Source organism: Pseudomonas duriflava, assembly GCF_007830155.1.
In the GTDB taxonomy this organism is placed as follows: domain Bacteria; phylum Pseudomonadota; class Gammaproteobacteria; order Pseudomonadales; family Pseudomonadaceae; genus Chryseomonas; species Chryseomonas duriflava.
In genome coordinates, this window is the sequence record NZ_VLKY01000005.1 from 115,036 (window position 1) to 171,216 (window position 56,181).

Below are 56,181 nucleotides of genomic sequence, written 5' to 3' on the forward strand. Positions count from 1 at the left end.
CAGAAACGCATCCACAGGCCCGCAACTTCGAAGCGGACCTGGCCAATTTTGTCCGTAAAATCAAGGCGGGTGCCAACGGCGCAATCACTCAATACTTCTTTAATGCCGACAGTTACTTTTATTTTATTGAAAGAGCGCGCAAGCTAGGTGTTGAAGTCCCTGTGATTCCTGGCATTATGCCAATCACTAATTACAGCAGCCTGGCCCGCTTCTCCGAAGCTTGTGGCGCAGAAATCCCACGCTGGATTCGCAAACAGCTTGAAGCGTATGCTGATGATGTCAAAAGCATCCAGGCCTTTGGCGAAGAAGTAGTAACAACAATGTGTGAACGCCTGTTGGCTGGCGGAGCGCCTGCCCTGCATTTCTACACGTTGAATCAGGCTGAACCCAGCCTGGCCATATGGAACAACCTTGGCTTTAAGAGCTGAAAATAATCGCTTGGGGCCATCCTCCAGCCCACTGCCCAGCGCAGGGCAGCCGTGTGTGGAGGAGACAACCGTATCGTTGGTGTCAGCTCCGGGCGAAATCGCGCCCCAACGTCGGCGGGACGCCGACTTAGTAGACAGGAACCCCGCATGTCCTTCACTTCCCTCGGTCTCTCCGAGGCCCTATCCCGCGCAGTAACCGACGCGGGTTATGTTAACCCGACCCCCGTTCAACAACGGGCAATTCCTGCCGTACTGCAGGGCCGCGACCTCATGGTGGCTGCCCAGACCGGTACCGGCAAGACTGGCGGCTTCGCCCTGCCCGTTTTGGAGCGTTTATTTCCGAACGGACAGCCTGATGGTCGCAAACCGGGCCCACGTCAACCTCGCGTACTGGTGCTCACGCCCACCCGCGAACTGGCAGCTCAGGTTCACGACAGTTTCAAGCTCTACGCCCGTGACCTGCCCATGCGCAGCGCCTGTGTATTCGGTGGCGTTGGCCTGAAACCACAAGTCACAGCCATTGCCAGAGGCCTCGATGTTCTGGTGGCCTGCCCAGGCCGTTTGCTGGACCTGGCTGGACAGGGCAGCGTTGACTTGTCAGCTATAGAGATTCTGGTACTGGACGAAGCGGACCGCATGCTCGACATGGGCTTCATCCATGACGTCAAGCGTGTTCTCGCCCTGTTGCCCAAGGAACGGCAGAACCTGCTCTTCTCAGCGACGTTCTCCAAAGACATTACCGACCTGGCTGACAAGCTGCTGCGTAATCCGGAGCGCATTCAAGTCACTCCCCCAAACACGACGGTGGAGCGGATCGAACAGCGCGTATTCCGCATTCCAGCAGCGCAGAAGCGCGCATTGCTGGCTCACCTGATCACGCTGGGCGCCTGGGAGCAGGTGCTGGTATTTACCCGTACCAAGCATGGCGCCAACCGTCTGGCCGAGTACCTGAACAAGCATGGCCTACCGGCTGCCCCCATTCATGGCAACAAGAGCCAGAATGCGCGTACTAAAGCCCTGGCTGATTTCAAGGACAACAATATTCGCGTACTGGTAGCGACTGACATCGCCGCCCGTGGTCTGGATATCGATCAGCTACCGCACGTGGTCAACTTCGAGTTGCCCAACGTCGAAGAGGATTATGTACACCGTATTGGTCGTACAGGCCGCGCCGGCCGTAGCGGCGAAGCCATTTCCCTGGTAGCTCCAGACGAGGAAAAGCTGCTCAAGTCCATCGAGCGCCTGACCAAACAAGCGATTCCAGAAGGCGATATGCAGGGCTTCGACCCGACTACCATACCGCCGGAAAAGACTGAAGCACGTGAGCCTCGCGAATCACGCGAGCCAAGAGAAGCTCGCGGTCAGCGTCAGCCTCGACCGCCTCGCAAGAAACACCCACGTGAAACGCGCGAGGCAGCTGTAGAAAACGAGGCGGTAGCAGCAGTTGCCGCGGAAGCTACTGAACAGTCGACTTCTGAACAGCCTACCTCCCGCCCACCTCGTCGGGGACGCCAGCCTCAGCAGGTTCGTGGCAAAGGCAAGCCGCGCCAGGAGCGGGACAACAGTGAGCGATCCCAGCCGCAAGCTACACCTACTCCCCGCCCAGACAGAAATCGTGATCCTGAAGTATTTCTGGATGATGAGGTGGATAACTTCGGCAATCGGGTCGATTACGTCAGCCCTTATCAAAACAAGAACAAAGGCCGAACCGGTGGCCCACGTCGCCCGGGGCAGGGACAACCGGCCCGAGCCCATACGCCGGGCGCACCTGCCCAGAACCGCCCGCCTCGTAATAAGCAAGGCCAGGGAGCACAGCCCCAGGGTGCGCAAGCACCAGGTCCGAACAAGCGTCGTAAGCCGGGCGCCGGTGGCCCTCAGCGGCCTCGCCAGGATAACCGTCCTTATGTACCACGCGAGCCACGTGAATCCCGTTCGCCTCTGATGGAGGAGCGTGCACCCAGCAAGCCCCAGCCTAAAATCATGCACAAGCCGTCCCGTGCAGATCGTCTGCTGACACCAGAACAACTGGACTCGCTGAACGTACGACCCAAGACGGAAAAGCCTGCTCTGCTGACACGTAACCGTTCGGCCGACGCTGACGCTGACGCCTGATAAGCCTCCCCTCAACGGCTGGCCGTTGAGGGGAGACCTTATTGCAAGCGGAGACAAAAAAGCCGACTCCCTGGAGTCGGCTTTTTCATGACCTGATAGCTTTACTGTTTAGGTTGGTTAACTGGCGTTAACTCAGTCGTTTCGAGCCATCCGCCTCCAAGGGCCTTGTACAACGTTACAGTACTAACCAGTTGATTAAGCCGGTCCGTCAGCAACTGCTCCTGAGCTGTGTACAACGAACGCTGTGCGTCGAGCACCGTCAGATAGTCATCGATGCCTTGGCGATAACGCTTGTCAGCCAGGTCATAGTATTCCTGGCTAGCCTTTACCAGATCACGCTGGGCCTGTAACTGATCGTCATACGTACCCTGTGCGGCTAGAGCATCAGATACCTCACGGAAAGCCGTCTGGATAGTACCTTCATAAGCTGCCACATTGATATCCTTCTGGATCTTAGCGGCATCCAGGCTGGCTTTGAGACTGCCTGCGGTAAAGATCGGAATATTGATGCTCGGCGCAAAGGTCCAGTAGCCTGAGTGAGGCTCGAACAATCCTGACAATTCACTGCTTCCCGTACCACCCTGTGCTGTCAGGCTGATGCTTGGAAAGAATGCAGCGCGGGCCGCACCAATATTCGCATTGGCAGCCTTGAGATTGAGTTCGGCCTGGAGAATATCCGGACGGCGTTGCAGCAAGTTGGATGGTAAGCCTGCCGGCAGCGGTGCGAGCAGATCCGAATCGTTCAGATCCTTATCCTTTGCCAGGTCGCTAGGCAAGGGAGCTCCCAACAGCAGAGTTAGAGCATTGCGGTCCTGCGCTTCCTGACGGGTATATTGCGCCAGATTGGCACGTGCCCCTTCCAGCGCGGTCCGCGCCTGACGCAAATCCAGGCCACTGCCTGCGCCGTGCTCCAGCAGGCTTCGAGTCAGGTCATAAGAGCGCTGATAGGCCTGCAGGGTATCGCGTGTCAGCTGCAGCATGTGCTGATCGGTCAGCCATGTGAAATAGGCATTGGCCACCTCCGAGATCAAGGTGATTTGCGTGCTGCGCTGCGCCTCGGCCGTCGCGAAGTAAGACTGCAACGCCTGCTCACTCAAGCTCCTCAAACGCCCAAACAGGTCAAGCTCGTAAGAGGTGACTCCAAGCGTAACTGTGTACTGACTCCCAATAGAGCCACTCGAAGAGCTCTGCCCCGTCAGGATTTGCTGAATCGCCGACATAGTACTCATATCGGCCGGTGTGCGCGATCGCGTACCGTTACCGTTTACGCCGATCTGTGGAAACAGATCAGCCCGCTGGATACGGTACTGCGCTTGATACAACTGCACATTAAGCGCTGCCTGCCGCAGATCACGGTTGTTTTCAAGCGCAATCTGGATCAGTTGCTGCAGGCGTCGGTCGTTATAGAACTCTCGCCAGCCGATGTCGGCCGTGAGTTTCGACGAGGTGGTGCTGGGGTTGCCCTCATAGGCTTTGCCTTGCGGCCAGGTATTCTCGATTGGAGCGGCAGGCCGCTCGTAATCGGGTATTAGCGAACAGCCTGAGAGCAACGCGGCACCGATACCAAGGGAAATAAGCGACTTCTTCATGATGCTCAATGTCCTTTTCCGGTACCCGATTCCTGCTCGCGGGTCTTGGCATCCTTGAACAGGCTGCTGACCACGACGTAGAACATCGGAATCCAGAAGATTGCTAGTACAGTGGCGCTCAACATGCCGCCCAGTACACCGGTACCAACGGCATGTTGACTGCCCGAGCTGGCACCATTGGAAATCACTAGGGGTAAAACCCCAAGCATAAAGGCCAGCGAGGTCATGATGATCGGGCGCAGACGCATCCGTGCCGCCTCTACCGCTGCCTCGACAATGTTCTTGCCGCCTTCATGCAGCTCCTTGGCGAATTCCACGATCAGAATGGCGTTCTTTGCTGACAGGCCAACCGTAGTCAACAAGCCTACCTGGAAGAACACATCGTTAGACAAGCCGCGGAAGTAGGTAGCCAGTAGCGCACCGATAACGCCCAGCGGCACGACGAGAATGACGGCGATCGGAATCGACCAGCTTTCGTATAGCGCTGCAAGACAAAGGAAAACCACAATCAGCGACAGGGCATAAAGCGCAGGCGCTTGCGAGCCCGACAAGCGCTCCTCATAAGAGATACCTGTCCAGGCAACACTAAAGCCTTGCGGCAACTGCCGGGCCATGTTCTCGATTTCGGTCATGGCATCGCCAGTACTATAGCCCGGCGCTGGGGAACCCTGGATTTCCACAGCCGAAACACCGTTGTAACGTTCCAGCTTGGGAGAGCCATAAACCCATTCACCTGTAGCAAAGGCCGAAACCGGAACCATTTCACCCTGACTGTTTCGCACATACCACTTGCCGAAATCCTCAGGATTCATGCGGGCATCGGCTTCACCCTGCACGTAGACACGCTTAACCCGGCCACGATCAATAAAGTCATTCACATAGCTGGAAGCCCAAGCGACTGACAAGGTCTGGTTGATATCACTTTGAGAAAGACCTAGAGCACGTGCCTTTTCATCATCGATAATCAGCTTGTACTGCGCCTCGTCATTCAGTCCGTTAGGGCGGGTTTGAACCAGCTTTGGATTCTGAGCAGCCATACCCAACAGCTGGTTACGTGCCTCCATTAAACGCTCATGGCCAAGGCCCGAGTTGTCTTGCAGATAAAAATCGAAGCCTGTCGCGTTACCTAACTCCAATACAGCTGGAGGAACGATCGCAAAGATCATGGCGTCTTTAATCTGGGACAAATAGCCCATTGCCCGCCCAGCTACAGCACTGGCGCGATCTTTGGCATCTGGTCGCTCACCCCAGGGCTTAAGTTGAACGAATGCTAGACCCGAACTCTGCCCGCGACCGGCAAAGCTGAAGCCATTGACAGTAAACATTGAGCTAACAGCCGAGCTTTCATTGCTCATGATCATTTCACGCATGCTATCTAGTGCTGCTTGCGTACGCTCCGCTGAGGATCCCGAGGGCGTGGTGACCTGCACGAAGATAACGCCTTGGTCCTCATCAGGCAGGAAGGAAGCAGGAATGCGTGTAAACATGAACACCATTCCCACCACAATCACAAGATAGAGCAGTAGGAACGGAACCTTATGGCGGATCACTACTGCAACGCTACGCTCGTAGCGATTCACGCCACTGTCGAACTTACGATTGAACCACCCGAAGAAGCCACGCTTTTGATGGTGATCTTTGCTAACCGGCTTGAGAATCGTTGCACACAAGGCTGGCGTCAGAATCAAGGCTACCAGCACCGACAAGGCCATCGCCGATACAATGGTAATCGAGAATTGGCGGTAAATAACTCCAGTAGAGCCGCCAAAGAAGGCCATTGGTACGAATACCGCTGACAGTACCAAAGCAATACCGACCAGAGCTCCTTGAATCTGATCCATGGACTTGCGAGTCGCTTCCTTGGGACTAAGCCCCTCCTCGGCCATTACCCGCTCGACGTTTTCCACTACAACGATGGCGTCATCCACCAGCAGACCGATCGCCAACACCATCCCGAACATAGTCAGAATATTGATGGTAAAACCGGCTGCCAGCAGGATGCCAAATGTTCCCAGGAGCACGACCGGAACGGCAATGGTAGGAATGATCGTGGCTCGGAAGTTCTGTAGGAACAGATACATCACAAGGAATACGAGCAGAATCGCCTCACCCAGTGTTTTTACCACTTCATGGATGGAGGCACTAACGACCGGACTGGTATCGTACGGATAAACCACTTCCATGCCGGCAGGCATAAAGGGCTTTAGCTGGTCAATGGTCTCGCGTACAGCTTTAGTAGTATCTAGCAGGTTAGCACCGGTTGCCAGTCGCAACGCCATACCAGAGGCAGGCCTCCCGTTGAACTGAGCATCGATTGAATAACTTTCACCACCTAGTTCGATTCGCGCAACATCACGAAGACGTACCTGCGAGCCATCTTGATTGACTTTTAAGAAGATATCGCCGAACTGTTCCGGTGTCTCCAGACGGGTACGGCCAATAATCGTTGCGGTAAGCTGCTGCCCTTTGACAGCGGGCAAGCCGCCCAAGGAGCCCGAGGCCAGCTGAACGTTCTGGGCCTCGATGGCATTAGTCACATCGACAGGCGTCAACTGATACTTAACCAGCTTGGACGGATCAAGCCAGATTCGCATGGCATATTGAGAGCCGAAAACCTGGAAGTCACCTACCCCACTAGTCCGTGCGATTGGGTCACGCATGTTAGAGACGATGTAGTTGGAGAGATCTTCACGGGTCAACGTGCCATCCGTAGCTACCAGGCCCACTACCAGCATGAAGTTACGCTGATACTTGGCCACTCGTAGCCCTTGCTGCTGCACTTCCTGCGGCAGGAGTGGAGTGGCTAGCTGCAGTTTGTTCTGTACTTGAACCTGGGCGATATCCGGATCTGTACCCTGGTTAAAGGTCACAATAATGCTCATGCTGCCGTCCGAGTTGGAATCGGACGATATATAGCGCAGGTTATCAATCCCATTCATCTGCTGTTCAATAACCTGAACAACAGTATCCTGCACCGTTTGTGCAGATGCTCCTGGATAAGACACCTGAATCGAAACAGCTGGCGCAGCAATATTTGGATATTGGTTAATAGGCAGGTTGAGAATAGCCAAGCCACCTGCGAGCATAATCACCAGGGCAAGTACCCAAGCAAAAATGGGCCGATCAATGAAAAATCGTGACATTTAAAACGGCTCCCTTATTGACGATCGCCAGCAGAATTACCTTGCTGTGCAGCCGTCCCGGGATTATCAGGGCTCACATTGGTAGCCGGCTTGGTTGTCACCTCGACCCCTGGACGAATTCTTTGCAGTCCTTCGGTAATCATGCGATCACCCTCCTTGAGGCCGTCACTGATAAGCCAGTTGCTGCCAACGGTGCGTTCGGTTTTGAGGACACGCAGCTCAACCTTATTGTCCTGATTGACCACCATGGCCACAGCGTTCCCTTTAATGTCATGCGAGACGCCTTGCTGAGGAGCCAGAATACCGGTTTGACGTACACCTTCCTGCAGCTGGGCGCGCACGAACATACCCGGCAAAAGTAACCGCTCGGGATTGGGGAATTCGGCACGAATCGTAACGGAGCCGGTGCCTTGATCGACCGATACTTCAGCAAACTGCAATTTTCCCGGGTATTGGTATTCGCTGCCATCCTCAAGCATCAGTTTGACCTGCGCAGTATCCTCGGCCACTCGCTTGATCAGCCCACTGTCGAGTTCACGTCGCAAGCGCAGCATTTCGGCGCTGGATTGAGTTACGTCCACATAGATAGGATCGAGCTGGTTGATTGTTGCCAGTGCTGTCGTCTGGCCCGCGCTTACAAGCGCGCCTTCGGTAACAATCGAACGGCTGATCCGGCCAGAAATCGGTGCAGTAACCTTGGTATAGGCTAGATTAATTTCGGCATTACGCAGATCCGCCCTGGCCATTTCGACCTGGGCCTCGTTCTGCTTGAGCGTGGCCTGGGCATCGTCGGCTTCCTGCTGGCTGATCGCCTCGTCCTTGACCAAGGCCGCATAGCGCTGCGCCTTCAAGCGGTTGGACGCTAGGGTAGACTGAGCCTGGGCCAAGGTGGCCTTGGCTGCGTTAACGCTGGCTTCGTAGGTACGCGGGTCAATCTGATAGAGCTGCTGCCCAGCCTTGACTTCCGAACCTTCCTTAAATAAGCGCTTCAACAAAATGCCGCTCACCTGCGGCCGTACCTCCGCGACCCGGAAGGCCGTAGTACGTCCTGGTAACTCGGTCGTAAGTGTTACAGGCTGCTCCTTGATCGTAACAACCCCCACCTCGATAGTCTGTGGTTGCTGTTGGGCTTGACCCTGCTGTTCTTCCTGCTTACCGCAGCCGATAAGCGTCAGGGTCGCCACTAATAGAGCAGAGACGACATGAGCATGCGCCGACTTGATGTGCATATCGGAGTCCTTGAACAAAACCAAACGAATAAGAGCTAGGCAACGCGACGCTTCGCGACCGCATTATTTCTGGCAGATAAATTGAATTCGCCAATATACTTACATACATGTTTGTTTGTAAACAGCTTTAGCTACCTTGTTTATATTCCGAACCTTCCTCACCACAACGTTACTTCTTAACAACACAGCACTCACTGTTACTGCCTACATAGGCAGCTTAAGGCAGACAATGGCTGGCCGGTCTCGTTTCCTCCTGAACTGCATCGAAATCAAGCCAGGGAAGGATTTACTCATATAAGACGTTAACAATATGGAATAAGTATGAATTTACGCGCATAAGTCATGGCCTCGTTTAGGCTGCATTTATTAAGCTCAAAAAAAACGCAGCCGAAGCTGCGCTTTTTTTCAGATCATCATTGCTTACTGGCGTACACCTTCCACCGACAGCATGAGTTCGACCTCCTGAGAGGCAGGGCCTAAATCGCGCTGAATGTTAAAGTCCTTGAGCTTAAGCTTGGTCGTACCTTCAAAACCGGCACGATAACCGCCCCATGGATCCTTACCCTGCCCCATTAGCGTAGCCTTGATGACTACAGGTTTGGTTACGCCATTCAAGGTCAGGTTACCTTCGATATCGGCTGTCTTGTCACCCGTCGAAGTGATTTTGGTGGACTCGAACGTAGCAGTCGGATGCGCCGATACATTCAGGAAATCCGCACTGCGCAGATGTTTGTCACGCTCAGCGTGATTGGTATCAACGCTATCGGTTTTAATTGTGACGCTAACCTTGTCAGCGGCAGGGTTCTTCTCGTCATACGTGAAGCGGCCGTCAAAGTCGTTGAACGTACCATACAGCCAGCTATAACCCAGGTGCTGGATACGGAATTGAATGAAGGCATGCTGGCCTTCCTTGTCAATCTTATAGTCCGCAGCCATGGCGTGGCCAGCAGATAACAGGGCACCGCCCAGTGCTAGTGCCGCGAATGTTTTCTTCAGCATTGCCTTTCTCTCCTGTTTAACGTGAGGGTTACGTTCGCGCACGACCCAACATTTTCAATAACGTAGTGTCGCGATCGATAAAGTGATGCTTGAGCGCAGCCAGCATGTGCAGCGCACTGAGTATGATTAGAGTCCAGGCAAGCCATAGATGTACAACGCCCGCCTGATCAGCTTGATCCCGCCATCCGTACAGCGTTGCCGGAACCTCAAACCAGCCGAAGACACTGATGGGCTGTCCTTCGGCTGTGGAAATAAGATATCCCGCTATCATTACGCCCAGCATGAGCGCATACAGAACAAAATGACCAACCTTGGCAACCCGTCGCGTTAGAACACTGCCTTCGACAGGCGGTGGAGCACTGACAAAACGCCAGACGATACGCAATATCAAGGTAATCAACAGCAAAATGCCGATTCCCTTGTGCAATTCGGGCGCACGGTGATACCACGGACTGTAATAATCCAACTCTCGCATCCATAAGCCCAGCCAGAACAAGGCGACGATAGCTATAGCCATGATCCAGTGTGTCACGACGCTAACCAAACCATAACGGTTCTTTTCGTTACGCCATCCCATGGGTACCACCCTTACTTTTTGCTTGCGGCAAGCCTAACTGTAAACGTATCGAATGAAAGCGGAAAAACTCGTTAGAATTAATCCAAATATTCGATGAAAAAAGAGGCTACCAAGAAGATGGCTGGTAAATGCTTGCAGGAGGTGGCATGAAGAGAGAGAAACCGCCTACTCAAACGTAGGCGGCTGAAACAATCAGTAAATCAGTTGCGCCAGAACAACAGGCGGGAAAAGAAGCCCTTTTTTTCACCATTAGCGTTGACTAGCGTTGGAATGGCCTCTGGTTTCTTACTTTCTGCCTGCTTATCCGGCACGCTCACTACTTTGCCAGCAGCCAAGTCAGTAATTTGTCTAGCCGCCCGCTGCCCACTGGCCAATGCTCCCTCAAGCGTACCGGGGTACAAGGCATCAGTATGCTCACCAGCAAAGACGATGCGCCCTTGAGGTTGCTCCCACACGCGCCAGAAGCGGCTGACTTGCCCAGGCCCATAGGCTAGGTAGGAACCACCTACACCAGGATCGGTACTGTAGCGACGTACCTCATAGCCGGAAAACGCACCACGCGCCTTGGGATAAAAAGTATTGAAGCGGATCAATACCTGATCGACCAACTGGCGATCGCTAAAGGCTTGCATGACGCGTGCATTGTCACCCGACAGGTTGATCAATACATTCGCCCCACCTTTTACGGCCGGTTCGATCCAAAGCATGCCCAGGCCCTGATCACTAAAGATCTCTCCAGAAAGCCGCGCCTTGCTGTCCCACACGGGCGTCTTGAACTTCAAGAGAATCTGGTCGCGCCATCCATAGTTGGTACCTTTGATGGCAGCTTTCCGGGCATCGCTCAGCTCAGGAGTCAACTGAATGTTGCCCAACGCACGCAACGGTACAGCCAACACAACATAGTCAGCGTGGTAGCCCGTAGGGCCAACCTTAACTGTCACGCCATCCTTGTCCTGAACAATGCCGGACACTTTTGCGTTGGTCTTGACCGTTTTGATCTCTTTGATAAAAGCCTTCGCCAGAACATTGCTACCGCCTGGCAGGCGCGCTGTCCGCAGGTCTGCATCGCTTACATTACGGTAGACCCTCATCTGTTGCGCCAGATAGAGCAACGACAGACGGGACGGCTCGTCATAGCGCGAGCGAATACGCTGATTGATCAGCTTACGGGCTAGCGGTGGCAAATTCTGCTTGTCCAGCCAAATCGCCACGTTCATCTGATCCAACGCAAACAGACTTTTAGAAGCCAACGGCTTGAGAGGATCGTCAATGGAAGCCGCCAACGCGTCCAGCGCCGTCTCGACCCGCTTGAGCGCAGCGCTTACATCCGGCATTTTCTTAGCCAGATCGTCGACCGAATAATAGTTACCCTCAATCAGATAACCCGGTTCGCGCACAAAGCTCGGTGCATCAATGGTCTTGATCTTGAAGGTATCGAGATAATTGTTTAAAGCCGGCTGCGCCTTGCCGTTACCAATCCACTCGCTGGTTGCCAATGCCGATCGTCCACCGGCGGAAGACTTAGCCTCCAGCAAGGTGACCTGCCATCCCGCTTTTTGCAATTCATAGGCCGAGGCTAAACCGGCCATGCCAGCGCCAATAACAATGGCTGACCGCTGATTTCCCTGAGCAGGTTTTTCTACGGCCTTCTCGACCGGCTTTTCTGTTTTACCCGCACCCAGCGTGGTAACGCTGAACATCCCACACACTGCAAGCGCTCCAACGCGCGCTAAACGTACCGACATCATCCAGACTCCTCAGCCCCAACGGCGGTGCGCAGCATACGCGAGCGAAGCGGCGTCCACTAGACACGCCTTGCTACCATTCGGAGCATTGGCATAGGCTTGCCACGCAATCGAATCTGGAGGGCCTACCATGAGCCTCAATGCCCAGTGGATGCAGCGCGACCTTAACGTGCTGTGGCATCCCTGCACCCAAATGAAAGACCACGAGCACCTGCCAGTCATCCCGATCAAATCCGGGCGTGGCGTGTGGCTGGAAGACTTCGACGGCAATCGCTACCTGGACGCCGTCAGCTCCTGGTGGGTCAACGTGTTTGGCCATGCGAATCCTCGGATCAACCAGCGTATCAAGGATCAGGTCGACCAGTTGGAGCATGTCATTCTGGCTGGCTTCAGCCATCAGCCGGTCATTGAACTGTCCGAACGACTGGTGCAGCTGACCCCGGCCGGGCTGGATCGCGTGTTTTATGCCGACAACGGTTCGTCCTGTATCGAAGTCGCCCTAAAAATGAGCTATCACTACTGGCTCAACTGCGGTCACCCGGAAAAGAAACGCTTTATCACCCTGACGAATAGCTATCACGGCGAAACGGTGGCGGCAATGTCGGTGGGTGATGTGGCCTTGTTCACCGAGACTTACAAATCGCTACTGCTGGATACCATTAAAGTCCCTAGCCCAGACTGCTATTTACGTCCTGATGGCGTGGATTGGGAAACCCATTCGCGTACGCTCTTCCAGCATATGGAACAGGCGCTGGCCGAGCATCATCAGGAAGTAGCCGCCGTTATCGTCGAACCGTTGATTCAAGGCGCTGGCGGCATGCGGATGTATCACCCGGTTTATCTAAAGCTGCTGCGTGAAGCGTGCGACCGCTACGGTGTACACTTGATCCACGACGAAATCGCCGTAGGATTCGGCCGGACCGGCACAATGTTCGCCTGCGAGCAGGCCGGAATCCGACCGGACTTCCTGTGTCTATCCAAGGCCCTGACGGGAGGTTACCTGCCGTTAGCGGCCTGCCTGACAACCAACAAGGTCTACCAGGCGTTTTATGACGAGTACGACACCCTACGCGCCTTCCTGCACTCGCACAGCTATACAGGCAACCCCTTGGCCTGTGCCGCCGCGCTCGCCACGCTGGACATTTTTGCCAAAGACAATGTGATTGAGGCTAACCGCGCACTGGCGACACGCATGCAACAGGCCACACAGCATCTGGTCGATCATCCGCACGTCGCGGAAGTACGCCAGACCGGCATGGCGCTGGCCATCGAGATGGTTCAAGACAAAGCAGGCAAGACGCCCTATCCCTGGCAGGAGCGCCGCGGACTCAAGGTCTTCCAGCATGGCCTGTCGCGCGGTGCCCTGCTCCGCCCCTTAGGCAACGTAGTCTATTTCCTTCCGCCCTATATCATCACACCGGAAGAGATCGATTTTTTGGCTGAAGTGGCGAGCGAAGGGATTGATCTGGCGACTCGTGATCAGGTCAGCGTGGCGGTGAGCTCACACCATCCAGACTTTCGCGATCCGGGCTAAAAGTTGAGCGTAATACGCTCCAAGCCTTTTCACCCCAATAAAAAGAAGCCCCGCCGAAGCGGGGTTTCTTTTTATTCAATCCTGACGACCTATCAAGGTCTACCAGAGACTTTCACCCAGACCGTCTAGATAACGCTCTGCATCCAGTGCCGCCATACAACCGGCACCGGCCGAGGTAATAGCCTGACGGTAAGTATGGTCGGCAATGTCGCCTGCCGCAAATACGCCTTCCACATTCGTAGCCGTCGCGTTGGCCTCACGACCACCCTTGACCACGATATAGCCATCCTTCAATTCAAGCTGCCCTTCGAACAGCGATGAATTTGGCGTATGACCGATCGCTACGAACAAACCCGCTACCTGGATCTCCTCGGTACCACCATCGTTCTTGCGTAAACGCACGCCGGTCACACCCATATCATCGCCCAGCACTTCATCGACCGCAGCATTGAGCTTAAGCTCGATTTTGCCTTCAGCCACACGTGCCTTCAGTTTGTCCTGCAGAATTTTCTCTGCACGGAACGTCTCGCGACGATGGATCAGGGTTACCTTGCTGGCAATGTTTGCCAGGTAAAGCGCTTCCTCAACTGCCGTGTTACCGCCACCAACTACAGCGACTTCGCGATTGCGGTAGAAGAAACCGTCACAGGTAGCGCAGGCGGAAACGCCCTTGCCCATGAAATTTTCTTCGCTTGGCAACCCGAGGTAACGGGCACTGGCGCCAGTGGCAATAATCAGCGCGTCGCACGTATAAGTTGCACTGTCGCCCTTCAAGGTATATGGCTTGCTGGCCAGGTCCACGGCATTGATATGATCAAAGACGATCTCCGTTTCGAAGCGCTGGGCGTGTTCGCGCATCCGCTCCATCAGCGCCGGGCCGGTCAGGTCATGGGGGTCTCCAGGCCAGTTATCGACCTCGGTTGTCGTGGTCAACTGACCGCCCATCTGCATACCGGTAATCAACAAGGGCTTCAAGTTAGCGCGGGCAGCATAGACTGCCGCCGTATATCCGGCCGGGCCGGAGCCGAGAATGAGCACTCGGGCGTGACGAACTTCAGACATGATTGTCTCCATGCCGCAATTGAATTGCCGGCATCCTTACCAAGAAAAAGGGCTGTCACAACACCAGGGGAAGGCTTATAAGCGTGACAGCCCGGGAATCGTGCGGGTAACCCCGCGCTCAGTTCCAGACACAGGGCCTGAAAACCGGCTACTCACTTGTCGCCGGCCATTACATGATTACAGATTATGCGCATTTTCGGCCAGGTAAGCAGCCACACCCTCCGCGTCGGCCCGCATGCCTTTATCGCCTTTGCGCCAACCGGCCGGGCAGACTTCTCCTCCCGCCTCGATGAATTGTAAAGCCTCGACCATACGTACCATTTCATCAACCTCACGCCCCAGCGAAAGATTGTTTACCACCTGATGCTGGACCACGCCATTTTTATCGATCAGGAAGGAGGCGCGCAGCGCCACACCATCAGCATGCTCGATACCATAGGCCCGAATGATGTCATGCTTGACGTCAGCAACCATGGGAAACTCGATTGGACCGATGCCTCCTTTTTCGACCGGCGTGTTGCGCCAGGCGTAATGGGTAACGGTGGAATCAATGGATACCCCGACCACCTGTACGCCCAACTGGCGAAATGTAGTCATGCGATTGTTATGGGCGATGATTTCCGAGGGGCAAACAAAGGTGAAATCCAGCGGCCAGAAAAACAAGACTACATACTGGCCCCGCAGGCTCGACAATTGAAAATTGTCGATAATGGAGCCATCGCCCAACACAGCAGGAGCTGTAAAATTCGGGGCCTGTCTGTTTACCAGAACGCTCATTAACCTCTCCTCGCCTCAATGAATTAGCAGCGTACGCCGCCAGCTTGATTAGATAAAATGGCGACTTTCAATCCAAATCATAGGTATAGCCTATGCGAATCCTTTAAATAAAGGCTCAATAAGCACAATTTTTCCCGAGCTGATATAGATCTATTTACCATCCCTCTTTCATCACTTCTGGAGCTCTCATGGCTACACCGTTGTCTGGCCCCTTGTATTTTGGAGAGGGCCTGAAGCTGATCTTACGGCCTGGTTTGCGGCGCTTCGTTCTTCTGCCGCTTCTAATCAATCTGACACTGTTTATTGCCACGATCGCATTTGCCCTGCGTAAGTTCGAAGGTTGGGTGAATCACCTGATGCCCGTCTTACCGCACTGGTTGAGCTTCTTAGAATACCTGCTCTGGCCTCTGTTTGTGCTACTGGTCCTGGTCATGGTGTATTTCACCTTTACCCTGGTGGCCAACATCATTGCTGCACCGTTCAATGGCTTCTTATCAGAAAAGGTGGAGGTCGTAGTACGTGGAACCGATGATTTCCCTCCATTCAGCGTAGGAGAGCTAGTCGCCATGATCCCGCGAACCATGGCTCGTGAATTTCGCAAGCTGCGTTATTACCTGCCTCGAGCGCTCGGCCTGCTGGTCTTGTCTTTTATTCCGGGACTGAATCTGATTGCCGCGCCGCTCTGGCTGCTGTTCGGGGTTTGGATGATGGCGGTACAGTACCTGGATTACCCGGCGGATAACCACAAGCTGGGCTTTATCGAAATGCTTGAATGGTTACGTCGCAAAAGGCTGAGAAGTCTTGGATTTGGCGGCATCACTTACTTGGCGTTGCTGGTGCCACTGTTGAATGTGGTATTCATGCCTGCTGCTGTAGCAGGCGCGACCTTGTTCTGGATACGGGAAGGCGGTACTCAGGCCCTGCCTTCCGCGCGCGCGCCTCGCTGAGAAACACCTGATTCAGGCCAGAGCTTTTTCGATGGCCTGAATCAGGACCGGATCGTCCGGCGCAGTACGGGGGCTGAAGCGCGCCAGAACCCGGCCGTCAGGGCCGACGAGAAACTTTTCAAAGTTCCACGTGATATCCCCGGGAAATTCGGCGCCCTCGCCTGCCAACTGACGATACAGCGTATGCCGGCTCGGTCCGTTCACGTCGAGCTTGCTGGACAGCGGAAAGCTAACACCATAGTTCAAGCTGCAAAAGTGCTGAATTTCTTCCTCGCTGCCCGGCTCCTGACCGGCAAACTGATTGCAGGGAATCCCCAGAATCACCAAGCCTTGATCACGATAGGCCTGGTACAGTGCTTCTAGGCCGGCATACTGGGGTGTGAGTCCACACTTGGACGCCACATTGACCACCAACACGACCTTACCCTTGTAGGACGCGAGAGGAAGTTCCTGTCCATCGATCCCGCGCAAAGTGAGAGCGTGAAACGCACCCATGCTGTACTCCTTGTGAATGCTCTAGGCGTAAAAAAGCGCCCGGCAGAAAGGTTCCTACCGGACGCTTTGGCTTGGACATTCAACGACGCGTTCGTTCCACCCGCGTCTGAAAAATCCGCGCGGATTAGTGCTGGTGACCACCTTCGCCGTGTACGTGGCCATGGGCAACTTCTTCGTCGGACGCATCGCGCACGTTAACGACCTTGACCTTGAAGTTCAGGCGCTGACCAGCCAGAGGGTGGTTGCCATCAACGGTCACGTCATTGCCGTCGATGTCGCGTACGGTCACAATCTGCATACCGCCATCCGGGCCGGAAGCATGGAATTGCATACCAACTTCCAGTTCGTCCACGCCTTCGAACATTTCGCGGTTCAGCGTAGCGACTAGTTCAGGGCTGTACTCGCCATAAGCTTCTTCCGGCTCGACGGAAACGTTGAGCTCATCACCAGCCTGCTTGCCCTCGAGCGAACGCTCGAGGCCCGGAATGATGTTGCCTGCGCCGTGCAGGTATACCAGCGGGGCGCCGCCAGCGGAACTGTCGATAACCTCACCGGCGTCGTTGGTCAGGGTATAGTCGATGGAGACCGCTTTCTTGGCCGCAATCTGCATGGTGGAAACCTTCGAAATTAAAATGAATGAAATATCAAGTGTACGCGTCAATGCGCCCGATTGCGACCCGCAGCCTGTCCGGCAGACCAGTGTAGTCGTCGGATTCATCCAGGATGCACAGCACCATTGGACTGTCCAACTGAGTTGCGGCCATAGCCAGCACCTACGCCATGACCCACCCTGGCAACAGCGTGCCTGGGTACTTGATCCGGCCCAACGTGCTGTACAGATCGGCAAATCATTTCCCTGCGGCTGGTGCAACCGCAACCGCGCCCATATGCTCTCCGAACACACGTTATCTTGAACGGGAACCATGTTTCCGACCTTAGCATTGTTTTATGATGCGCCCCCTTGTGTTGTCGGAACCGTTAGATGCTGCATGTTTTACCCAGTGTAGTCCGTGGCCTTGTCGGAGGCCTGCTGTTGGCGCTCAATACCCTGGTCTGGTGCTGGCCCCTGTTCCTCGTCACGCTAATCAAGCTGTGCCTGCCTGTTCCCTATGTGCAGCGCCTGACCAGTCGCCTGATGAATGCCATTCACGAAGCCTGGATCAGCGGCAATCATTTCTGGATTCGCCTGGTTGGCCGTATTCACTGGGACGTTCGCGGTTTAGCTTCGCTCGATTACAAACACTCGTACCTTGTTACCAGCAATCATCAGAGCTGGGTTGATATCTTTGCCTTACAGTACTTGCTCAACCGGCATATTCGCCCCTTGAAGTTCTTTCTCAAGCAAGAGCTCATTTGGGTACCGGTGATAGGGCTATGCTGGTGGGCGCTGGATTTTCCATTCATGAAGCGCTATTCAAAGGCTTATCTGGCCCGGCACCCGGAGAAACGTGGCAAAGACCTGGAAACCACACGCCGTTCTTGCGCCCGCTTTCGCCATCAACCTGTAGGCATCTTCAATTTTCTCGAAGGCACACGCTTCACCCAGGCCAAGCATGATGCTCAAAGGGCGCCGTACCGCTATCTGCTAAACCCACGGGCTGGCGGGATCGCCTTTGCTCTCGACGCCATGGGCGAACAACTGAACACGCTTGTTAACATTACCATTCATTATCCCAACGGTACACCAAGCTGCTGGGATCTGCTTTCAGGCCAGATCAGCGCTATTGTCGTACGGGTAGAAGAAATTCCCATACCGACCCGCTTCAAAGGCAAGAGTTATGACCAGGACCCTGATTATCGGGCCGATTTCCAAGCCTGGGTTAATGATATATGGCAGGCAAAGGACGATTTACTCAAGCGTCTGCATCAAGACTATCCTTCCAAGCACTACGCCTGAGCTCTGCCACGGCTGGACCGCTTGCTTGCAGCCGGACAGAATGCTCGGCTCAACCTTGAAACGCTATGACTGATGGCTAGATGAGTAGCCATCAGCCACGTTAGAAACGAGCCCAGTGCGTCAAGCCAATCCTCTCAACTCGTTTATGCAGGCATCATTTCCCAGAGAAACGGTGGATGTCCGGCTCTAGGGTAAGGCGAAGACGCCAATCAGCTTGTCGTAGAGAGCTCGTGTTGCACGAAGGCCTGTACTTCCGGATAAAACGCTCGAAAATCAGCTTCCAGTACGTCATAGCGCTCAGCCAGTTCAGTGAAAGCGCCTGTCATTAGCGCAGGCCGGGAGAACCGGCTTGCCATGCCGTCGATAACGCGTTCTAGTACGTCAAATGTCTGATAACTGCCCAACCAGTCCTGTGTCGCCATATGCGGTGCGATACGCGCCAAGCGCGGGGGTAGCTCCGGCTCCGTCAGGAGCACGCGATACACCTCCGCCGTAAAATCCCCAAGCGGCTGTTCGGCATAATCGGCCCAGTGCCGCGCCAGGCAATGATCGAAAAACACGTCGAGTAAAATGCCACTGACCCGCCGACGCGGGGCAGGAAAACGCGCCCGAGCCTGATCAACCAGCCAATGCCTGTCAGTAAAGGCATCAATCCGTCGATGTAGCCGAATAGCTGCTTCGATGCCCGGTGACCACTGGTTGTCCAAAGGCCCTTTAACGAAGTCGCCGTACAGACTGCCCAGCAGCTGGTCACGGCCTGAGCCCCCAAGATGAAGATGCGCAAGATAATTCATGCCTACCAGCTTACCTCACACGATGACGGCGTGCTCTGCTAGGCTGACCATTCCCTGCTTATCACTATAAGGATCGCTCATGAACGCTGCTCCACGGGCTGCTTTTCTGGACTATGCCTCATTAGACTTGGGAGATCTGGACCCTACGCCCTTGCATGCGATATTCGGCTCGCTGGAGTGCTATCCAGCTACAGCTCCGGACGAGGTCATCACGCGGCTTCAGCAGGTGGAAGTAGCTCTGGTGAACAAGGTGCGGCTGGATGCAGCGTGCTTTGCAGCTTGTCCCTCACTAAAATTGGTCTTGGTCAGCGCAACCGGTACTAACAATGTCGATCTTGAGGCAGCTCGTGCGCATGGCGTGACGGTGTGCAACTGCCAGGGCTACGGCACCCCGTCGGTTGCGCAACATACCCTGATGCTCCTGCTAGCCTTGGCGACGCGACTGCCTGACTATATAACCGATGTACGTGCGGGCCGATGGCAACAGGCCCGTCAGTTCTGCCTGCTGGATCATCCTATTACGGAACTTGCCGGAAAGACGCTGGGTTTACTTGGGCATGGCGAGCTTGGCAGTGCCGTGGCTCGGTTGGCAGAGGCCTTTGGCATGCGTGTCCTGCTCGGCCAACTCCCCGGGCGTCCTGCCCGTGAAGGTTATCTGCCGCTAGAGGATTTACTACCTCAAGTCGATGCGCTGACCCTGCACTGTCCTCTGACCGATAGCACACGCAATCTGATTAATGCGCCTCAACTGGCGGCTATGAAGCCTACAGCCTTCTTGATCAATACAGCGCGTGGCGGGATCGTCAATGAGCACGCTCTGGCCGACTGCCTACGCCGTGGCCATCTCGCTGGTGCAGCCACAGATGTATTAACCGAGGAGCCTCCTCGCCATGGCAATCCCCTGCTGGCGGAGGATATTCCACGTCTCATTATTACCCCTCATAGTGCCTGGGGAAGCCGAGAGGCGCGCCAGCGTATTATTAGCCAGCTGGCAGAAAACGTAGAAAGCTTTCTGGCAGGCGCACCCAAGCGGATCGTCTGTTAAGCTGCGCGCTTTTTGAGCGAGGCGCTCCCATGGACCCACGCAGCGAAGTCCTGCTCCGCCAACCCGACTGCCTAGCGGGCCGTACCCTACTGGCCGGCCTGCCTGCCGACGAGCTTCTGGTGCACTCACCAGAGGCGTGGGGCTGGAGCTGGCACGCCGGACACCATGCCTATCTGGATCGACGCTTTGCCGGCCGGGTTTATTTTGGCACAACTCCTCCTGCAGGGGATTATGACAATGCAGTACTGTTCCTGCCTAAGTCGAAGGAGTTAGCTGATTATCTGCTTATGGCACTGGCAAGCCGTCTTGCTCATGGCACGCTTTACCTGGTGGGTGAGAAGCGTGGCGGCATCGAGCGCGCCGCCAAACAACTTCAGGCCTTTGGCACCCCTGTCAAACTGGATAGCGCCCGCCATTGCCAGCTCTGGCGAGTAAGCCAGCCTAAAAGCGAAAGCCGCCCGCTGGAAACGCTCTCGCAAACGTTTACCTTGTTTCCTGACAAAGTCGCGCTGGATGTTGTCAGCCTACCTGGCGTCTTCAGTCATGGGCGGCTGGACAAGGGAACGGCCTTATTGCTAGAGCATCTGGATCATCTGCCCACCGGCCCCTTGCTCGATTTCGGCTGCGGCGCCGGTATCGTGGGCGCTACCCTGAAACAGCGCTACTCCGAAAACCCTGTTTATCTGCTGGATGTGGATGCCTTCGCCGTGCAAAGCAGCCAGATGACTCTTGCAGCAAACCAGCTAGAGGGTACGTTGATAGTTGGCGACGGGATTGCCGCCGCACCTCGGGATCTGGCGGCTATCATTAGCAATCCCCCTTTTCATCAAGGCGTACACACCCATTACCAGGCTAGCGAAACCTTGCTGCAAGAGGCTGTTCATCATTTAAAGCCCGGTGGCGAGTTGCGCCTGGTCGCTAACAGCTTCCTGAAATATCCGCCGCTGATCGAGCAGTATCTGGGCCCCTGCGAAACGCTTGCCGAACGAGACGGTTTTAAGGTGTATCGAGCCCGTCGCCGCAGTTAAGCGTTGCCCCTGCACCACTTTAGATTGCGCCCTATCAATTGTTTCGGCAGAATGCGCCCCGTCCTAGGGGAGTAGTCGCTGGCCTGTGCCAGGCGTTCGTCAACATACTTGGTCCGTCGACCATGGCGTACGCGACTTTCGGGTTTGACAAGACCTATGACGTGTAGCCTTTTCCCAGGGGCGGGAAGGTCTGCATGTCATTCGTCCATGTGACCGCCCCTTTCTGGAAATCCGATGGAATCCCTGTTTGTCCCCACGCTGGTTGTTGCTCTCGCCGAGATTGGTGACAAAACGCAACTACTCGCCCTGCTCCTGGCTGCCCGCTTCCGTGCGCCCTGGCCGATCATCATGGGCATTCTGGCGTCTACACTTGCCAATCATTTTGCAGCGGGTGCAGTCGGCAACTGGGTCAGCCGCTTTTTCAGCGAGGCGACTTTAAGCTGGGTTCTGGCCGCCTCTTTTGTCGCTGTTGCGCTCTGGACGCTCATTCCGGACACGCTCGATGAAGACGATACTTCAAGCCTCAAAAAAAGCTACGGCCCTTTCCTGACCACGTTAATCGCCTTCTTTCTGGCTGAAATGGGCGACAAAACGCAAGTCGCTACCGTGATGCTCGCTGTCCAGTATCCGCACTTTCTGCTGGTAGTGATCGGTACAACGCTGGGTATGCTTATCGCCAACGTACCCGTCGTTCTTGCCGGTAACTTTGCGGCCGAGCGCTTGCCGCTTGCCCTTATTCGCCGTCTAGCGGCCGCCGCGTTTGGCATTTTGGCGCTAGTTGCTATCGGTCATGCCCTCCAGCTGAGCGCCACGCCATAACTTCGATAAAAAAGCCCTGCCGGTTTAATGTGGCAGGGCTTACTCGTACTTTTGCAGCAAAATCAGGACGATTTGCGGCTCGCTTCATACAGCGGCATGACCTTTGGAATCGCCGCTTCCAAGGCAGCCATGCGCTTGGCATCGGAAGGGTGAGTGCTCAGCATTTCGGGCGTCTGGCTGTTACCCGATACCTTACTCATTTTCTGCCACAGTGTAGTGGCTGCATTGGGGTTATAACCGGCGCGGGCGGCCAGCTCCAAACCAATAAGGTCAGCCTCGTTTTCGTTCGACCGGCTGAAGGGTAACGTCAGACTGACCTGGCTGACCTGGTCGGCCAGCTGCATACCTGTCTGCCCGATTCCCAGCAGCGCACCGCCAATGTTCTCACCCATTTCAATTGCATAGGCGCGGGACATTTGTTCGCGGCTGTGTTCACGCAAAGCGTGAGCAATCTCGTGCCCCATAACAGCCGCGAGTTCATCGTCAGTGAGGTTCAATTTCTCGATCAGACCGGTATAGACGAAAATTTTACCGCCTGGTCCACAGTTCGCATTGAGATCGTCGTGATCAACGAGATTTACCTGCCAGTCCCAATTGGCGGCATCTGGCCGGAATGTCGTCGTCTGTGCGATCAAACGCTTGGCGATAGCCTGAACACGCCTGCCGTTTGCAGTGTCATTGGCCAGTTTGCCGGCACTCTTCGCTTCCGTAACGGTTTTCTGGTAAGACTGAGCATACATCTGGTCGACTTGCTGGGCTGACAGCATGCTGAACATGTATTGCTTGCGTTCAACGCCTACGGCGCCCCCGCTGGTGGTATTGACCGCCTGGCAAGCACTGAGTAGCAAGGTGAACGAAAGTCCGGCGATGGGTAAAACGCGACGCATGGCTTTCTCCTGTTTGCGCGAATGGCCCGAATGGTAGGGAGGGCATTTGCTTCCGACAACTACTAACGGCCAAACGACCGGTGACCAGCCCCTCACTTTTGAAACTGCGTGTATCCAGCTTGCAGCTCTTACAGTGGGGTCAGGCACTCGGGGCCGTCTACCGCAGGGTCATTGACGATACCGGCCAATACTCGCTCACGCAGGGGCGCGCCAGGCTTGGCCAGCATATCCAAGAGATCCTGCGAAGCGGTTTCAGGATTCAACCAGGCCGCGCGTTCGGCCTCTCCAAGCAGCACCGGGCGCCGTAACGCGCCGGCTGGAACCGTAAGCATGGCGACGCTGAAATAGGTGTGTCCCTTAACCGGATAGGGCTCCCACAGGGCAGCAAAATAGGCCAGCGGCTCGCCATTGATCATCCAGTACGCTCGCTTGCGTGCCTGGCCACGCCATTCATAGAACCCATTAGCGGGCAATACACACCGCCGCTGCTGAAACGCCTCGCGAAACATGGGCTGAGCAGCAACCGTTTCGATCCGGGCATGGGCCGGTGTACGTGACAGATCCGTCAACCAGGCGGGGGTGAGCCCCCAGCGCCCACTGTCGACACGCAAAGCACCCCGCTCCTGGCGCATCAGCAGAACCTGCGTATGAGGCGCGATATTCCAACGTGGCGAATAGTCAGCAGGAAAACCCGGCAAGCGTGTCAGCTCTGGGGTCCAGCGAAACAGGGCATAGCGTCCAGACATAGGCAACCCGAACAGAAACGAAACCGGAAGTCGCTTCGTTGCCAGGAACGGCGACCGTCAACTCAGCACAATAACACGCCAGGACCGCTATCCGGTTCAGCGTCCGGGCATGGGCATGCCGTCATATAGGCTTCGATCAGTTCGCGTGCACAAGCGGCATCTTCATCCTGAACCATAACACCCAGCAGGCCACATGCAGGCAATTCGCCAATGGCACCGATCAGATGGCGCCCGGCCAGAAACGCCTCGATACCTTCACTATCCAGCAGGGCCAACAGCATTTCCGCCTCGAGTAGATCACGAGGCTCGTAGACTCTGAGCATCATTCATCCTCTCGACGAACATCAACAGACCAGGTCTGGCCATCAGACCGAAGATCAAACAGAATCGGGCGGCAGCAGACCGGGCAGTCCTCATAATAAAGTTGATCTCCCGCAGAAAGATCCACAACTGCCTCGACCGGCTCGCCACAGTAAGGACAATCGTACGCCTGGTTTTCCAGCATAAATGCTCCCGTAAACCGTTTCTGTTGGCTCACAGCCTGGATGCCAAACCGTATTCGGCTTGCATCTCTCGCTGCGCGCTCTACTATGGCCGCCACTTCGCGACAAGTGTCGCACCTTATTAGTTAAAAGAGACCACTATGGGCGAGTTCGAAGCCATTCGACCCTTCAACGACGCTGAAGTCCCTGCCGTGTTGGCCCGCTTGATTGCTGACGACCAATTTATCGGCATTTTGACCCGTTACCGCTTTCCACGGTTATCCGGCCCCCTCGGCTGGCTAATGAAACCTGTGCTCAGACACCGCTTACGGCAGGAAATTACCGGCATCAACAGTGTTGGTGCCTTGCAGGACAAGCTTGAACCGTATGTGGACAGGACTATTGAAAAAGCCACCGACGGCGTAACGTATTCTGGCCTGGAGCAATTACGCAGCGGCTCCGCCTATCTGTTCCTGGCCAATCACCGGGATATCGTCATGGACCCGGCCTTCGTCAACTATGCCGTCTACCATGCCGGCTTGCCGACTCCCAGGATCGCCATTGGCGATAACCTGCTCCAAAAGCCGTTCGTCAGTGACCTGATGCGCCTGAATAAAAGCTTTATCGTTCATCGCTCCTTGAGCGGGCGACGTGAAAAGCTGGCGGCATACCAGACGCTATCAGCCTATATCAATCACTCGATCCGCCACGACGGCCAGTCCATCTGGATCGCGCAGGCGGAAGGCCGGGCAAAAGATGGCGATGATCGTACTGATTCAGCCATTCTGAAAATGTTCCATATGGGCTGTAAGGATGAGCCCTTTGCTGACATGGTGAAGGCTCTGCATATCGTGCCTGTCTCGATCAGCTATGAATATGACCCGTGCGATCTGGCCAAGGCCCGCGAGTTATATATTCGCGAGACTACCGGCACCTACAGCAAGGAGCCCGGCGAGGATGACGTTAGCATTGCCTTGGGTATCACCGGCTACAAGGGGCGTGTTCACGTAGAATTCGGTGAGATGCTGAGCGGCGAGTATCCTGATGCCAAGCAACTGGCCGTTGAAGTAGATCGCCGGATTATCATGAACTATCGCCTTTTTCCGGCGAATCACCTCGCATACGAACGCTGGGATGGACGGGACGAAGGCTTGGCCGTACCGGCGGCAAGCACACTGTTCCCGGCCGAAGAATTGGCTGAAGCACGGGAAAAATGGCAGGGCCGTCTGGATGACTGCCCGGCGGAGTATCGCCCTCACCTGATCCGTCAGTACGCCCAACCAGTGCTGAACAAATACCGTCTTCTGGCCGGACTCGCCTGATCGAGCGCGCAAGGCTTGACTGGCAGCGCCCAATAAAAAGCCCCGGCTGACCGGGGCTTTCACAACGGCAAATAGCGTTATTGCCCGTTGAGCACCTGGGCAATCGTCTGATCCTTGAAGACCCGCGTCAACGCATCACTCAAAACATCGCTGACCAATTTGGTATTGGTCGCTGTGTTGGGTGCCATACCGAAGCGCTGCTCTAGCGACGCGCCGTAACGGCCACTGTAACCCCGCACGTTATTACGGACATCCACCTTGAACGTAGCACCAATGGTTGCAGACGTTACATAGAGCTCCTTGGGCGACTGGTACTTCAGCTCCGCCAGGGTCACGGTCAACTGAGGAACGTTATAGGCGTTGGGCGTCGGGGTGAAGCCCATCAGACGTACCGCTGTCTCGGCCTGGGCCTGCAGCTTAGGAATGACATCGTTACTCTGTACCGACACCGTACTGGTTTCTGGATACAGGCCGCCGCGAGTACCCAGGGCGAACGAGGAACGCCCATCCACGACACGGACCGACACCGGTTGCCCATGGCCAACAGCTGCCAGCGGCGCGGTGAGCTTGGGTTCAGGACTCAATTGCTGTGGGCTACTGGCACAGCCGGCAATGACCAGACCGGCCACAGCGATAAGACCCAGCAACAGGCGATTGCGCATGTTCTTACTCCATCCTAGCTAATGAAGATCGATGACGGCCAGCAGTATACCCAGCCCGCACGAGGCTGACAGCATTCGGTGTACGGAAACGGTACAGAGCACTGTTAGCATTTTTCAAATGCCTATACAGTCCCGGCGGAGGCTTTTCCATGCCCTTAAGACGCGCCGTTATCTCGGACATTCCCCAGTTGATGATGATTTGGGAACGTGCCGTTCGCGCTACCCATCATTTCCTGCCTGAAGAGGGCATCGCCTTTTTTCGTCCGCTGGTACGGGACTGCTATCTCCCTACGCTAGAAGTCTGGGTCAGTGAGAGTTCAAAGAAAGCGGCTGCAGGTTTTATGGCATTGACCGGCGCGCGCCTGGATATGCTGTTTATTGATCCGGCTTATCAAGGCCAAGGACATGGTTGTCGCTTGGTCGAACAAGCCGTCAGGCTATATGGCCCCTTGACGGTCGACGTGAACGAGCAGAACGAGACAGCCGTGACGTTCTATATGGGTCGAGGCTTTCGCCTTATGGGCGGTCCTCAACAGATGGCCTAGGTCAACCCTACCCTATTCTGCACATGAAACAATCGGCATGAAAAAAGCCCGCGACTTAACAGTGGCGGGCTTTTTCTTTTAACGCACGATAATCAAGCGTGGGCGCTACGTACTGCTTCGATATAGGGCTCCGCCTTGCGCTGATCACGAATCAGGTCGATAAAATCCTGCCCGGCAGCGTTACGGGCGTCCAGGTCGTATCCGGCTTCTATGAAAAAGCCAACGAACCGCTCGAAATCATCGGTACGCAGACCACGGTATGCCTTCACCAACTTGTGCAGGGATGGCGGCGTATCATCGGCTGGCTCGACGTTAAGAAACAGTTTGATTTTGTCATCACTGATTTCTTCGCCGATTACCTGCTTTTTATCCTTACGCATCGCTGATTACCTGTTTGGGAATAAAAGTGGCCGGAGTTTACTCCTGGCTCTTTGCCTGCTCAACGTCAAAAATGAGATCAGCCCAACGGCAGGTCTGTGAAATGGCTTCTCATCCAGCCTAAATAGACTTCGGCCTGAACATCCCCCTCTCGAGGCGCCCAGGGTGCATACTCGTCTTCACTCAAAGGGCGGTAAGGTCCGGCCTTGCATTCGAACACCACGGTGTCGGCAGCCAGCACGACGAGTGAATGAAAATGGCCGGGCGGAAAATCTACCCCTACGCACTCACCCCCAGCCTCCAATACACGCGTCGCCTCCAGTCCGCCATGCTCATTAAAGAACAGCACTCCAAGTCGCCCTTTGAGGACTAGCAGGGTTTCCGCCTTGTCCGGGCTTAGGTGCCGATGAGGCGCAATATATGTACCGGGTTGCATGCCAATCCCCAACCGGTGGCATGGCTCATCCATGGTGTGAAAGTTATGGTGGTGGCGCAGCCGGGGGCGAGTCTCAGCTTGCTGCGTCAGTTCGGCGAACAGCGCCTGGTCGATGAACGCCGGTGCGCGCATATCAGAGACCTTTCACCGCGTAGATTCCAGGCGCGTTGCGCCAGTAACCCTTGTAGTCCATGCCATAGCCGAAGATATAACGGTCGATGCAGGATAGGCCGGAAAATGTAGCCTTCAACCCAGGTATGGCCTTGCGGTCATGGTCCTTATCGATCAAGACGGCGGTGTGTACCGCTCGAGCTCCTGCATGCTTGCAAAACTCGATAATCGCATTGAGCGTATGGCCTTCATCAAGGATGTCATCCACGATCAACACATCACGGTCGATAAAGGAAATTTCCGGCTTAGCCTTCCAGAACAGCTCACCGCCAGTCGTTTCGTTACGATAGCGCGTCGCATGCAGATAGGACATTTCCAACGGAAAATTGAGCTGAGTTGCCAGCTTGCCGGCAAAGATCAGTCCGCCGTTCATTACGCAAAACACTACCGGATTGCAGTCGGCCAGCTTATCGGTGATGGCATGAGCTACTTGTGTGATGGCTTCTTCTACTTGCTGCTCATCGAACAGGCAATCGGCTTCCGCCATGACAGTACGGATATGTTCAAGATCGGCAGACATAAGGCTCTCCAGGACGTATACAATCCTGTCTGCTCAGACAGGAACGAAAAAAGCGGCAAAGGTACCGGCCCTGCAGCCGCCGATCAAGCCGAAGAGGATAAAACCTCTGCACGTGTCGGGGCTCAATGATTTACCCTAGCTCGATTTTGCCAGCTCGCCGGAGGACTTGCCTATGCCCATTCATGAGATACGCCACCCACTAATCCGCCATAAACTGGGCCTGATGCGCCGGGCGGACATCAGTACCAAGAATTTTCGTGAGCTGGCCCAAGAAGTCGGCGCCCTACTCACCTACGAAGCGACTAAAGATCTGCCAGTCGAGACCGTCAATATTCAAGGATGGTGCGGAACCGTCTCGGTCGAAAAAATTTCAGGAAAAAAGGTTACGGTTGTACCGATTCTCCGAGCAGGGATTGGTATGCTGGACGGTGTGCTTAGCCTGATCCCCAGTGCCCGCGTTAGCGTAGTCGGTCTTGCCCGCAATGAGGAGACCCTTGAAGCACATACCTATCTGGAAAAGCTGGTCGGTGAACTGGATCAGCGCTTGGCCATTATTATCGACCCCATGCTGGCAACCGGCGGCTCCATGATCGCCACGATCGACATGCTCAAGAAAGCCGGCTGCAAGGAAGTTCGCGCTCTGGTTCTGGTCGCGGCCCCTGAGGGGATAGAGGCTGTTGAAAAGGCCCACCCGGATGTCCGGATCTATACGGCGTCCATTGATGAACGCCTCGACGAGCACGGCTATATCCTGCCAGGCCTGGGCGATGCCGGGGACAAGATTTTCGGTACCAAGCAAAAGGACGCCTAACCGTGCAGTTACACAACGACCCGCTATGGCGACAGATTCTGTCCGGCGCGCAGATGCTGTTCGTCGCCTTTGGCGCACTGGTCCTGATGCCTCTGATTACCGGCATGGATCCCAATGTGGCCTTGTTTACAGCAGGCCTCGGCACCTTTTTGTTCCATCTTGTGACAGGCCGACAAGTACCAGTCTTTCTGGCTTCCAGCTTTGCTTTCATCGCTCCGATCATTGCAGCCAAGGCTGAGTTCGGCTTACCGGCTGTACTGGGCGGTGTTGTAGCCGCCGGCTTCGTCTACACGTTTCTCGGGCTCGCGGTAAAGGTCAAGGGCATCGGCTTTATCGACCGGCTGTTGCCACCCGTGGTCATCGCGCCGGTAATCATCTCCATTGGTCTGGGCCTTTCGCCTGTCGCTGCCAATATGGCTATGGGCAAGGCCGGTGACGGCAGCGCCCAATTGATACCGTACGGCACGGCCATGTTGATCTCAATGCCAGCCTTGCTCACTACCCTGTTGGTGGCGATCTACGGACGCGGTATTTTCCGTCTCGTACCCATCCTGGCTGGGATCTTCGTCGGTTATAGCTTGGCCTTCTTCTTTGGCATCGTGCATGTCGATGGTATCGCTGCTGCCCCATGGCTAGCCATGCCCGCCTTCGTTGCCCCCGAGTTCCATTGGGGTGCAATCCTGTTTATGGTTCCGGTGGCGCTGGCTCCGGCCATCGAGCATGTTGGCGGCGTGATCGCAGTAGGCGGCGTAACAGGCAATAATTATCTAAAGAAGCCCGGCCTACACCGCACCCTCTTGGGCGACGGTATTGCCACATCTTCGGCAGGCCTGTTCGGCGGACCACCCAACACAACTTATGCCGAAGTTACCGGCGCGGTAATGCTAACCAAAAACTACAATCCGAAAATCATGCTATGGGCAGCAGGCTTCGCCATGGTTCTGGCGTTCGTCGGCAAGTTTGGTGCAGCTCTCCAGAGCATTCCGGTTCCGGTGATGGGTGGCATCCTTTGCCTGTTGTTCGGTTCCATTGCCGTTGTCGGCCTGAATACGCTGATCCGCCATCAAGTGGATTTGTCCGAAGCCCGAAACCTTGTAATCGTTTCGGTCACGCTGGTCTTTGGTATTGGCGGGATCATGATCGGTAACGGCGAGATCGGCCTAAAGGGTATTTCCCTATGCGGTATCGTGGCCATCGCCCTGAATCTGTTGTTGCCTGGCAACAATCATTGGCGCAAGGATGTTCCTCCGCCCGATAGCCTGCTGTAGTTCTTTATATAAAAAAGGCCCCATTAACGGGGCCTTTCTTTATAGAAGCACTCCATCATGCCGATTGTGGAACTCGCTCGCACAACATGGTTAATGCTTTTACCCAAACCGGATGCTCGTTCAGGCAAGGCACCAGAATTAATTCCTGTCCACCAGCTGCCAAGAACTGCTCCTGCCCGCGCATACCAATCTCTTCCAAAGTCTCGATACAGTCGGCTACGAAAGCCGGACACATGACCAGCAAACGCTTTACACCTTGCGCTGCCAGCTCATCGAGGCGAGCTTCCGTATAGGGCTCAATCCACTTCGCGCGCCCCAGTCGTGATTGGAAGGAAACCGACCATTGATCAGGACGCAACCCGGCTGTGTGCGCAAACCCTTCAGCAGTTTTTATGCACTGGGCTCGATAGCAGTGGTCCAGTACCGTGCCAGTGGCCTTCTGGCAACAGTCCGCCCCCTTCAGACAATGCGTGCCGGTAGGATCGGATTTGTGCAAATGCCGCTCCGGCAAACCATGAAAGCTCATCAATAGATGGTCAAACGGCTTATCGAGATAGGGCTTGGCGCTTTCAACCAGGGCCTGCAAATACTCTGGCTGATTGTAGAAAGGCGCCAGTACATCCATTTTGAGTGGCAATGAACGTTCGCGTATAACCTTGCGAGCCAATTCGACCGCCGTGGTTACCGTGCTGTCTGCGAACTGGGGATAGAGTGGAGCGAACGTCACGCGCTTCACTCCCTGATCAGCCAACCGAAGCAATACCGACTCAATAGACGGCTCGCCATAGCGCATGGCCAGCTCGACCGGGCCGTGTGACCAGTAAGGACGCATGGCCTCTTGCAGTCGACGACTGAGGACAATCAGGGGTGACCCCTCCTCCCACCAGATCGACGCATAGGCATGAGCCGACTCAGCCGGGCGCTTGGCCAGAATCAGCGAGACCAGCAGACGGCGGGCCGGCCAGGGCAAATCCACGACATACGGATCCATCAAAAACTGATTGAGGTAACGTCGGACATCCGGCACGGAGGTCGAGGCCGGCGAGCCCAGATTAACGAGCAATAAAGCGTGATCGGTCATGAATGGTCCTTAATACGCAGCAGGTCATCCAACGCCGCGTCTAAATCGGTGAAGCGAAACGTATATCCTGCCTCCTGCAAGCGCTGCGGCAAGGCGCGCTGGCCTCCCAGGAGCAAAACGGACAACTCTCCCATCAGGCGCAAAGCAAAGGACGGCACCGGAACCCTGGCGGGTCGATGCAAAGCCCGGCCCAGCGACTGGGCGAACTCGGCATTTCGCACCGGTTGGGGTGAGCAGAGATTATAAGGGCCCTGGGCTTCATCCCGTTCCAGAAGAAAATCCATGGCCTCGATTTGATCTTTTAAATGAATCCAGGGCATCCATTGCTTTCCACTGCCCAAACGTCCACCCAGTCCCATCCGAAACAGCGGAAGCAGGCGCAACAGAAACCCGTCGTCGGCAGCCAGGACCAGTCCGGTTCTGATAGTGATAACCCGGATCCCCTGGGTTTTCGCCTCCATGGCCACTTGCTCCCAGGCCAGGCACAATTCGCTGGCAAAATCGTCACCAGGTGTTGCTCCATATTCGACGACAGGCTTCTCACGTGTATCGCCGTACCAGCCTATAGCCGATCCTGAGATCAATACCCTAGGCTTTTGCTCCCGCTCGGCAAGCCACTCGACCAGCCGCTCTGTTGTACCAATCCGGCTTCGCCAGAGTTCGGCCTTGCGCGACGACGTCCAGGGACGATCAGCGATGGGGGCACCGGCCAAGTTGATCACAGCATCCAAGGGCTCGTCATTCAGCATGTCCAGCGTATCTACTCCACGAACGCCAGGGCCGCACTCATGCGCCACTTTGTCCGGCGAGCGACTCAGGACGGTCAACCGGTAGCCTTTTTCCAGCCAGTGCCTGCATAGGGCACGCCCGATTAGCCCGGTGCCGCCTGTCAGCAATATGTGCATGTCGTCGCTCCCTTCCTGTTTATGATCGTATAAACACTGTCCACCGCAGACCTTCCGACCATTGTTTGTTAAGGTCATGATGCAACTGCATCAGCTTTGTCACAGTCGTACCCGTAGAGCCTGCTTTATTGCGAAACGTTCGTCGACAGGTTCTGCCAAGACAAGCGAGGCCTTTCATGACCGCACCCATTGCCATTATCGGCGCCGGCATTGCCGGGCTTTCCGCCGCTCATGTCCTCCACGCGGCAGGGCATGAGGTATATCTTTTCGAGAAAAGCCGCGGAAGCGGAGGCCGCATGGCCAGCAAGCGGAGCGAAGTCGGCTCGCTGGACCTCGGCGCTCAATACTTCACGGCACGCGATAGGCGCTTTATCGATGCGCTCAACCAGTGGCGTAGCCAGGGACACGTCGTAGAATGGGATCCGGCGCTCTACCAATACCGCGCCGGCTCGCTGACGCCCTCTCAGGACGAACAGCCGCGCTGGGTAGGCAGCCCGCGCATGAGCGCCATTACACGCGCCCTGCTCGGCGACCTCCCGATTACCTTTGGTTGTCGTATCACCGAGGTATTTCGCGGCCCTCACCACTGGACCCTGCAGGATGCAGACGGGCAGAATCATGGCCCTTTCAGCCACGTGATTATCGCCACGCCGGCACCACAGGCCACGCCCTTGTTGGCCAGCGCCCCTAAACTTGCGGCCGTTGCGGCCGGTGTAGTTATGGAGCCGACGTGGTCCGTGGCGCTGGCCTTCAAGTCTCCCTTGGAGACTCCGGTCGAAGGCTGCTTTGTGCAGGAAGGTGAACTTGATTGGTTCGCCCGTAACCGTTGCAAGCCAGGACGGGATACCGATTATGACACCTGGGTTCTGCATGCCACGAGCGCCTGGAGTCGTGAACACCTGGACGCGGCTAGAGAAAATGTAGTTGAGTTACTGCATGGGGCCTTTGCCGAGCTGATTGGCTGCCTGGTCCCTGAACCGTCGTTCACTCTGGCCCATCGCTGGCTGTATGCGCGCCCCGCCCAAGGTCATCAGTGGGGTGCTCTCGCTGATGCAGACCTGGGCCTGTTTGCCTGTGGTGACTGGTGTGCCTCTGGCCGTGTAGAAGGTGCCTGGCTCAGCGGCCATGAAGCCGCCACACGCCTGCTCGACCATCTGGAGTGATGCTTCTTTAGCGCCGCACATAGCCTGCGGCGCTTGTAGCAGATTTACCTTGCGTCTGACGCCTCGAATTATCTGGCATACCTTGGGTCACAACTCATATTGAACTTATACAAAAATACAATCTTGTATAACTTTTTGCATGTTCAATAGGAGAATTCCTTTATGCCGCTGCGCCAGTTTGCGACCCTTACCAGACCTAAATTAGGTATCAGTGCTTGTTTGCTGGGTGAACCTGTACGCTATAACGGTGGACATAAAGAGTCCCGGCTATGCAGTCGGACATTGAGCGAGCACTTCGACTTTGTTCCCGTCTGCCCGGAAATGGCGATTGGCCTGGGAACGCCTCGTGAGCCCATTCGCTTGGTCGGATCACCTGAGCGGCCTAGAGCCGTAGGATCGGTCGACTCCTCATTGGATGTCACCGAAGCGCTACAGGCCTATGGCGCTCGTATGGCACATGAGCTGAATGACCTGTCCGGTTTCATTCTCATGCAAAAATCCCCGTCATGTGGAATGGAGCGTGTAAAGGTTTACTCCGAAAACGGGATGCCCAGCCAACCGGAAGGGGTAGGATTATTTGCTCGTGCCTTTTGCGAGCAACGGCCCGAACTGCCTGTGGAGGAAGCTGGCAGACTCAATGATCCCATACTTCGAGAAAATTTCGTGACGCGGGTCTTCGCCTATGCGCAGTGGCAGGAATTGCTGCAACAGGGATTAACGTACAAGGCCATCCTTGGTTTTCACTCACGCTATAAATACCAGTTGATGGCTCATCATCCAGAGCAATTCAAGGAATTGGGACGCCTGTTAGGTAATATTGGTAGTCATGACCCCAATGAGTTAGGCCGCAAGTATTTCAAGGGTGTTATGGTGGCCCTTAAACGTTGCGCCACTCGCGGCAATCATTGCAATGTGCTGTACCACTTGTTTGGCTACCTAAGGAAATCACTCAGCGCTGCCGATAAGCAGGAAATGCAACACTTGATTGAGCAATACCATAAAGGAATCGTTCCCCTCGTGGTTCCTTTGACTCTGTTAAAGCATCATTTCCGCCGACATCCTGACCATTATGTTGCTGAACAGTCCTATATGCAGCCCCATCCGGAAGACTTGAGTCTACGTAATGCCATCTAATACCCAAATCCCCGTGAAGTCTCCTGTCGATACTGAAGGTGACGGTGATTATCAGGCGGCCCTGAACGAGGGGTGGCTACCGATTCGTGAAGTAGCACGCCGTACAGGCGTCAATGCCGTGACCCTCCGCGCCTGGGAGCGACGTTACGGTCTGATCCTTCCCAAACGAACCCCCAAAGGCCATCGTCTGTATGGCGAAAGTCACATCGAACGCATTCAAAACATTTTAGCTTGGATCAACCGCGGCGTTGCTGTCGGCCAGGTCAAGGCGCTGCTCGACACTCAACGCCCTGCCCCCTTGCTGGTTGATACTCCTTGGTTAAGCGTACGTCAGGAGATTCTCGATGCAGTACGCCAATTGGCCAGTCGACGACTCGACGAGGCCTATAATCGAGCCGCCGCGCTCTATCCGCCGCGCGTACTCTGCGAGCAGTTATTACTTCCTCTGATAGAACACCTCGACCAGCAGCGCCAGGTGCCACTGCAAGGCCGTCTCGAACAGGTGTTTTTCCTGTCCTGGCTACGAAGCAAGCTGGGCACTCGAATCTACCATAGCAATCATCAGCTCAACGGCTCGCCGCTATTGCTGGCTAGCTTGTCCGATGCTCCTATGAATGTAGGGCTCTGGTTGAGCGCCTGGTTGCTGAGCAATGCCGACTGCCCCGTCGAAACCCTTGAGTGGAATCTTTCGCTCGATACCTTTCCATTGACTATCGAGCGCATGACACCACGGGCTCTAGTGCTGTACTTAAACGAGCCGCTAGACGCTGCCCAGGTACGGCAGCTGCTGGGGTTATCTAATAGCCGTGCGGTTCCCTTGCTTCTGGCGGGACCAGCGGTCAGTCTGCTGGATGATGAGAGCAAGGCTAACGTGGAGGTTGCCTTCGATCCGCTAGATGTCTTTAACCGCCTGCAAGGTCTAGGTCTATTAACGGAATCCATCTGACCCAGCGCGCTGGTTCGACACTGTAGTGCAGGCGCAGATAGCGCAGCCTTAGGCTGCCACAACCGCTTAAGATTTTGCGACGGAGCAGCCATCACGAAAAAGCCGGGCAGTCGCCCGGCTTTCAACCATCACGCTTGTTCAGATAGCGTGGCTATAGAACAAGGAATAGGACTCGATACCGTCGTTCGGCTTCTTGATATCCGCATTCGAATAATGGATGGCGCGAATACCCACACGCTGGGTTTCCCTAAACTTTATACCAACTCCGATACGATCCTCGAAGTTAAAGGCCGACCCTAAGTTCTGCTCACCGACACGAGTGCCAGAAAACAGGGAAACACCGATACCAGCCTCGATAAATGGCGTGACGGAGCCCTGCCCGAACTCATAGACGAAAACGGGCGCAAATGAAATCGAATGCTTTCCTGATGAATAGCCATTGGCGCCTTCCCAGTAGGTATATCCCGCATCCCAGTATCCGGTCAGGCGTCCTGTTGAACTCTCCCACCACTGGGTTCCCCAGTCAAAACCTGCCCCAAGCCGGTACGTCATATCACCCTGGCCGGTAACACCAACCGCTCCAGACAACTCTACGGCTTGTACTGATGAAATGGCCCCAGCTGAACATACAGCTGCCATGACCAATGGAAGCAATTTCTTCATTCCTAGATCCTTTATTGGTTATAACAATCCGCCCACTCGCTTGTGCCTACTGTCCCGGAAACCAGAGATCACACATAAATTGTTAGCATGCTATCTTTATTTAGAAAAGGCTTCCACATCTGCAGACTCGCCCCAAAGACACGGCAGTATGGATTTAAAGGTAGCAGGCTTTCCGCTGGTCCAGAAACGACAGTGCGAAACCGGTCCTTGGGCCGCGGCAAGGCCACACTCCTTTAACACTGCGCTTAAACGACGCGCCACAGCTGCTCCAGTATCGATCAGACTAATATCCGCAGGGACCAGTTCCTCAAGCAGAGGCTTTAGAAAAGGGTAATGGGTACAGCCCAAGATGAGCGTATCGCAACCCGCCTCTAACAAGGGAGCAACATACCCTTGTAGTAACCGGCGAGTCTCCGGCCCCTTTAAATCACCTTGCTCGACGCGCTCCATCAGACCAGGACACGGCTGGGTCACGACACGTATGTTACTGGCGAAACGGTCTAGTAGCGCAGCGAAACGGGCGCTTTGCAAGGTACCGGTAGTAGCCAGCACTCCCACTACAGCCGTACGCGTTGCAGCAGCAGCTGGCTTCACAGCAGGTTCCATTCCTACAATAGGCCAATCGGGATAACGCTCGCGTAAATCCGCTACGGCTGCCATCGTGGCAGTGTTGCAGGCCAGTACCATGGCCTTGGCCCCTCGCGCACGAAAGAACTCAGCGACACGAACGCACCGTTCACGGATAAATTCCGGTGTTTTCTCGCCATACGGAATATGGCCGCAATCGGCTACATATAAAAATGACTCGCCAGGCAGTTCTCGGCGAATCTCACGCAATACCGAAAGGCCGCCCACGCCAGAGTCGAAAACGCCTACAGGAGCCTCACAAGCCATCGCGACTCCTGCACACCTCACACTTGGGATCGCGACGCAGTTTAAGCTCTCGAAAACGAGAGCTCAGGGCGTCCACCAGTAACAAACGGCCTACCAGCGGCTCGCCAAAGCCCGCCAGCAACTTTAAGGCCTCGAGCGCTTGGAGGCTGCCTACCAGCCCGACCAAAGGCCCTACGACTCCCGCCTCGCTGCAGGTCAGCTCTTCGTCATGGCCATGACCATACAGGCAGTGATAACACGGACTCTCTTCACGTCGCGGGTCAAATACGCTGAGCTGTCCTTCCAAACGGATTGCCGCGCCGCTGACTAACGGGCGACCCGCCGTCACGCAGGCTGCATTTATGGCACCACGCGTTGTGAAATTGTCCGAGCAGTCCAGCACCACATCGACGGTACTGACCGCCTCCATCAACGAGTCGGCATCCAATGCTATGCGATGAGGTATGTAAGAAATTTCGGGATTAATGGCCTGAAGTCGTTCCAAGGCAGAATCGACCTTACTCCAGCCAATGTGTGAGCTGTCATGAATAACCTGACGCTGCAGGTTGGTCAGATCGACCGTATCGAAATCTGCAAGATGAACCTCACCCACGCCAGCGGCTGCCAGATAAAGTGCTACGGGAGATCCCAACCCACCCAGCCCCACAATCAGGACACGTCCTTGCTTAAGGCGCAACTGCCCTTCCACGTCGATCTGGGGGAGCAGGATCTGCCTACTATAGCGCAAAAGTTCGATGTCGCTCAGCACGCCCAACGCCCCAGCGTAATGCGCTCATGACCCGCCAAGTCACGGCGACTTTCCACCGCTGAAAAGCCTTGGTGCTCAAACAGAGCCCGTACGGCAGCGCCCTGCTCGAAACCATGCTCAACCAAAAGCCAGCCATGACGATTGAGGTGCTCGGGCGCCTGCGCCACAATCAAACGGATGTTGTCCAGGCCATCCCTTCCAGCCACCAGGGCACTCGAGGGTTCGTAACGTACGTCTCCCTGCTGGAGATGCGGGTCATCCTGAGCGATATAAGGCGGATTGCTTACAATGATATCGAAGGATTCACCAGCCAGCGCGCTGAACCAGTCGCTCTGGCTGAAATGGACGTTTGTCAGGCCTACTCGCTCACGGTTACGCTCGGCCAGCTGAATTGCCTGGATAACCCGATCAACCCCAACAAGCTGCCAGCCTGATCGCTCGTGAGCGATGGCAAGGGCAATCGCACCAGTCCCGGTTCCTAGATCAAGCACGCGTGCCGATGGCTCAGCCAGACACGCCAAGGCAGACTCGACCAAAAGTTCAGTATCCGGGCGTGGGATCAACGTATCCGGCGTGACCTCCAGATCAAGCGTCCAGAACCCCTGATGCCCTACGATATAAGCCACAGGCTCGCCGTCACGCCGGCGAGCTATGAATGCAAGGTAACGTTCCTTTACTTCCTGTGTCACGACCCGCTCGGGCCAGGTTCGCAGGAAGCTACGCGGCTTTCCCAATGCAGCTGCCAACAGCAGTTCTGCATCCAACCGTGCGCTGGGAGAGCCCGGAAGATCCGCCTCCTTCAGTAATGCTCCAATCGTCGCCATATCAATCTCCCAATGCCGCAAGCTGATCGGCCTGATATTCCTGTAGAAGCGGCTCGATGACCTGCTGTACCGCTCCCTCCATGACCTCTGCCAGCGAGTACAGGGTCAGATTGATCCGGTGATCCGTTACTCGACCTTGCGGAAAGTTATAGGTTCGAATGCGTTCGGAACGATCTCCCGAACCCACCAGTAACTTTCGTGTACTGGCTATAGCCTGTTGATGCGCTGCCTGCTGCTGGTCATTCAGCTTGGCCGCCAACCAGGCCATAGCTTTAGCCCGATTCTTGTGCTGCGAACGCTCTTCCTGGCACTCGACAACTATGCCGCTGGGGATGTGTGTGATGCGAATCGCCGACTCAGTCTTGTTAACGTGCTGGCCACCCGCACCGGACGAACGGTAGGTATCAATCCGTAGGTCCGCCGGATTGATTTCGATGGCGGCCTGCTCATCAGGCTCAGGAAGGACAGCTACCGTGCAGGCCGAGGTATGAATACGCCCCTGCGACTCGGTTTCCGGAACGCGCTGAACTCGGTGAGCTCCTGATTCGAACTTCAGCTTGGCATAGACATTATCGCCTTCAACCCGTGCGATAACTTCTTTATACCCACCATGTTCGCCCAGGTTTTCGGACATAACCTCTACCCGCCATCCCTGGCGTTCTGCATACCGTGAATACATGCGGAACAGGTCGCCAGCAAAAATAGCGGCCTCGTCCCCGCCCGTGCCAGCGCGGATTTCCAGAAAAACATTGCGTCCATCGTTAGGATCGCGAGGCAGCAACATACGCTGCAGCCGATCTTCCAGCCCAGCCAGGGCCGCCTGGGCCTGCTCGGCCTCTTCTTCCGCCATGGCGCGCATGTCGGGATCGCTGTCCTTCAGTAAGGCCCGTGCGCCTTCCAGGTCGGATTGCAGCTTACGAAATTCATGCAATGCATGGATAACCGGCTCTAGCTCGGCATACTCCTTCGAGTAGGCTCGGAACTGAGTCTGGTCACTGATCACTTCGGCGTCGCCGAGCAGAGCGGTCAATTCTTCGAACCGGTCGTTAAGACCGTCGAGTTTGTGCAGCAGGGATGCTTTCATTATTTATCCTCGCTCCCATCGAGAGCGAACAATTCCTGGGCCAGAGTGAGCGCATCGACACGCCCCTCGGCAGACAATTTCTTGAGCTGTACGCTAGGAGCATGCAGCAACTTATTGGTCAGGCTTCGTGCCAGCGAGGCCAGGACAATTTCCGGCGAAACACCATTCGCCAACTGCCGCTGCGCCCTTGCCAGCTCTTCGTCACGCATCTGCTCTGCCTGCTGTCGGTACGCCCGCAGTACATCCACGGCAGCCCGCTCGCGCAGACGATGCATGAAATCCTGGACCCCAGCGAGTACCAGCTTCTCTGCTGCCTGTGCAGCGCCCTGGCGACTCTTAAGGTTTTCCGTGATGACCTCATGTAAATCATCTACGGTATAGAGGTAAACATCAGCCAGTTCGCTTACCTCAGGTTCGATATCACGCGGAACGGCAATATCAACCATAAAAATGGGCTTGTGCTTGCGTTGTTTAAGTGCACGCTCTACGGCGCCCTTGCCTAGGATAGGCAGTTGACTGGCCGTTGAGCTGATAACGATATCGCTATTCGGCAGCTCCTGAGGTATATCAGCCAGCAAAATAGTATGTGCGCCGAATTGCTCAGCCAAATGGCTGGCCCGCTCGAGCGTCCGGTTAGCCACTACGATGCGTTTAACACCCTGTTCGTACAAATGCCGCGCGACCAGTGTAATGGTCTCGCCTGCCCCAATGAGCAAGGCCTGACTACGGTTCAGATCGCTGAAGATCTGTTTCGCCAGGCTGACCGCAGCAAAGGCAACTGAAACCGGATTCTCGCCAATAGCGGTGTCGGTACGGACACTTTTTGCCGTATTGAACGTTGCCTGAAAAAGGCGCCCTAACAAAGGGCCTACCGTACCAGCCTCACGAGCTACGGCATAGGCGGATTTCATCTGCCCCAGGATCTGCGGCTCACCGAGAATCATAGAGTCCAGGCCCGATGCGACTCGCATCATGTGCTGTACGGCGGCATCCTCTTGAAAAACATAGGCGCAGGCCCGCAGCTCCTCAAAAGAAAGGTGATGATAGTCTGCCAGCCACGTCAATATCCGGTCCGCAGTCGGCTGCTCCATTTCGAGATAGAGTTCACTACGGTTGCACGTGGACAAAATGGCCGCTTCGCGGCTCATGGTCTCCTGGCACAACTGGCGAAGTGCGTCCACCATTTGCTCGGGAGTGAAAGCTACGCGTTCGCGTACATCCACCGAGGCGGTCTTGTGATTGATGCCAAGCGCGAGGAAAGCCATGCAAAATCGCTAAGTTTTTTGGAAAGCCGGTAATTGTCCTACTTCGTCGATTGAACGACAACTATTAGGGCCATGTGCTTGCCTAATACCTTATGGCATGATGGACTGACTGCAGAGAGGCCGCTTCGATCACATGACTAGATATCTCGCGCTGCTAACTACTGCGCTGCTGCTTGCCGGCTGCCAGAACCTCGTCAGCCACTCCCCCGACCAGACATCCGCTCCTGAACAGAAACCCGCTACGGTGCCGGCTCCGCCAGAAACGTACGGAAGCTTCCGGGAAGATACCCTTTACGACTTGTTGGTCGCCGAACTGGCTGGCCAGCGTAACCGCTTCGATATCGCCCTGGCTAATTATCTTGAACAAGCCAAAAGCACCCAGGATCCTGGCATCGCAGAACGGGCGTTCCGCATTGCGGAATACTTGGGGGCAGACAACTCTGCCCTCGAAACTGCGGTCATCTGGGCCCGTAACGCACCGGATAATCTGGACGCGCAACGCGCCGCCGCCATCATGCTGGCACGTGCCGGTCGCTATGACGAGTCCATGATCCATATGGAAAAGGTGCTCCAAGGACAAGGCGATACGCATTTTGATTTTCTAGCCTTGTCTGCAGCTGAAACCGACGCCGATACTCGTGAGGGTCTTCTCAAAAGCTTTGACCGCCTTCAGACGAAGTACCCCGACAATGGTCAACTCCTGTTTGGCAAGGCTCTGCTCTTGCAACAGGACGGCCGTGTCGACGAGGCCCTCAAACTGCTTGACTCACAGCCTGCCGCCAAACGTGAGGTAGCGCCTCTTCTTCTCCACGCCCGTATGTTGCAGAGCCTGGGCCGTAGCGAAGAAGCCCTGCCTCTGTTAGAGCAAGGTATCAAGCAGCATCCAGACGACAAACGTCTTTTGCTTGCCCATGCACGTCTGCTGGTAGAGCAAGGCGAACTGGACAAGGCCAAGCAGGAATTCGCTGACCTGGTCGCTCAGTTTCCGGACGATGATGATCTGCGCTTCTCTCTGGCGCTGGTCTGCCTCGAGGCTGAAGCCTGGACCGATGCGCGCACTTATCTGGACGAACTCGTCCAGCGCGGTAGCCACGTTGATGCCGCTCACTTCAATCTGGGTCGTGTAGCTGAAGAACTGAACGAGCCAGAGCAGGCCATGGCCGAATACGCCCTGGTTGGCCCAGGCAGCGATTACCTGCCGGCCCAACAACGCCAAGCTGAGCTACTGATGGGACAGGGCCGCTTCGATGAAGCGAAACGCCTACTGGCACAATCTCGCCAGCAGCAGCCTGATTATGCGATCCAACTTTACCTGCTCGAAGCAGAAAGCCTTACCAATAACGGCCAGCCCGAAGCTTCTTGGGACATACTGCAGCAAGGCCTCAAGCAATATCCAAACGATCTCAACCTACTCTATACACGTGCAATGGTGGCAGAAAAGCGAGGCGATCTGGCTCAACTGGAGAAGGACCTGCGCTTCATTCTTGCCCAGGACCCCAACAATGCCATGGCCTTGAATGCATTGGGGTATACATTGGCTGACCGTACCACTCGCTATGCCGAGGCCCGGACGCTTATCGAAAAAGCCCACCAAATCAACCCGAACGACCCTGCTATTTTGGATAGCATGGGCTGGATCAACTATCGTCAGGGTCAGCTCGAGCAAGCGGAACGTTATCTACGCGAGGCACTTGAACGCTTTCCTGATGCTGAAATCGGGGCTCATCTTGGCGAAGTACTCTGGGCCCAGGGCAAAAAGGACGAAGCGCGCGAAGTTTGGGCCACCGCAGCCGAGCAGGCTTCCGACAATGCCGTGCTACGCAGCACGCTCAAGCGACTGACAGGCTCCGAAACACTGTGAAAACTTACCGCTTCCACACGTTTTTATTGACGATTTTTATCGTCCTGTTAACTGGCTGTGCTGGCCAAGTATCCCAGGAAACCGTTCAAGGTCATGGTAGCCCAGCGCTTTGGAAAGTCCATAAGACGCGTATTTCTGCGCTGGATGGCTGGCAGATTAACGGCAAGGTAGGTATCCGCACGCAAAATGACTCCGGCAGTGGCACCCTGTTTTGGCTGCAACGTCAGGATTACTTCGATATCCGTCTGTCAGGTCCCTTAGGGCGTGGCGCAGCACGTCTGACAGGACGCTCTGGGGATGTAACGCTCGAAGTAGCCAACCAAGGGCGCTTTCAAGCCGATTCCCCAGAAGCGCTTCTTGAACAACAGCTAGGCTGGCGGCTTCCGGTATCACATTTGCTCTGGTGGGTACGCGGCCTGCCTGCTCCGGAAAGCCGCAGCCAGCTAACCCTAGATGCCAACAGTCATCTGTCGCAGCTGGTACAGGACGGCTGGACCGTTGAGTACACGCGCTATGCCGAACAAAACGGTTATCCCTTACCTGAGAGAATCAAGTTACACGGGCAGGATCTCGACGTCACCATCGTTATAAAGGACTGGCAGCCTCGCCAGCTAGGCAAATGAGCATTGAACGTCTAACGCTGCCAGCCCCAGCCAAACTCAATCTTTTTTTGCACATATTGGGCCGTCGCGACGACGGCTATCATGAACTGCAAACTGTCTTCCAGTTTGTAGATCATGCCGACGAGCTGCATTTCCTGCCACGGGCCGACGGGCAGATACGTCTTCACACCGCCCTTCTCGGCGTCGACCATGACCAAAACTTGATTGTTCGAGCGGCACGCCTGCTACAAAAAGTGACTGGCTGCTCACAAGGGGCCGATATCTGGCTGGATAAACGGCTTCCCATGGGTGGCGGTATTGGGGGCGGCAGCTCTAATGCAGCAACAACATTGCTTGGTCTTAATCATCTTTGGTCGCTTGGTGCCAATCTAGATGAGCTGGCAGAGCTTGGCCTTACTCTAGGTGCAGACGTTCCCGTGTTTGTTCGCGGCAAGGCCGCATGGGCAGAAGGAATTGGTGAACAACTGACCCCTGTAGAGCTTGAAGAGCCTTGGTTTCTCGTTGCAATTCCGCAAGTGTCTGTAAGTACTGCAAAAATTTTTAACGATCCCCTGTTGACACGGAACACGCCTCCCAGTAAAGTTCGCCCCGTCCTCGAGTGGGGCGGTCGAAACGACTGCCAGAGCGTGGTAGAAAAGCGTTATCCTGAAATTCATAACGCTTTGATCTTGCTAAACAAATTTGTTTCAGCTAGATTAACCGGCACTGGAAGTTGCATATTTGGGAGCTTCCCAAATGAGACCGAAGCTGTTAAAGTTGCGGACCAACTTCCAGCTACCCTGCCAAGCTTTATAGCGAAGGGAAGCAACATTTCGATGTTGCATCGCAAGTTGGAAAGTTTGTTCTGAGACACGGATACGGGTGTATCCGAAACGCCACAGGGGCGTCGCCAAGCGGTAAGGCAGCAGGTTTTGATCCTGCCATGCGTTGGTTCGAATCCAGCCGCCCCTGCCATTTTCTTTTCATCAGGTCCACCCTCAGCCGGCAGGTACTGCAGCGTGTCCAAGATGATGGTCTTTACGGGGAACGCAAACCCCGATCTGGCACGGCGCATTGTGCGTCAGCTGCACATTCCTCTAGGTGATGTTTCCGTCGGTAAGTTCTCCGATGGCGAAATCAGTGTCGAAATCAACGAAAACGTTCGTGGTAAGGATGTCTTCCTGATTCAACCGACCTGTGCACCTACTAATGATAACCTGATGGAACTGGTTGTGATGGCCGATGCCTTCCGCCGTTCTTCAGCAACTCGTATTACCGCAGTTATCCCCTACTTCGGCTATGCACGTCAGGATCGTCGCCCACGTTCCGCACGCGTTGCAATTAGCGCCAAAGTTGTGGCCGATATGCTAACGGTGGTTGGCGTCAACCGCGTTCTAACGGTTGACTTACATGCCGACCAGATCCAAGGCTTCTTTGATATCCCCGTCGATAACATTTACGGTTCTCCTGCCCTGGTTGACGATATAGAAGATCAGCGCTTCGAGAATCTGATGATCGTATCGCCGGATATTGGTGGTGTCGTTCGCGCTCGCGCCGTGGCGAAGAGTCTAGGTGTTGACCTTGCAATCATTGACAAGCGTCGCCCCAAGGCGAATCAGTCTGAAGTGATGCACATCATTGGTGATATTGAAGGCCGCACTTGTGTACTAGTCGATGATATGGTCGATACAGCTGGTACGCTCTGCCACGCTGCCAAAGCGTTGAAAGAGCACGGTGCAACCAAGGTTCTAGCGTATTGCACTCACCCAGTACTGTCTGGTCGAGCGATCGAAAACATCGATAACTCCGTACTTGATGAGCTGGTAGTAACGAATACCATTCCGCTGTCTGCAGCTGCACAGTCTTGCACTCGCATCCGTCAACTGGACATCGCTCCAGTGGTTGCAGAGGCCGTGCGCCGGATTAGCAATGAGGAATCCATCAGCGCCATGTTCCGTTAAGAACAGGCGTTTGATGCAACGGCCCCGCTCTATGCGGGGCTTTTTAATCAATGGCCTGATCGCGCTGGTCGCAAGTGCTTCCAGGCAATTGTTATTTTTGGAGACTATATATGGTCGATTTTACCCTGAATGCCCAACTGCGTTCCGACCTGGGGAAAGGTGCGAGCCGCCGCCTGCGTCGTAATGCTGAACAAGTACCTGCCGTAATCTACGGCGGCGAAAAAGCACCTGCCTCCATTACACTGGAAGGCAAAGACCTGGCCAAGCTGCTGACTAACGAAGCTGCCTTCAGCCATGTTATCAACCTAAACGTTGATGGCCAGAGCGAAAGCGTTCTGATCAAGGCTCTGCAGCGTCACCCAGCCAAGGGTTACGTCGTACACGCAGACTTCCTGCGCGTCGTGGCTGATCACAAGCTGACCGCTATCGTTCCGCTGCACTTCATCAACCAGGATGTGGCTGTTGGCGTCAAGCAAGGCGGCGGCGAAATCCAGCACAACGTGAACGAAGTGGAAGTATCCTGCCTACCTAAGGATCTGCCTGAGTTCATTGAAGTCGACATGTCCAAGGTTGAGCTGAACCAGATCGTTCATATGAGCGATCTGACTCTGCCTGCTGGCGTTGAACTGGTATCGCTGGCTCATGGCAGCGACCTGCCTGTTGCAAGCATTCACTTGTCGCGCGTTCAGGCACCAGCCGAAGGCGAAGGCTCTGCTGAGTAAGGCATTGGCTTGAGAGAGGGGCTCCCGTCGTGACCGCCGTACAACTGATCGTTGGCTTGGGCAATCCAGGCAGTGAATACGAACAGACCCGGCATAACGCGGGAGCCCTTTTTGTTGAGCGCCTTGCAGCGCGCCATAACGTTAATTTAGTAGCGGATCGTAAGTACTTTGGTCTGACAGGGCGCTTTAGCCACGCAAGCCAAGACGTTCGTCTTCTTATTCCTACGACCTACATGAACCGTAGCGGTCAAGCCGTAGCGGCATTGGCAGGTTTCTTTCGCATTCCCGTAGAGTCTATCTTGGTTGCTCATGACGAACTCGACATGCCGCCAGGTGTTGCCAAACTTAAAAAAGGTGGCGGGCACGGTGGACATAATGGGTTGCGCGATATTATTGCCCAACTAGGCAATCAAAACGGTTTTTATCGCCTGCGGCTTGGCATTGGCCATCCGGGGCATAGCAGTCTAGTGTCCGGTTATGTACTAGGCCGTGCGCCACGCGCCGAACAGGAACTGCTGGATACCAGTATCGATTTTGCCCTCGGCGTGCTGCCGGATATTCTGGCCGGGGATTGGACCCGCGCCATGCAGCGTCTGCATAGCCAGAAGGCCTAACTCACTCGCGAGGGATATTTCATGGGATTTAATTGTGGCATCGTCGGCCTGCCCAATGTTGGCAAGTCCACCCTGTTTAACGCCCTCACCAAATCCGGTATCGCGGCGGAAAACTTTCCCTTCTGCACTATCGAGCCAAATAGCGGCGTAGTGCCCATGCCCGACAGTCGTCTTAACGCCCTGGCTGAAATCGTCAAGCCTGAGCGCGTTATTCCTACGACAATGGAGTTCGTGGATATTGCCGGCCTGGTTGAAGGCGCCTCTAAAGGTGAAGGCCTCGGAAATAAGTTCCTGGCTAACATCCGCGAAACCGACGCCATCGCCCATGTAGTTCGTTGCTTTGAAGACGAAAACGTCATTCACGTTGCTAACTCCGTAAATCCGAAGCGGGATATCGAAGTTATTGATCTTGAGTTGATTTTTGCGGATCTGGAAAGCTGCGAAAAACAACTGCAACGTGTAACCCGCAACGCCAAGGGTGGTGACAAGGAAGCGGTCGCTCAAAAAACGCTACTGGAAAAACTTATCCCTCATTTCGAAGCAGGCAAGCCAGCTCGCAGCCTGATAAAGAATATGGATGATGAACAGAAGCGCATGGTCCGCAGCTTTCACTTGCTGACCAGCAAGCCTGTCATGTACATCGCCAACGTGGCTGAAGATGGATTCGAAAACAATCCGCACCTAGATGTCGTCAAAGCCATCGCTACCGAAGAAGGCGCCATCGTTGTTCCAGTCTGCAACAAGATCGAAGCTGAAATCGCTGAACTAGACGACGGTGAAGAAAAGGATATGTTCCTTGAGTCGTTAGGTCTGGAAGAGCCTGGGCTTAATCGTGTCATTCGAGCAGGCTATGAGCTATTGAATCTGCAGACATACTTTACTGCTGGGGTGAAGGAAGTTCGCGCCTGGACGGTTAAGGTTGGCGCTACCGCTCCGCAAGCGGCAGCGGTGATTCACACAGATTTCGAGAAAGGTTTCATTCGTGCTGAAGTAGTCGCCTACGATGATTTCATCCAATACAAGGGTGAAAACGGCGCCAAGGAAGCTGGCAAGTGGCGATTGGAAGGTAAGGACTATATCGTCAAAGACGGCGATGTTATGCACTTCCGCTTCAACGTCTGACCCTTTGAGCGGGCCTCTTTTAGCGGGTCCGCCTTTTCTTCTTGCGTGCGCCAGACATCATAAGTGAATGCCCGTCATGTCATTGACAGGTATTACCCGAAAGTAGAATCCTTGCTTCTTACCTAGTTAATCAGTGTAGCTGTTGGCTCTAGCCCCATGGAGCCGATAGGGAAAGTCAGCGATTGTGGTAGTCCCGCTCGTTACACCCCGCTTTGCTAAAATCACCATCACGCGAATCACAAGGCCATCCGGTTACCGCAGGATTAGCATTCTGCTTTCTGGATACTGGTAGACATCCGTAAGGCGTTTACCAATACCTCTAAATTTTGCAGCCTGCTTTTGAGATGGAGAGAGAAAGAGTTGGGCAAGATCAACCAGGGCCATAATGAGTGATCTTGCCTTTCTACGCGGCAGTTAATTGCTTGCAGACAAGCCCGCATACAAACGTGTCAGCTCATTCATCTGCTTGAACAACGTATCGGCACTAGACGCCATTGCGGTTGGGATATAGTTACCTGGAGTAGCTAGATCTACTGCCGTGCGGGTGAACTTCCATTGGGCTTCAGCTTTACGCAACGCGTTAGCTATTTCGGGATTAGGGGTCCCTGCCGCATGAAGCTCTGCCATAACGGTATCAAACTCGCCGACGGACTTGGTAAAGGAATCATCCAAACCAGGCGCTTTAATGCCCCAGTTCTTGGCCATATAGAGCATTGCGATACGCTGGCTCAATACGCGATTCCAACCACTGCGGTTCACCAGTCTCGAGGATTCGCCACCATTGTTCTGCTCGACCAGATCAGTTAGCTTCTGGCATTGCTCTAACAACTGATCATTAACAGCTAGCATGCCTACCGCCTGCTCTTTATCAGGCTCAGTCTGCACAAGTTGCTTGTACGCTTGCCAGGTCTTGTCTATTTCAACCAGCTTGTTATGGATAGTAGGGTTAGGCGCGAATTCGACCAGTGCGTTGTGATGATTCTCGAATAAGGCGATCGTGTCCTTAAGCTGCTTGGTTGCAACCTCTACCCGCACCCCAGATCCCATCATCAAATAATCTTTGGCAATACGCTGGCCCAACGTACGTTGAAGACCTGCCATGTTCATGGCTTCTTCGGGCGTAACAACGGCCCAGCAAGACGTACTGGCCAAACAGATACCCAATACAGCTACACGTAAAAAATCCTTTAACACTTATTTCTCCAAGAGAACCATTCACAGGCTAGGCAAGGCGAGCTTTTCTTTAAACACGACAAGGCGCCACGAATACGTGAAGTCCGCGGTTATCAATTTAATTGATGCGGGATCTAGCAGTAGAAGGCCGACTCATCACTCAAAGTGATGCCATAAAGACATCAAGTTGCGGGCCTTCCATTTTAGCGGTTTGAAAAGTCAATAGGACTTTTTTACTAGGACATAATGTCGCTCCTGATTAGAAGCGTGACTGCATTAACTTCTTATCAGGAGCAAGGACATCTCATAAGGGCATAGTCTTTCTCTACAGACTAGCCACTGACTCGCAGAGGCCCATCTACAGGTACATAGTTGACGTTAGTTTCAGCCGTTATCGTCTGGACAGAGTCTTCCTGATAGCCGAACCCTTCTTCCTTGAGATTAATGGAATGGGTACTGTGCTCACGGGCAGTCGTATCGCTCAACTTGGTAAACAGCCGATCATCATCCTGCAGGGTAAAGCGATCGCCTGGGCAGAGCTGGGCAAATGTGATTAGAGTGGCGTTCATGGACGAGCAGTCTCCTTGTGGCCATTAGGTTCTCTTGAATGGAGAGCCCAGAGTCAATCAAGGTTCCGAAGCATGAGGTCTGAAGGATTTGAACAAGTCTCAGACAGATATAAAAAAGGCCCGCAAAGACGCTGCGGGCCAAGACGTGGAAAGATCAGCGTTTGGCTTTGCGCTTGTTGCGGTACTGGTCGATTACAACCGCCACAACAATGATCATGCCTTTGATGATGTCCTGGATGTAGGCGTCGACGCCGAGAAAGGTAAAGCCGCTGGCCATAACGCCCAGGATCAGCGCTCCGATAACCGTACCTGTGATACGCCCTACCCCGCCAGCCAGGCTAGTTCCGCCAATGACGGCCGCAGCGATGGCGTCCAGTTCGTAAGACATACCCATGCCTGCCTGACCCGTCGCGGCACGTGCAGAGGCGACAACTCCGGCTAGACCTGCCAGAAGGCCGGCGATGCTGTAGACAATAATCAGGTGACGCTTGACGTTGATCCCGGAAATACGCGCTGCCTGCATGTTGCCGCCGATAGCGTAGGTGTATTTGCCGTATTTGGTGTAGCGCAAGGCGATATGGAAGATGACCGCAACTACAAGAAAAATGATGACCGGCATCGCGCCGCTACCAATGGCCGTATAGGAATCGGACAGCATGCTGATTGGCTGGCCTTCTGTGTAGTAACGGGCCAGACCGCGGGCTGATACCATCATGCCCAAGGTGGCGATAAAGGGCGGGATACCCGTAATGGCAATGATACTGCCATTGATGACGCCAGCCAGGAGCCCTACCCCCAGTCCCGCCATGATAGGCACCCAAACAGGCATGTCGGTCAGGGCTGGAAAGACGGCTCGGCCGAAATCAGACGTTTGCGCCAGACTCGCCGCCACCATGGCCGATAGTGCTAGAACCGAGCCGGACGACAGGTCGATGCCTGTGGTGATGATGACTTGTGTTACTCCAATGGCAATCAGGCCGATAACCGAGACCTGAAGAATCATGAGCACCAGACGCTGAGAGTTCATCAAAAAGCTCTGGTCACGCATCAGCCAGCCGAATAACTCGAAGATGAGGCCAATACCAAACAGCACCAGGAGGATGCCGAGCTCCGTGGGAATACGCCGCCTGGCTTTAAGAGGCGCTGCGGCTGTTTTGTTTTCGATGACTGTGCTCATTGTTATTTTCCTCGTATGTCCGCCTCGGCTCTGCAAGCGGGCGCAAGCAGGATGAGTTCAGAACGTCCGGATAGAGGGGAGCGCAACTCCCGGCTGATCAGTGAATTGCCGTAATGCCAGAGGCCAACTGCATAACCCTCTCCTGGGTAGCGTCCTCCCGGTCCAGACAGCCAGTCACTTCTCCTTCGTGCATAACCATGACCCGATCGCTCATACCCAATACTTCGGGCAGCTCCGAAGAGATCATGATGACTGCCATGCCCTCGCTGGCCAGATAAGCGATCAGGCGATAAATTTCTGCCTTGGCCCCTACGTCGATACCGCGGGTAGGCTCATCGAGAATAAGCACGCGTGGGTTGGTCATAAGCCAACGGGCCAGGAGCGCCTTTTGCTGGTTACCTCCAGAGAGATTGGCAATGCATTGCTCCAGGGATGGAGTCTTGACGCGCAGTTTCTTACACATTTCCTCGCACAGCTCACGCAGCGGTTTCTGCTGTACAAAGCCGCTGCCGGAGAAGGTAGGCAGTACGGCTACCTCCATGTTTTCCATAACGGACAGGCACGGGAAAATACCGGTGTCCTTGCGGTCCTCGGTCAGCAGCGCTAGGCCTTTCTGGATCGCGAGGCAAGGATCGCTCATGACGATCCGCTCACCATCCAGGTAGATCTCGCCACCGGTAGCCGGCGTGACGCCAAACAGGGTTTCCGCCACATTTGTACGTCCAGAGCCCATCAAGCCGGCAATACCCAGGATTTCCCCGGCATGTAGTTCAAAGGAGACATTCTTGAACACGCCATCAAGGGTTAGGTTATTTACGGAAAGGATGATCTTGTCGGTAGGCGGGGTCCGTTCGGGAAACAACTGGGTCAGCTCGCGACCCACCATCATCGAGATGAGCCCATCGCCGTCCATGCTGTCGGCACGCTGTAGGCCAATGTAGGCACCATCACGAAAGACGGCAACTTCATCGGCGATGTTGAACACTTCATCCATCTTGTGAGTGATGTAGATAATCCCTTTACCCTGGCTTTTGAGGTCGGCAATGATCGAGAAAAGGTGGGCGACCTCTTTTTCGGTAATGGCCGAGGTAGGCTCGTCCATGATCAGAACATCAGAGTCGTAAGAGACAGCCTTGGCGATCTCGACCATTTGCCGCTCGGCAATGCTTAAATGGCCAACCGGCTCTTCAGGGTCCAGAGAGATACGCAGACGCTCCAATAGAGCCTGCGTTTTTCGATGCATCTCACCATGATCGACCATGTGCAGGCCATTCAGGGGCTCTCGGCCCAACCAGATATTTTCCGCGATAGTCATGTGCGGCATCAGGTTGAGCTCTTGATGGATCATGGCGATTCCGGCCTGCAATGCTGCCAGAGGCGTCGCAAAGGAAACCGGTTGGCCACGCAGGCGCAGCTCACCGCTGTCGGGCTGGTAGATGCCTGCGATGATCTTCATCAAGGTGGACTTCCCCGCACCGTTTTCACCCATCAGCGCAAGGACCGTACCAGGGCGAACCCGTAACTGGACGTCGGAAAGTGCCTTTACGCCAGGAAAGCCCTTGCTGACATTGAGGATCTCCAGCAGATACTCACTTTCCGCCTCGTTGGCCGCATATCGGGGGGAAGCCTGATCATAAGTTCGGAGTTTTACAGCAGTGTTTGAGCCGAGCATATTCTTGTTCTCCTCGAAACGTTCTAGAGCGCCACTCCGAAGGCGTGGCGCTAGCGTCTGATCGTCATTTGCTCTGGAATTGCTGATAGTTCTCGGGAGTCACCAACTGAACGGGAACCCAGATATCACCTTGCAGGTTTTCCTTATTGATAAGGCGTACAGCGGCATCCACCGAACCGGCGCCAATACCAACGGTATCGCGAAAGACCGTTACGCTCAGTAAACCGCGCTTGATAGCATCCAACCCATCCGCCGTGCCATCGACACCACCTACCATGACGTCCTGGCTACCCGCCTGGCGTAAGGCCATGGCCGCACCGATGCCCATTTCATCGTTATTGGCCGCCACAGCATCGATGTTTTTGCCAGACAAAAGCCAGTTGCTCATTACGTCCATTCCCTTGTCGCGTTCCCAATTCGCAGACTGCTCCTCCACGACCTTGATGTCGGGATACTTGGCCAGGACATCCTTTACGCCAGCAGTGCGTTTACGCGTGTCGTCATGGGCGAGCCGCCCCAGAATGATGGCGAGGTCGCCCTTTCCGCCCATTTTTTCGGCGAGGTACTCCATTTGCATCTGGCCGATGCGGCGCTCATCGGTACCGACGAATACGACGCCCGCCGGGAAGCTCTCTACCTCCGGGCGGCTATTGAGATAGACGAGAGGAATTCCAGCCAGGGTGGCGCGCTCGGTGATCTTACGAGTGGCAGCAGTATCGGCCGGATTGACAATAATGGCGTCTACGCTCTGGCTGATGAAGTTTTCGACCTGCCCTAACTGACGCACCACGTCGCCGCCGGCATCTTCGAGCTGGAGGGTGGCGCCGCCGGGCACTTCCTTGGCGCGCTCTTGCATAGCCTGAACCAGATAAGCGATGTAGTTATCGTATTGAGCAACCGCAACACCAATCTTCGCTTCGGACCACGCCAGCGGGGATATCAACAGACAGAGCAGCATACTCAGACAACGCATCATGGTGGCTCCTTAAGCCATGTACATCGGCGTCATGCCGACAAAAACAGGAGAAAACCCGACGCAGCCAAAGGCCGGGTCAGGAGAAGTCTGCTAGGGATAAGTTCATGACAAGGACAGGCAAGATGCTGCCAGCATGAATAGCCGCTTGAGGTGCGTGCCAGACGGCTCGGCGAAAAGAAACGGATAGCCGTGATCGATAGATCACCTCTAAACGTCTGAAGAAAAGAAGCGGGTTTCATCGACAGTACCTGTTTGTTTTTGTTTGGTGGGCGTTCCTCCTGCATAAAGCCGCAGGAGGAACGCTACAGTCGTCAACCTTGGACCAGAACTTACTAGAATAAATTTTCCATTTCAACAAGTATTCCGAATTTATTTTTCACAAATAAGCGCAGTCCTTACCAAGAGTGCTCTAGCTGAACACCAATGTTGGCCCCGTGCCGATCAGAGCCGAAGGTACCAGTGCTCGACAGCGCCGAGTCCGGCGCCAACTCGTCGGCAGCTCGCTGTGCAGCACGGTTCCAAACGGCATAGGTTATGTAGAAACGAACTTCGGGATGCGCCTTGCGGAAGGTGGGGCCATTGGGCGACCACGTAGGTGCGATGGTGAGCTTAGTGAGTTTACGCGTACCGTCGTCAGCCTCTACACGGTCATGTCCCAGCTCGGTCGCAAGTTTCCACTGCTCGGAAAGGCCATATACCGTACGCCCACCAATGGAATACCAGTCCTGATTACCGTCGTAACGGCGCTTATCACGTTGGTAAACCATCTGAAACTGCCCACCAAAGCGGCGTGTAGCCTGCCAGTCAAAAAACTCTACTACTCGTAAGCTGACATTTCCCCGATCGTAGTCAGTCGGGCCGGTAGAACCCAAGGCCACCCCAGGCCCCGCACCGTACTGAACGGCAAAGGTATTACCGCCGCCCCACCCCATGAAGTTCTCTTTCTTGTGTTGAGCAGTCACGGCCCAACCGCTGTGAGCGTCGACCCACTTTGGCTCTTCGATGTAGCTGACACCTAACTCCAGCTCGCCCCACGAGCCAGTCTTGAAACCAGCCACGTTGAAATCATGACGATTGATATAACGCTCCTGATCGAAGCTGTCCTTACGGGAGAAGAAATAGCTGTAGCGCAGACCGTCGATTTCTACATCTTCGATACCAGCGCCCGTACCGCTCTGGTTCCAGTAGAAAAAGTCGGAAATGTCGATCGCATTACGTTTGTAGTACCGGCGTCCAGCCCACAGCGAGCCGCCATTCAGCGCGGCGATGTCATGCCAGTAGGCATATCCCTGGACCAGCCTTGTCTGCCCATACTCGCCGGTGAAACGTGGCGTGTGATCGTATTCGTTATAGAGCTGAGCCATGCCATAGAGACCGACACGGGAGCCGTCGCCCAGCTTCATGAAATCGTGATAGGCCCCCAACTCGGCCAATTGCTCGCATTCGTTGCCCAACCGGTATTTGGACGAAGCGCCGGGCAGCTTGAAACAGCTCTGTGATTCAGATCCAGTGGAAATACCCGCACCGCTACGGATATAGCCTTCGTATTCCAGGGCCTCGGCCGCAGCGGGAGCCAAACAGGAAGCGGCAAAAGCCAGTGCACAGTTACGCATACTGTTCATTTCAAACTCCGTTTATTTTTATTCTTGGATTTTCAGTTTTTTCAAGCGAAGCGCTCCCGTATGCAGGAGCCGACCCATCGGGTCGGTCCTGCAATGATTTAGATAATCGACGCGGGAGTGGGCGCTACCGGACAGTGGCGCCTAGGGAGGTATTACTGCTTGAGCCGAGCCTGGAACGATGTGACGTTGTCAGCCGTGATCTGCTCGTAGGGAATCCAGACGTTCTGCTCGACCGGCTCGTTCTTGGCCATTTTCACCGCCGCCTCGACGGCACCGTTCGCTTGACCTTTGGCATCCTGAAAAACCGATACCGCAAGCATGCCGCGCTGCACAGCAGCCAGGCCATCAGGCGTACCGTCCACTCCGCCGATCAGAACGGAGCCCTTGTTCTTGCCGGACTGCTGTAACGCCATAGCGGCACCAATAGCCATTTCATCGTTATTGGACACGACGGCATCGAATTCACGCCCGGAAAGCAGCCAGTTGCTCATCAGGTCCATACCCTTGTCGCGCATGTAATTTCCTGTCTGCTCCTCGACAACTTTGATGTCTGGGTATTTAGCCAGAACTTCCTTCACACCCTTGGTACGGTTTTGCGTGGAGTTATTGGCCAGATCACCTAGCATGATGACCAGGTTGCCCTTTCCGCCCATTTTGTCAGCCAGGTACTGCATCTGCAGGCGGCCCGCTTCCAGGTCATTCGAAGCGACAACCACCACGCCTTCCGGCAGGGTTTTCTCATCCGGCCGGCGGTTCACATAGACCAGCGGAATACCGGCCTTGGTCGCCGCCTCGGTAATGTTCCGCGTGGCCGCCGTGTCGACTGGATTGACGATAATGGCGTCGACCTTCTGGCTAATAAAACTTTGTACCTGGTTGATCTGCTTGACCACATCACTACGGGCGTCTTCGAACTGAAGCTGGACACCATCAGGCATTGATTTGGCTTTATCCG

Annotated in this window: 57 protein-coding genes, 1 tRNA gene and 1 riboswitch (2 of these 59 cut by a window edge); of the genes, 24 read left to right on the top strand and 34 right to left on the bottom strand. The window is 55.0% G+C overall.

Going from position 1 to position 56,181, the window contains the following annotated elements; genetic code table 11:
- Positions 1-428 carry the 3' portion of a methylenetetrahydrofolate reductase [NAD(P)H] gene (metF, locus tag IQ22_RS08680; protein ID WP_145140767.1) on the top strand. It extends 421 nt beyond the left edge of the window, so 428 of the gene's 849 nt are visible here — the last part of the coding sequence; its start codon lies beyond the left edge, outside the window; it ends in the stop codon at positions 426-428.
- 147 nt (positions 429-575) lie between these two features.
- The gene (gene rhlE2, locus IQ22_RS08685; protein WP_145140768.1) at positions 576-2,540 is read left to right on the top strand and encodes an RNA helicase RhlE2; all 1,965 of its coding nucleotides are present in this window, start codon (positions 576-578) and stop codon (positions 2,538-2,540) included.
- 101 nt (positions 2,541-2,641) lie between these two features.
- Here the strand turns inward: rhlE2 and adeC are convergent, their stop codons facing one another.
- The 6 genes from adeC to IQ22_RS08715 form a co-directional block, all read right to left on the bottom strand.
- Complete coding sequence (gene adeC, locus IQ22_RS08690; protein WP_145140769.1) at positions 2,642-4,129, bottom strand: AdeC/AdeK/OprM family multidrug efflux complex outer membrane factor; 1,488 nt, start codon at positions 4,127-4,129, stop codon at positions 2,642-2,644.
- Between the two features lie 5 nt (positions 4,130-4,134).
- The gene (locus tag IQ22_RS08695; RefSeq protein ID WP_145140770.1) at positions 4,135-7,272 is read right to left on the bottom strand and encodes an efflux RND transporter permease subunit; all 3,138 of its coding nucleotides are present in this window, start codon (positions 7,270-7,272) and stop codon (positions 4,135-4,137) included.
- A gap of 14 nt (positions 7,273-7,286) precedes the next feature.
- Positions 7,287-8,501: an efflux RND transporter periplasmic adaptor subunit gene (locus tag IQ22_RS08700; RefSeq protein WP_145140771.1), complete on the bottom strand. Its 1,215-nt coding sequence runs from the start codon at positions 8,499-8,501 to the stop codon at positions 7,287-7,289.
- Positions 8,502-8,921: 420 nt separating this feature from the next.
- On the bottom strand, positions 8,922-9,500 hold the full coding sequence (locus tag IQ22_RS08705; protein ID WP_145140772.1) for a YceI family protein: 579 nt from the start codon (positions 9,498-9,500) through the stop codon (positions 8,922-8,924).
- Between the two features lie 28 nt (positions 9,501-9,528).
- A complete protein-coding gene (locus tag IQ22_RS08710; protein ID WP_145140773.1) occupies positions 9,529-10,077 on the bottom strand; it encodes a cytochrome b in 549 nt (182 codons plus the stop codon).
- A gap of 200 nt (positions 10,078-10,277) precedes the next feature.
- Positions 10,278-11,822 (bottom strand): flavin monoamine oxidase family protein, encoded by a 1,545-nt coding sequence (locus tag IQ22_RS08715; RefSeq protein WP_145140774.1) that lies wholly within the window; start codon positions 11,820-11,822, stop codon positions 10,278-10,280.
- A 130-nt stretch (positions 11,823-11,952) separates the two neighbouring features.
- Between IQ22_RS08715 and IQ22_RS08720 the strand changes: the two genes are divergently transcribed.
- Positions 11,953-13,356, top strand: a complete 1,404-nt coding sequence (locus IQ22_RS08720) for an adenosylmethionine--8-amino-7-oxononanoate transaminase (RefSeq protein WP_145140775.1) — start codon at positions 11,953-11,955, stop codon at positions 13,354-13,356.
- Between the two features lie 99 nt (positions 13,357-13,455).
- Here the strand turns inward: IQ22_RS08720 and trxB are convergent, their stop codons facing one another.
- Both trxB and IQ22_RS08730 read right to left on the bottom strand, forming a co-directional pair.
- Positions 13,456-14,418, bottom strand: coding sequence for a thioredoxin-disulfide reductase (trxB, locus tag IQ22_RS08725; protein ID WP_145140776.1), 963 nt, complete (start codon positions 14,416-14,418; stop codon positions 13,456-13,458).
- 177 nt (positions 14,419-14,595) lie between these two features.
- On the bottom strand, positions 14,596-15,195 hold the full coding sequence (locus IQ22_RS08730) for a peroxiredoxin (protein WP_145140777.1): 600 nt from the start codon (positions 15,193-15,195) through the stop codon (positions 14,596-14,598).
- A gap of 188 nt (positions 15,196-15,383) precedes the next feature.
- On the opposite strand from IQ22_RS08730, the gene cysZ reads away from it, so the two are divergent.
- Positions 15,384-16,142: a sulfate transporter CysZ gene (cysZ, locus tag IQ22_RS08735; protein ID WP_145140779.1), complete on the top strand. Its 759-nt coding sequence runs from the start codon at positions 15,384-15,386 to the stop codon at positions 16,140-16,142.
- Between the two features lie 12 nt (positions 16,143-16,154).
- Here the strand turns inward: cysZ and IQ22_RS08740 are convergent, their stop codons facing one another.
- Together IQ22_RS08740 and IQ22_RS08745 are read right to left on the bottom strand one after the other, a co-directional pair.
- A complete protein-coding gene (locus IQ22_RS08740) occupies positions 16,155-16,637 on the bottom strand; it encodes a glutathione peroxidase (RefSeq protein WP_145140780.1) in 483 nt (160 codons plus the stop codon).
- A gap of 124 nt (positions 16,638-16,761) precedes the next feature.
- Positions 16,762-17,247, bottom strand: coding sequence for an FKBP-type peptidyl-prolyl cis-trans isomerase (locus IQ22_RS08745; protein ID WP_145140782.1), 486 nt, complete (start codon positions 17,245-17,247; stop codon positions 16,762-16,764).
- A gap of 22 nt (positions 17,248-17,269) precedes the next feature.
- Here IQ22_RS08745 and IQ22_RS08750 point away from each other — a divergent pair, with 22 nt between their 5' ends.
- On the top strand, positions 17,270-17,551 hold the full coding sequence (locus IQ22_RS08750; RefSeq protein ID WP_425298850.1) for a DUF3565 domain-containing protein: 282 nt from the start codon (positions 17,270-17,272) through the stop codon (positions 17,549-17,551).
- Positions 17,552-17,619: 68 nt separating this feature from the next.
- Positions 17,620-18,534 carry an acyltransferase gene (locus tag IQ22_RS08755; protein ID WP_145140786.1) on the top strand — a complete coding sequence of 305 codons (915 nt, stop codon included), beginning with the start codon at positions 17,620-17,622 and terminating at the stop codon, positions 18,532-18,534.
- Between the two features lie 209 nt (positions 18,535-18,743).
- On the opposite strand, the gene IQ22_RS08760 is transcribed toward IQ22_RS08755, so the two are convergent.
- Positions 18,744-19,328 carry an acyl carrier protein phosphodiesterase gene (locus tag IQ22_RS08760; protein ID WP_145140788.1) on the bottom strand — a complete coding sequence of 195 codons (585 nt, stop codon included), beginning with the start codon at positions 19,326-19,328 and terminating at the stop codon, positions 18,744-18,746.
- A 79-nt stretch (positions 19,329-19,407) separates the two neighbouring features.
- Between IQ22_RS08760 and IQ22_RS08765 the strand changes: the two genes are divergently transcribed.
- The 3 genes from IQ22_RS08765 (at position 19,408) to IQ22_RS08775 (ending at position 22,220) form a co-directional block, all read left to right on the top strand.
- The gene (locus IQ22_RS08765) at positions 19,408-20,373 is read left to right on the top strand and encodes a 2-hydroxyacid dehydrogenase (RefSeq protein ID WP_145140791.1); all 966 of its coding nucleotides are present in this window, start codon (positions 19,408-19,410) and stop codon (positions 20,371-20,373) included.
- Between the two features lie 29 nt (positions 20,374-20,402).
- On the top strand, positions 20,403-21,401 hold the full coding sequence (locus IQ22_RS08770) for a methyltransferase (protein ID WP_145140793.1): 999 nt from the start codon (positions 20,403-20,405) through the stop codon (positions 21,399-21,401).
- Positions 21,402-21,455: 54 nt separating this feature from the next.
- A riboswitch (yybP-ykoY riboswitch) is annotated at positions 21,456-21,593 on the top strand.
- 42 nt (positions 21,594-21,635) lie between these two features.
- Positions 21,636-22,220, top strand: a complete 585-nt coding sequence (locus tag IQ22_RS08775; RefSeq protein ID WP_145140795.1) for a TMEM165/GDT1 family protein — start codon at positions 21,636-21,638, stop codon at positions 22,218-22,220.
- A 62-nt stretch (positions 22,221-22,282) separates the two neighbouring features.
- Here the strand turns inward: IQ22_RS08775 and IQ22_RS08780 are convergent, their stop codons facing one another.
- From IQ22_RS08780 to IQ22_RS08795, 4 genes are all read right to left on the bottom strand, one after another.
- Positions 22,283-23,107, bottom strand: a complete 825-nt coding sequence (locus IQ22_RS08780; protein WP_145140797.1) for a M48 family metallopeptidase — start codon at positions 23,105-23,107, stop codon at positions 22,283-22,285.
- A 128-nt stretch (positions 23,108-23,235) separates the two neighbouring features.
- Positions 23,236-23,853: an SOS response-associated peptidase gene (locus tag IQ22_RS08785; RefSeq protein WP_145140799.1), complete on the bottom strand. Its 618-nt coding sequence runs from the start codon at positions 23,851-23,853 to the stop codon at positions 23,236-23,238.
- 62 nt (positions 23,854-23,915) lie between these two features.
- Positions 23,916-24,176 carry a putative signal transducing protein gene (locus IQ22_RS08790; protein WP_145140800.1) on the bottom strand — a complete coding sequence of 87 codons (261 nt, stop codon included), beginning with the start codon at positions 24,174-24,176 and terminating at the stop codon, positions 23,916-23,918.
- Entirely contained in the window at positions 24,176-24,358 is a 183-nt protein-coding gene (locus IQ22_RS08795) for a CPXCG motif-containing cysteine-rich protein (RefSeq protein ID WP_145140802.1), read from the bottom strand. The genes IQ22_RS08790 and IQ22_RS08795 overlap by 1 nt, the downstream gene beginning before the upstream one ends.
- A gap of 138 nt (positions 24,359-24,496) precedes the next feature.
- Here IQ22_RS08795 and IQ22_RS08800 point away from each other — a divergent pair, with 138 nt between their 5' ends.
- Positions 24,497-25,657, top strand: coding sequence for a 1-acyl-sn-glycerol-3-phosphate acyltransferase (locus tag IQ22_RS08800; protein WP_145140804.1), 1,161 nt, complete (start codon positions 24,497-24,499; stop codon positions 25,655-25,657).
- A gap of 77 nt (positions 25,658-25,734) precedes the next feature.
- Here IQ22_RS08800 and IQ22_RS08805 read toward each other — a convergent pair whose 3' ends face one another.
- Entirely contained in the window at positions 25,735-26,319 is a 585-nt protein-coding gene (locus IQ22_RS08805; RefSeq protein WP_145140806.1) for a YajG family lipoprotein, read from the bottom strand.
- Between the two features lie 149 nt (positions 26,320-26,468).
- Here IQ22_RS08805 and IQ22_RS08810 point away from each other — a divergent pair, with 149 nt between their 5' ends.
- Positions 26,469-26,864, top strand: coding sequence for a GNAT family N-acetyltransferase (locus tag IQ22_RS08810; protein WP_342212452.1), 396 nt, complete (start codon positions 26,469-26,471; stop codon positions 26,862-26,864).
- Between the two features lie 92 nt (positions 26,865-26,956).
- Here IQ22_RS08810 and IQ22_RS08815 read toward each other — a convergent pair whose 3' ends face one another.
- The 3 genes from IQ22_RS08815 to IQ22_RS08825 form a co-directional block, all read right to left on the bottom strand.
- Positions 26,957-27,244, bottom strand: coding sequence for a PA4642 family protein (locus IQ22_RS08815; protein ID WP_145140808.1), 288 nt, complete (start codon positions 27,242-27,244; stop codon positions 26,957-26,959).
- Positions 27,245-27,321: 77 nt separating this feature from the next.
- Complete coding sequence (locus IQ22_RS08820) at positions 27,322-27,810, bottom strand: WbuC family cupin fold metalloprotein (RefSeq protein WP_145140810.1); 489 nt, start codon at positions 27,808-27,810, stop codon at positions 27,322-27,324.
- 1 nt (position 27,811) lies between these two features.
- Positions 27,812-28,369: a hypoxanthine-guanine phosphoribosyltransferase gene (locus IQ22_RS08825; protein WP_145140812.1), complete on the bottom strand. Its 558-nt coding sequence runs from the start codon at positions 28,367-28,369 to the stop codon at positions 27,812-27,814.
- Between the two features lie 172 nt (positions 28,370-28,541).
- Here IQ22_RS08825 and upp point away from each other — a divergent pair, with 172 nt between their 5' ends.
- Positions 28,542-29,180, top strand: coding sequence for a uracil phosphoribosyltransferase (upp, locus tag IQ22_RS08830; protein ID WP_145140814.1), 639 nt, complete (start codon positions 28,542-28,544; stop codon positions 29,178-29,180).
- Positions 29,181-29,182: 2 nt separating this feature from the next.
- Positions 29,183-30,448: a uracil-xanthine permease family protein gene (locus IQ22_RS08835; RefSeq protein WP_167654164.1), complete on the top strand. Its 1,266-nt coding sequence runs from the start codon at positions 29,183-29,185 to the stop codon at positions 30,446-30,448.
- Between the two features lie 55 nt (positions 30,449-30,503).
- Here IQ22_RS08835 and hemH read toward each other — a convergent pair whose 3' ends face one another.
- Together hemH and IQ22_RS08845 are read right to left on the bottom strand one after the other, a co-directional pair.
- Complete coding sequence (hemH, locus tag IQ22_RS08840; protein ID WP_145140816.1) at positions 30,504-31,529, bottom strand: ferrochelatase; 1,026 nt, start codon at positions 31,527-31,529, stop codon at positions 30,504-30,506.
- On the bottom strand, positions 31,526-32,434 hold the full coding sequence (locus IQ22_RS08845) for a TIGR01777 family oxidoreductase (protein WP_145140818.1): 909 nt from the start codon (positions 32,432-32,434) through the stop codon (positions 31,526-31,528). Before IQ22_RS08845 ends, hemH begins: the two co-directional genes overlap by 4 nt.
- A gap of 176 nt (positions 32,435-32,610) precedes the next feature.
- Between IQ22_RS08845 and IQ22_RS08850 the strand changes: the two genes are divergently transcribed.
- The 3 genes from IQ22_RS08850 (at position 32,611) to IQ22_RS08860 (ending at position 35,677) form a co-directional block, all read left to right on the top strand.
- Positions 32,611-33,597 (top strand): NAD(P)/FAD-dependent oxidoreductase, encoded by a 987-nt coding sequence (locus IQ22_RS08850; protein WP_145140819.1) that lies wholly within the window; start codon positions 32,611-32,613, stop codon positions 33,595-33,597.
- 162 nt (positions 33,598-33,759) lie between these two features.
- Positions 33,760-34,731: a YbgA family protein gene (locus IQ22_RS08855; RefSeq protein ID WP_145140821.1), complete on the top strand. Its 972-nt coding sequence runs from the start codon at positions 33,760-33,762 to the stop codon at positions 34,729-34,731.
- Positions 34,721-35,677, top strand: coding sequence for a MerR family transcriptional regulator (locus tag IQ22_RS08860; protein ID WP_145140823.1), 957 nt, complete (start codon positions 34,721-34,723; stop codon positions 35,675-35,677). Before IQ22_RS08855 ends, IQ22_RS08860 begins: the two co-directional genes overlap by 11 nt.
- Positions 35,678-35,815: 138 nt before the next feature.
- On the opposite strand, the gene IQ22_RS08865 is transcribed toward IQ22_RS08860, so the two are convergent.
- The 6 genes from IQ22_RS08865 to hemA all read right to left on the bottom strand — a co-directional run bounded on the left by IQ22_RS08865 (position 35,816) and on the right by hemA (position 41,155).
- Positions 35,816-36,340 carry an acyloxyacyl hydrolase gene (locus IQ22_RS08865; RefSeq protein ID WP_145140825.1) on the bottom strand — a complete coding sequence of 175 codons (525 nt, stop codon included), beginning with the start codon at positions 36,338-36,340 and terminating at the stop codon, positions 35,816-35,818.
- A 96-nt stretch (positions 36,341-36,436) separates the two neighbouring features.
- On the bottom strand, positions 36,437-37,234 hold the full coding sequence (gene murI, locus IQ22_RS08870; RefSeq protein WP_145140827.1) for a glutamate racemase: 798 nt from the start codon (positions 37,232-37,234) through the stop codon (positions 36,437-36,439).
- Positions 37,224-37,982: a molybdopterin-synthase adenylyltransferase MoeB gene (locus IQ22_RS08875; protein WP_145140829.1), complete on the bottom strand. Its 759-nt coding sequence runs from the start codon at positions 37,980-37,982 to the stop codon at positions 37,224-37,226. The genes murI and IQ22_RS08875 overlap by 11 nt, the downstream gene beginning before the upstream one ends.
- Positions 37,976-38,806 (bottom strand): peptide chain release factor N(5)-glutamine methyltransferase, encoded by an 831-nt coding sequence (prmC, locus tag IQ22_RS08880; RefSeq protein WP_145140831.1) that lies wholly within the window; start codon positions 38,804-38,806, stop codon positions 37,976-37,978. Before prmC ends, IQ22_RS08875 begins: the two co-directional genes overlap by 7 nt.
- Before the next feature lies 1 nt (position 38,807).
- Positions 38,808-39,890 (bottom strand): peptide chain release factor 1, encoded by a 1,083-nt coding sequence (prfA, locus tag IQ22_RS08885; RefSeq protein WP_145140833.1) that lies wholly within the window; start codon positions 39,888-39,890, stop codon positions 38,808-38,810.
- Positions 39,890-41,155 carry a glutamyl-tRNA reductase gene (hemA, locus tag IQ22_RS08890; protein ID WP_145140836.1) on the bottom strand — a complete coding sequence of 422 codons (1,266 nt, stop codon included), beginning with the start codon at positions 41,153-41,155 and terminating at the stop codon, positions 39,890-39,892. Before hemA ends, prfA begins: the two co-directional genes overlap by 1 nt.
- Before the next feature lie 133 nt (positions 41,156-41,288).
- Between hemA and IQ22_RS08895 the strand changes: the two genes are divergently transcribed.
- The 8 genes from IQ22_RS08895 to ychF all read left to right on the top strand — a co-directional run bounded on the left by IQ22_RS08895 (position 41,289) and on the right by ychF (position 48,037).
- Positions 41,289-43,016 carry a tetratricopeptide repeat protein gene (locus IQ22_RS08895; protein WP_145140838.1) on the top strand — a complete coding sequence of 576 codons (1,728 nt, stop codon included), beginning with the start codon at positions 41,289-41,291 and terminating at the stop codon, positions 43,014-43,016.
- A 26-nt stretch (positions 43,017-43,042) separates the two neighbouring features.
- Positions 43,043-43,639 carry a lipoprotein insertase outer membrane protein LolB gene (lolB, locus tag IQ22_RS08900; RefSeq protein ID WP_145141180.1) on the top strand — a complete coding sequence of 199 codons (597 nt, stop codon included), beginning with the start codon at positions 43,043-43,045 and terminating at the stop codon, positions 43,637-43,639.
- Positions 43,636-44,487 (top strand): 4-(cytidine 5'-diphospho)-2-C-methyl-D-erythritol kinase, encoded by an 852-nt coding sequence (gene ispE, locus IQ22_RS08905; RefSeq protein ID WP_145140840.1) that lies wholly within the window; start codon positions 43,636-43,638, stop codon positions 44,485-44,487. Before lolB ends, ispE begins: the two co-directional genes overlap by 4 nt.
- 31 nt (positions 44,488-44,518) lie before the next feature.
- Positions 44,519-44,593, top strand: a tRNA-Gln gene (locus IQ22_RS08910).
- Between the two features lie 44 nt (positions 44,594-44,637).
- Complete coding sequence (locus IQ22_RS08915) at positions 44,638-45,579, top strand: ribose-phosphate pyrophosphokinase (RefSeq protein WP_145140842.1); 942 nt, start codon at positions 44,638-44,640, stop codon at positions 45,577-45,579.
- 110 nt (positions 45,580-45,689) lie between these two features.
- On the top strand, positions 45,690-46,301 hold the full coding sequence (locus tag IQ22_RS08920) for a 50S ribosomal protein L25/general stress protein Ctc (protein ID WP_145140844.1): 612 nt from the start codon (positions 45,690-45,692) through the stop codon (positions 46,299-46,301).
- 29 nt (positions 46,302-46,330) lie between these two features.
- Positions 46,331-46,915: an aminoacyl-tRNA hydrolase gene (gene pth / locus IQ22_RS08925; RefSeq protein ID WP_145140846.1), complete on the top strand. Its 585-nt coding sequence runs from the start codon at positions 46,331-46,333 to the stop codon at positions 46,913-46,915.
- Positions 46,916-46,936: 21 nt separating this feature from the next.
- A complete protein-coding gene (ychF, locus tag IQ22_RS08930) occupies positions 46,937-48,037 on the top strand; it encodes a redox-regulated ATPase YchF (protein WP_145140848.1) in 1,101 nt (366 codons plus the stop codon).
- A 414-nt stretch (positions 48,038-48,451) separates the two neighbouring features.
- On the opposite strand, the gene IQ22_RS08935 is transcribed toward ychF, so the two are convergent.
- The 7 genes from IQ22_RS08935 to IQ22_RS08965 form a co-directional block, all read right to left on the bottom strand.
- On the bottom strand, positions 48,452-49,231 hold the full coding sequence (locus IQ22_RS08935) for a type IV pili methyl-accepting chemotaxis transducer N-terminal domain-containing protein (protein ID WP_145140850.1): 780 nt from the start codon (positions 49,229-49,231) through the stop codon (positions 48,452-48,454).
- Between the two features lie 311 nt (positions 49,232-49,542).
- Complete coding sequence (locus IQ22_RS08940) at positions 49,543-49,779, bottom strand: hypothetical protein (RefSeq protein WP_145140852.1); 237 nt, start codon at positions 49,777-49,779, stop codon at positions 49,543-49,545.
- A 154-nt stretch (positions 49,780-49,933) separates the two neighbouring features.
- Complete coding sequence (locus tag IQ22_RS08945; protein WP_145140854.1) at positions 49,934-50,956, bottom strand: ABC transporter permease; 1,023 nt, start codon at positions 50,954-50,956, stop codon at positions 49,934-49,936.
- A gap of 97 nt (positions 50,957-51,053) precedes the next feature.
- Positions 51,054-52,628, bottom strand: coding sequence for a sugar ABC transporter ATP-binding protein (locus IQ22_RS08950; RefSeq protein WP_145140856.1), 1,575 nt, complete (start codon positions 52,626-52,628; stop codon positions 51,054-51,056).
- Between the two features lie 64 nt (positions 52,629-52,692).
- Positions 52,693-53,604: a sugar ABC transporter substrate-binding protein gene (locus IQ22_RS08955; protein WP_145140858.1), complete on the bottom strand. Its 912-nt coding sequence runs from the start codon at positions 53,602-53,604 to the stop codon at positions 52,693-52,695.
- A gap of 395 nt (positions 53,605-53,999) precedes the next feature.
- Positions 54,000-55,226, bottom strand: coding sequence for a maltoporin (locus tag IQ22_RS08960; protein WP_145140860.1), 1,227 nt, complete (start codon positions 55,224-55,226; stop codon positions 54,000-54,002).
- 152 nt (positions 55,227-55,378) lie between these two features.
- A protein-coding gene (locus IQ22_RS08965; protein WP_145140862.1) for a sugar ABC transporter substrate-binding protein crosses the window boundary here: on the bottom strand, positions 55,379-56,181 show its 3' portion. It continues 139 nt past the right edge of the window; the window shows 803 of its 942 coding nt (coding positions 140-942); its start codon lies off the right edge, out of view — the gene reads right to left on this strand; its stop codon occupies positions 55,379-55,381.

Coding starts and splice junctions, on each gene's coding strand:
- IQ22_RS08755 (WP_145140786.1), top strand. CDS start 17,620: ATGCTGCATGTTTTACCCAGTGTAGTCCGTGGCCTTGTCGGAGGCCTG.
- IQ22_RS08745 (WP_145140782.1), bottom strand. CDS start 17,247: ATGCAGATTGCGGCCAAGAAAGCGGTCTCCATCGACTATACCCTGACC.
- IQ22_RS08705 (WP_145140772.1), bottom strand. CDS start 9,500: ATGCTGAAGAAAACATTCGCGGCACTAGCACTGGGCGGTGCCCTGTTA.
- IQ22_RS08895 (WP_145140838.1), top strand. CDS start 41,289: ATGACTAGATATCTCGCGCTGCTAACTACTGCGCTGCTGCTTGCCGGC.
- rhlE2 (WP_145140768.1), top strand. CDS start 576: ATGTCCTTCACTTCCCTCGGTCTCTCCGAGGCCCTATCCCGCGCAGTA.
- IQ22_RS08700 (WP_145140771.1), bottom strand. CDS start 8,501: ATGCACATCAAGTCGGCGCATGCTCATGTCGTCTCTGCTCTATTAGTG.
- IQ22_RS08810 (WP_342212452.1), top strand. CDS start 26,469: ATGCCCTTAAGACGCGCCGTTATCTCGGACATTCCCCAGTTGATGATG.
- IQ22_RS08740 (WP_145140780.1), bottom strand. CDS start 16,637: ATGGGTGCGTTTCACGCTCTCACTTTGCGCGGGATCGATGGACAGGAA.
- IQ22_RS08775 (WP_145140795.1), top strand. CDS start 21,636: ATGGAATCCCTGTTTGTCCCCACGCTGGTTGTTGCTCTCGCCGAGATT.
- IQ22_RS08795 (WP_145140802.1), bottom strand. CDS start 24,358: ATGCTGGAAAACCAGGCGTACGATTGTCCTTACTGTGGCGAGCCGGTC.
- prfA (WP_145140833.1), bottom strand. CDS start 39,890: ATGAAAGCATCCCTGCTGCACAAACTCGACGGTCTTAACGACCGGTTC.
- IQ22_RS08960 (WP_145140860.1), bottom strand. CDS start 55,226: ATGAACAGTATGCGTAACTGTGCACTGGCTTTTGCCGCTTCCTGTTTG.
- IQ22_RS08785 (WP_145140799.1), bottom strand. CDS start 23,853: ATGTCTGGACGCTATGCCCTGTTTCGCTGGACCCCAGAGCTGACACGC.
- IQ22_RS08720 (WP_145140775.1), top strand. CDS start 11,953: ATGAGCCTCAATGCCCAGTGGATGCAGCGCGACCTTAACGTGCTGTGG.
- trxB (WP_145140776.1), bottom strand. CDS start 14,418: ATGTCTGAAGTTCGTCACGCCCGAGTGCTCATTCTCGGCTCCGGCCCG.
- IQ22_RS08770 (WP_145140793.1), top strand. CDS start 20,403: ATGGACCCACGCAGCGAAGTCCTGCTCCGCCAACCCGACTGCCTAGCG.
- ispE (WP_145140840.1), top strand. CDS start 43,636: ATGAGCATTGAACGTCTAACGCTGCCAGCCCCAGCCAAACTCAATCTT.
- IQ22_RS08730 (WP_145140777.1), bottom strand. CDS start 15,195: ATGAGCGTTCTGGTAAACAGACAGGCCCCGAATTTTACAGCTCCTGCT.
- IQ22_RS08865 (WP_145140825.1), bottom strand. CDS start 36,340: ATGAAGAAATTGCTTCCATTGGTCATGGCAGCTGTATGTTCAGCTGGG.
- IQ22_RS08715 (WP_145140774.1), bottom strand. CDS start 11,822: ATGTCGGTACGTTTAGCGCGCGTTGGAGCGCTTGCAGTGTGTGGGATG.
- upp (WP_145140814.1), top strand. CDS start 28,542: ATGCCCATTCATGAGATACGCCACCCACTAATCCGCCATAAACTGGGC.
- IQ22_RS08850 (WP_145140819.1), top strand. CDS start 32,611: ATGACCGCACCCATTGCCATTATCGGCGCCGGCATTGCCGGGCTTTCC.
- adeC (WP_145140769.1), bottom strand. CDS start 4,129: ATGAAGAAGTCGCTTATTTCCCTTGGTATCGGTGCCGCGTTGCTCTCA.
- IQ22_RS08805 (WP_145140806.1), bottom strand. CDS start 26,319: ATGCGCAATCGCCTGTTGCTGGGTCTTATCGCTGTGGCCGGTCTGGTC.
- IQ22_RS08955 (WP_145140858.1), bottom strand. CDS start 53,604: ATGATGCGTTGTCTGAGTATGCTGCTCTGTCTGTTGATATCCCCGCTG.
- IQ22_RS08800 (WP_145140804.1), top strand. CDS start 24,497: ATGGGCGAGTTCGAAGCCATTCGACCCTTCAACGACGCTGAAGTCCCT.
- IQ22_RS08760 (WP_145140788.1), bottom strand. CDS start 19,328: ATGAATTATCTTGCGCATCTTCATCTTGGGGGCTCAGGCCGTGACCAG.
- IQ22_RS08710 (WP_145140773.1), bottom strand. CDS start 10,077: ATGGGATGGCGTAACGAAAAGAACCGTTATGGTTTGGTTAGCGTCGTG.
- IQ22_RS08825 (WP_145140812.1), bottom strand. CDS start 28,369: ATGTCTGCCGATCTTGAACATATCCGTACTGTCATGGCGGAAGCCGAT.
- IQ22_RS08750 (WP_425298850.1), top strand. CDS start 17,270: ATGAATGAAATATCAAGTGTACGCGTCAATGCGCCCGATTGCGACCCG.
- IQ22_RS08780 (WP_145140797.1), bottom strand. CDS start 23,107: ATGCGTCGCGTTTTACCCATCGCCGGACTTTCGTTCACCTTGCTACTC.
- hemH (WP_145140816.1), bottom strand. CDS start 31,529: ATGACCGATCACGCTTTATTGCTCGTTAATCTGGGCTCGCCGGCCTCG.
- IQ22_RS08855 (WP_145140821.1), top strand. CDS start 33,760: ATGCCGCTGCGCCAGTTTGCGACCCTTACCAGACCTAAATTAGGTATC.
- IQ22_RS08920 (WP_145140844.1), top strand. CDS start 45,690: ATGGTCGATTTTACCCTGAATGCCCAACTGCGTTCCGACCTGGGGAAA.
- prmC (WP_145140831.1), bottom strand. CDS start 38,806: ATGGCGACGATTGGAGCATTACTGAAGGAGGCGGATCTTCCGGGCTCT.
- IQ22_RS08695 (WP_145140770.1), bottom strand. CDS start 7,272: ATGTCACGATTTTTCATTGATCGGCCCATTTTTGCTTGGGTACTTGCC.
- IQ22_RS08950 (WP_145140856.1), bottom strand. CDS start 52,628: ATGCTCGGCTCAAACACTGCTGTAAAACTCCGAACTTATGATCAGGCT.
- IQ22_RS08845 (WP_145140818.1), bottom strand. CDS start 32,434: ATGCACATATTGCTGACAGGCGGCACCGGGCTAATCGGGCGTGCCCTA.
- IQ22_RS08765 (WP_145140791.1), top strand. CDS start 19,408: ATGAACGCTGCTCCACGGGCTGCTTTTCTGGACTATGCCTCATTAGAC.
- IQ22_RS08815 (WP_145140808.1), bottom strand. CDS start 27,244: ATGCGTAAGGATAAAAAGCAGGTAATCGGCGAAGAAATCAGTGATGAC.
- ychF (WP_145140848.1), top strand. CDS start 46,937: ATGGGATTTAATTGTGGCATCGTCGGCCTGCCCAATGTTGGCAAGTCC.
- IQ22_RS08820 (WP_145140810.1), bottom strand. CDS start 27,810: ATGCGCGCACCGGCGTTCATCGACCAGGCGCTGTTCGCCGAACTGACG.
- IQ22_RS08940 (WP_145140852.1), bottom strand. CDS start 49,779: ATGAACGCCACTCTAATCACATTTGCCCAGCTCTGCCCAGGCGATCGC.
- cysZ (WP_145140779.1), top strand. CDS start 15,384: ATGGCTACACCGTTGTCTGGCCCCTTGTATTTTGGAGAGGGCCTGAAG.
- murI (WP_145140827.1), bottom strand. CDS start 37,234: ATGGCTTGTGAGGCTCCTGTAGGCGTTTTCGACTCTGGCGTGGGCGGC.
- IQ22_RS08945 (WP_145140854.1), bottom strand. CDS start 50,956: ATGAGCACAGTCATCGAAAACAAAACAGCCGCAGCGCCTCTTAAAGCC.
- IQ22_RS08790 (WP_145140800.1), bottom strand. CDS start 24,176: ATGCTCAGAGTCTACGAGCCTCGTGATCTACTCGAGGCGGAAATGCTG.
- hemA (WP_145140836.1), bottom strand. CDS start 41,155: ATGGCTTTCCTCGCGCTTGGCATCAATCACAAGACCGCCTCGGTGGAT.
- IQ22_RS08860 (WP_145140823.1), top strand. CDS start 34,721: ATGCCATCTAATACCCAAATCCCCGTGAAGTCTCCTGTCGATACTGAA.